The organism is Kitasatospora sp. NPDC001683 (assembly GCF_053596495.1).
The window spans coordinates 113,560-168,185 of the sequence record NZ_JBSFGK010000005.1; the positions used below are offsets into that span (position 1 = coordinate 113,560).

General features: G+C 72.1%; 48 protein-coding genes, 1 pseudogene and 1 riboswitch (1 of these 50 running past the window's edge). Of the genes and pseudogenes, 29 read left to right on the top strand and 20 right to left on the bottom strand.

The genetic code is table 11. From position 1 onward, the window contains the following. A protein-coding gene (locus tag ACWCYO_RS04140; RefSeq protein ID WP_270141997.1) for an I78 family peptidase inhibitor crosses the window boundary here: on the top strand, positions 1 to 84 show its 3' portion. The gene continues 120 nt to the left of window position 1, outside the view; the window shows 84 of its 204 coding nt (coding positions 121-204); its start codon lies off the left edge, out of view; its stop codon occupies positions 82 to 84. A gap of 36 nt (positions 85 to 120) precedes the next feature. Here ACWCYO_RS04140 and ACWCYO_RS04145 read toward each other — a convergent pair whose 3' ends face one another. Beyond that, positions 121 to 954 (bottom strand): phosphatase PAP2 family protein, encoded by an 834-nt coding sequence (locus ACWCYO_RS04145; protein ID WP_449783265.1) that lies wholly within the window; start codon positions 952 to 954, stop codon positions 121 to 123. A 231-nt stretch (positions 955 to 1,185) separates the two neighbouring features. After that, entirely contained in the window at positions 1,186 to 1,953 is a 768-nt protein-coding gene (gene fabG / locus ACWCYO_RS04150; protein WP_270141993.1) for a 3-oxoacyl-ACP reductase FabG, read from the bottom strand. A gap of 403 nt (positions 1,954 to 2,356) precedes the next feature. Between fabG and ACWCYO_RS04155 the strand changes: the two genes are divergently transcribed. After that, positions 2,357 to 3,223, top strand: coding sequence for a MarR family winged helix-turn-helix transcriptional regulator (locus ACWCYO_RS04155; protein ID WP_270141991.1), 867 nt, complete (start codon positions 2,357 to 2,359; stop codon positions 3,221 to 3,223). Positions 3,224 to 3,446: 223 nt separating this feature from the next. On the opposite strand, the gene ACWCYO_RS04160 is transcribed toward ACWCYO_RS04155, so the two are convergent. Further along, a complete protein-coding gene (locus ACWCYO_RS04160; RefSeq protein WP_449783266.1) occupies positions 3,447 to 4,310 on the bottom strand; it encodes an aldo/keto reductase in 864 nt (287 codons plus the stop codon). Positions 4,311 to 4,731: 421 nt separating this feature from the next. Here ACWCYO_RS04160 and ACWCYO_RS04165 point away from each other — a divergent pair, with 421 nt between their 5' ends. The 13 genes and pseudogenes from ACWCYO_RS04165 (at position 4,732) to ACWCYO_RS04225 (ending at position 16,788) form a co-directional block, all read left to right on the top strand. Beyond that, positions 4,732 to 6,492, top strand: coding sequence for an ABC transporter transmembrane domain-containing protein (locus ACWCYO_RS04165; protein WP_449783267.1), 1,761 nt, complete (start codon positions 4,732 to 4,734; stop codon positions 6,490 to 6,492). Between the two features lie 43 nt (positions 6,493 to 6,535). Next, positions 6,536 to 8,308: an ABC transporter ATP-binding protein gene (locus ACWCYO_RS04170; protein WP_449783268.1), complete on the top strand. Its 1,773-nt coding sequence runs from the start codon at positions 6,536 to 6,538 to the stop codon at positions 8,306 to 8,308. Positions 8,309 to 8,445: 137 nt separating this feature from the next. Further along, positions 8,446 to 8,691 (top strand): LapA family protein, encoded by a 246-nt coding sequence (locus ACWCYO_RS04175; protein ID WP_270141986.1) that lies wholly within the window; start codon positions 8,446 to 8,448, stop codon positions 8,689 to 8,691. 47 nt (positions 8,692 to 8,738) lie between these two features. Beyond that, positions 8,739 to 9,467 carry an amino acid ABC transporter ATP-binding protein gene (locus ACWCYO_RS04180; protein ID WP_449783286.1) on the top strand — a complete coding sequence of 243 codons (729 nt, stop codon included), beginning with the start codon at positions 8,739 to 8,741 and terminating at the stop codon, positions 9,465 to 9,467. 19 nt (positions 9,468 to 9,486) lie between these two features. After that, positions 9,487 to 10,398, top strand: a complete 912-nt coding sequence (locus tag ACWCYO_RS04185; protein ID WP_270141985.1) for a glutamate ABC transporter substrate-binding protein — start codon at positions 9,487 to 9,489, stop codon at positions 10,396 to 10,398. A gap of 12 nt (positions 10,399 to 10,410) precedes the next feature. Continuing rightward, complete coding sequence (locus ACWCYO_RS04190; protein WP_270141984.1) at positions 10,411 to 11,055, top strand: amino acid ABC transporter permease; 645 nt, start codon at positions 10,411 to 10,413, stop codon at positions 11,053 to 11,055. Next, positions 11,052 to 11,921 carry an amino acid ABC transporter permease gene (locus ACWCYO_RS04195; RefSeq protein WP_270141983.1) on the top strand — a complete coding sequence of 290 codons (870 nt, stop codon included), beginning with the start codon at positions 11,052 to 11,054 and terminating at the stop codon, positions 11,919 to 11,921. Before ACWCYO_RS04190 ends, ACWCYO_RS04195 begins: the two co-directional genes overlap by 4 nt. Before the next feature lie 154 nt (positions 11,922 to 12,075). Next, a complete protein-coding gene (locus ACWCYO_RS04200) occupies positions 12,076 to 12,981 on the top strand; it encodes a LysR family transcriptional regulator (RefSeq protein ID WP_270150828.1) in 906 nt (301 codons plus the stop codon). 86 nt (positions 12,982 to 13,067) lie between these two features. Continuing rightward, positions 13,068 to 13,649: a cysteine dioxygenase family protein gene (locus tag ACWCYO_RS04205; RefSeq protein ID WP_270141981.1), complete on the top strand. Its 582-nt coding sequence runs from the start codon at positions 13,068 to 13,070 to the stop codon at positions 13,647 to 13,649. A gap of 14 nt (positions 13,650 to 13,663) precedes the next feature. Next, complete coding sequence (locus tag ACWCYO_RS04210; RefSeq protein ID WP_449783287.1) at positions 13,664 to 14,731, top strand: YeiH family protein; 1,068 nt, start codon at positions 13,664 to 13,666, stop codon at positions 14,729 to 14,731. 159 nt (positions 14,732 to 14,890) lie between these two features. Beyond that, entirely contained in the window at positions 14,891 to 15,601 is a 711-nt protein-coding gene (locus ACWCYO_RS04215; protein WP_449783269.1) for a spermidine synthase, read from the top strand. 155 nt (positions 15,602 to 15,756) lie between these two features. Continuing rightward, positions 15,757 to 15,951 (top strand): annotated as a pseudogene (locus ACWCYO_RS04220) (winged helix-turn-helix domain-containing protein); the annotation flags it as partial. A gap of 132 nt (positions 15,952 to 16,083) precedes the next feature. Further along, positions 16,084 to 16,788, top strand: a complete 705-nt coding sequence (locus ACWCYO_RS04225; protein ID WP_333493551.1) for a TetR/AcrR family transcriptional regulator — start codon at positions 16,084 to 16,086, stop codon at positions 16,786 to 16,788. A gap of 114 nt (positions 16,789 to 16,902) precedes the next feature. On the opposite strand, the gene ACWCYO_RS04230 is transcribed toward ACWCYO_RS04225, so the two are convergent. The 3 genes from ACWCYO_RS04230 to ACWCYO_RS04240 all read right to left on the bottom strand — a co-directional run bounded on the left by ACWCYO_RS04230 (position 16,903) and on the right by ACWCYO_RS04240 (position 20,418). Beyond that, positions 16,903 to 18,774 (bottom strand): hypothetical protein, encoded by a 1,872-nt coding sequence (locus ACWCYO_RS04230; RefSeq protein WP_449783270.1) that lies wholly within the window; start codon positions 18,772 to 18,774, stop codon positions 16,903 to 16,905. Between the two features lie 139 nt (positions 18,775 to 18,913). After that, positions 18,914 to 19,789: a TetR/AcrR family transcriptional regulator gene (locus tag ACWCYO_RS04235; protein WP_449783271.1), complete on the bottom strand. Its 876-nt coding sequence runs from the start codon at positions 19,787 to 19,789 to the stop codon at positions 18,914 to 18,916. A gap of 110 nt (positions 19,790 to 19,899) precedes the next feature. Next, on the bottom strand, positions 19,900 to 20,418 hold the full coding sequence (locus ACWCYO_RS04240) for an NUDIX hydrolase (protein WP_270141973.1): 519 nt from the start codon (positions 20,416 to 20,418) through the stop codon (positions 19,900 to 19,902). An 85-nt stretch (positions 20,419 to 20,503) separates the two neighbouring features. On the opposite strand from ACWCYO_RS04240, the gene ACWCYO_RS04245 reads away from it, so the two are divergent. Then, positions 20,504 to 21,724: a serine hydrolase gene (locus ACWCYO_RS04245; protein ID WP_449783272.1), complete on the top strand. Its 1,221-nt coding sequence runs from the start codon at positions 20,504 to 20,506 to the stop codon at positions 21,722 to 21,724. An 18-nt stretch (positions 21,725 to 21,742) separates the two neighbouring features. On the opposite strand, the gene ACWCYO_RS04250 is transcribed toward ACWCYO_RS04245, so the two are convergent. The 3 genes from ACWCYO_RS04250 to ACWCYO_RS04260 form a co-directional block, all read right to left on the bottom strand. Beyond that, positions 21,743 to 22,066: a nuclear transport factor 2-like protein gene (locus ACWCYO_RS04250; RefSeq protein ID WP_270141969.1), complete on the bottom strand. Its 324-nt coding sequence runs from the start codon at positions 22,064 to 22,066 to the stop codon at positions 21,743 to 21,745. A 267-nt stretch (positions 22,067 to 22,333) separates the two neighbouring features. Beyond that, positions 22,334 to 23,857 carry an acetaldehyde dehydrogenase ExaC gene (gene exaC, locus ACWCYO_RS04255; protein WP_270141967.1) on the bottom strand — a complete coding sequence of 508 codons (1,524 nt, stop codon included), beginning with the start codon at positions 23,855 to 23,857 and terminating at the stop codon, positions 22,334 to 22,336. 286 nt (positions 23,858 to 24,143) lie between these two features. After that, positions 24,144 to 25,091, bottom strand: coding sequence for a terpene synthase family protein (locus tag ACWCYO_RS04260; RefSeq protein WP_270141965.1), 948 nt, complete (start codon positions 25,089 to 25,091; stop codon positions 24,144 to 24,146). 336 nt (positions 25,092 to 25,427) lie between these two features. Here ACWCYO_RS04260 and ACWCYO_RS04265 point away from each other — a divergent pair, with 336 nt between their 5' ends. The 7 genes from ACWCYO_RS04265 to ACWCYO_RS04295 all read left to right on the top strand — a co-directional run bounded on the left by ACWCYO_RS04265 (position 25,428) and on the right by ACWCYO_RS04295 (position 36,267). Continuing rightward, entirely contained in the window at positions 25,428 to 28,385 is a 2,958-nt protein-coding gene (locus ACWCYO_RS04265; RefSeq protein ID WP_449783273.1) for an ATP-binding protein, read from the top strand. 222 nt (positions 28,386 to 28,607) lie between these two features. Beyond that, positions 28,608 to 29,684, top strand: coding sequence for an aldose epimerase family protein (locus ACWCYO_RS04270; protein WP_449783274.1), 1,077 nt, complete (start codon positions 28,608 to 28,610; stop codon positions 29,682 to 29,684). 458 nt (positions 29,685 to 30,142) lie between these two features. Next, complete coding sequence (locus tag ACWCYO_RS04275) at positions 30,143 to 31,423, top strand: extracellular solute-binding protein (protein WP_270141959.1); 1,281 nt, start codon at positions 30,143 to 30,145, stop codon at positions 31,421 to 31,423. Between the two features lie 80 nt (positions 31,424 to 31,503). Then, a complete protein-coding gene (locus ACWCYO_RS04280) occupies positions 31,504 to 32,505 on the top strand; it encodes a carbohydrate ABC transporter permease (RefSeq protein ID WP_270141958.1) in 1,002 nt (333 codons plus the stop codon). Between the two features lie 40 nt (positions 32,506 to 32,545). Further along, a complete protein-coding gene (locus ACWCYO_RS04285; protein WP_449783275.1) occupies positions 32,546 to 33,451 on the top strand; it encodes a sugar ABC transporter permease in 906 nt (301 codons plus the stop codon). Positions 33,452 to 33,506: 55 nt separating this feature from the next. Continuing rightward, positions 33,507 to 35,222 carry a glycoside hydrolase family 13 protein gene (locus ACWCYO_RS04290; protein ID WP_449783276.1) on the top strand — a complete coding sequence of 572 codons (1,716 nt, stop codon included), beginning with the start codon at positions 33,507 to 33,509 and terminating at the stop codon, positions 35,220 to 35,222. 25 nt (positions 35,223 to 35,247) lie between these two features. After that, positions 35,248 to 36,267 (top strand): LacI family DNA-binding transcriptional regulator, encoded by a 1,020-nt coding sequence (locus tag ACWCYO_RS04295; RefSeq protein WP_270141953.1) that lies wholly within the window; start codon positions 35,248 to 35,250, stop codon positions 36,265 to 36,267. 146 nt (positions 36,268 to 36,413) lie between these two features. On the opposite strand, the gene ACWCYO_RS04300 is transcribed toward ACWCYO_RS04295, so the two are convergent. The 3 genes from ACWCYO_RS04300 to ACWCYO_RS04310 all read right to left on the bottom strand — a co-directional run bounded on the left by ACWCYO_RS04300 (position 36,414) and on the right by ACWCYO_RS04310 (position 39,709). Then, complete coding sequence (locus ACWCYO_RS04300) at positions 36,414 to 36,614, bottom strand: hypothetical protein (protein ID WP_270141951.1); 201 nt, start codon at positions 36,612 to 36,614, stop codon at positions 36,414 to 36,416. 249 nt (positions 36,615 to 36,863) lie between these two features. Next, the gene (locus ACWCYO_RS04305; protein ID WP_270141949.1) at positions 36,864 to 38,126 is read right to left on the bottom strand and encodes a transglycosylase family protein; all 1,263 of its coding nucleotides are present in this window, start codon (positions 38,124 to 38,126) and stop codon (positions 36,864 to 36,866) included. A gap of 7 nt (positions 38,127 to 38,133) precedes the next feature. Then, a riboswitch (cyclic di-AMP (ydaO/yuaA leader) is annotated at positions 38,134 to 38,306 on the bottom strand. A 452-nt stretch (positions 38,307 to 38,758) separates the two neighbouring features. Next, entirely contained in the window at positions 38,759 to 39,709 is a 951-nt protein-coding gene (locus ACWCYO_RS04310) for a hypothetical protein (protein WP_270141947.1), read from the bottom strand. A 555-nt stretch (positions 39,710 to 40,264) separates the two neighbouring features. Here ACWCYO_RS04310 and ACWCYO_RS04315 point away from each other — a divergent pair. After that, positions 40,265 to 40,528, top strand: coding sequence for a DUF397 domain-containing protein (locus tag ACWCYO_RS04315; RefSeq protein WP_270141945.1), 264 nt, complete (start codon positions 40,265 to 40,267; stop codon positions 40,526 to 40,528). Between the two features lie 369 nt (positions 40,529 to 40,897). Here ACWCYO_RS04315 and ACWCYO_RS04320 read toward each other — a convergent pair whose 3' ends face one another. Further along, positions 40,898 to 41,467 (bottom strand): ATP-binding protein, encoded by a 570-nt coding sequence (locus tag ACWCYO_RS04320; protein WP_449783277.1) that lies wholly within the window; start codon positions 41,465 to 41,467, stop codon positions 40,898 to 40,900. A 418-nt stretch (positions 41,468 to 41,885) separates the two neighbouring features. On the opposite strand from ACWCYO_RS04320, the gene ACWCYO_RS04325 reads away from it, so the two are divergent. Then, positions 41,886 to 42,752 (top strand): helix-turn-helix domain-containing protein, encoded by an 867-nt coding sequence (locus ACWCYO_RS04325; protein WP_270141941.1) that lies wholly within the window; start codon positions 41,886 to 41,888, stop codon positions 42,750 to 42,752. A gap of 148 nt (positions 42,753 to 42,900) precedes the next feature. On the opposite strand, the gene ACWCYO_RS04330 is transcribed toward ACWCYO_RS04325, so the two are convergent. Both ACWCYO_RS04330 and ACWCYO_RS04335 read right to left on the bottom strand, forming a co-directional pair. Continuing rightward, positions 42,901 to 43,506, bottom strand: coding sequence for a TetR/AcrR family transcriptional regulator (locus tag ACWCYO_RS04330; RefSeq protein ID WP_270141940.1), 606 nt, complete (start codon positions 43,504 to 43,506; stop codon positions 42,901 to 42,903). Positions 43,507 to 43,734: 228 nt separating this feature from the next. Next, entirely contained in the window at positions 43,735 to 45,249 is a 1,515-nt protein-coding gene (locus tag ACWCYO_RS04335; protein WP_449783278.1) for an MFS transporter, read from the bottom strand. A gap of 87 nt (positions 45,250 to 45,336) precedes the next feature. Here ACWCYO_RS04335 and ACWCYO_RS04340 point away from each other — a divergent pair, with 87 nt between their 5' ends. Then, on the top strand, positions 45,337 to 45,783 hold the full coding sequence (locus tag ACWCYO_RS04340) for a MarR family winged helix-turn-helix transcriptional regulator (RefSeq protein WP_449783279.1): 447 nt from the start codon (positions 45,337 to 45,339) through the stop codon (positions 45,781 to 45,783). A gap of 31 nt (positions 45,784 to 45,814) precedes the next feature. Here ACWCYO_RS04340 and ACWCYO_RS04345 read toward each other — a convergent pair whose 3' ends face one another. From ACWCYO_RS04345 to ACWCYO_RS04365, 5 genes are all read right to left on the bottom strand, one after another. Beyond that, positions 45,815 to 46,762, bottom strand: coding sequence for a M56 family metallopeptidase (locus tag ACWCYO_RS04345; protein WP_270141934.1), 948 nt, complete (start codon positions 46,760 to 46,762; stop codon positions 45,815 to 45,817). A 241-nt stretch (positions 46,763 to 47,003) separates the two neighbouring features. Continuing rightward, on the bottom strand, positions 47,004 to 47,573 hold the full coding sequence (locus tag ACWCYO_RS04350) for a DUF5134 domain-containing protein (protein ID WP_449783280.1): 570 nt from the start codon (positions 47,571 to 47,573) through the stop codon (positions 47,004 to 47,006). A 256-nt stretch (positions 47,574 to 47,829) separates the two neighbouring features. After that, positions 47,830 to 48,588: an amino acid ABC transporter ATP-binding protein gene (locus tag ACWCYO_RS04355; RefSeq protein ID WP_270141930.1), complete on the bottom strand. Its 759-nt coding sequence runs from the start codon at positions 48,586 to 48,588 to the stop codon at positions 47,830 to 47,832. After that, complete coding sequence (locus ACWCYO_RS04360; protein ID WP_449783288.1) at positions 48,585 to 49,406, bottom strand: amino acid ABC transporter permease; 822 nt, start codon at positions 49,404 to 49,406, stop codon at positions 48,585 to 48,587. Before ACWCYO_RS04360 ends, ACWCYO_RS04355 begins: the two co-directional genes overlap by 4 nt. A 137-nt stretch (positions 49,407 to 49,543) precedes the next feature. Continuing rightward, on the bottom strand, positions 49,544 to 50,434 hold the full coding sequence (locus ACWCYO_RS04365) for an ABC transporter substrate-binding protein (RefSeq protein WP_270141928.1): 891 nt from the start codon (positions 50,432 to 50,434) through the stop codon (positions 49,544 to 49,546). A 547-nt stretch (positions 50,435 to 50,981) separates the two neighbouring features. On the opposite strand from ACWCYO_RS04365, the gene ACWCYO_RS04370 reads away from it, so the two are divergent. The 3 genes from ACWCYO_RS04370 to ACWCYO_RS04380 are packed head-to-tail and all read left to right on the top strand — an operon-like array spanning position 50,982 to position 54,210. Beyond that, entirely contained in the window at positions 50,982 to 52,382 is a 1,401-nt protein-coding gene (locus tag ACWCYO_RS04370; RefSeq protein ID WP_270141926.1) for a DUF6421 family protein, read from the top strand. Beyond that, positions 52,379 to 53,137, top strand: a complete 759-nt coding sequence (locus tag ACWCYO_RS04375) for an SDR family NAD(P)-dependent oxidoreductase (protein WP_270141924.1) — start codon at positions 52,379 to 52,381, stop codon at positions 53,135 to 53,137. The genes ACWCYO_RS04370 and ACWCYO_RS04375 overlap by 4 nt, the downstream gene beginning before the upstream one ends. After that, positions 53,134 to 54,210 carry a threonine aldolase family protein gene (locus tag ACWCYO_RS04380; protein ID WP_270150820.1) on the top strand — a complete coding sequence of 359 codons (1,077 nt, stop codon included), beginning with the start codon at positions 53,134 to 53,136 and terminating at the stop codon, positions 54,208 to 54,210. The genes ACWCYO_RS04375 and ACWCYO_RS04380 overlap by 4 nt, the downstream gene beginning before the upstream one ends. Positions 54,211 to 54,626 lie beyond the last annotated feature (416 nt).

The window sequence follows — 54,626 nt, forward strand, 5'->3', positions numbered from 1 at the left end:
CAGCTGATCACCATGGAGTACCGGGAGGGGCGGCTCAACCTCGCGGTGCGGGACGGCGTGGTCGAGCGCAGCTGGGAGGGGTAGGCCCTGCCGCCGCTGGAGCAGGCCGGGCGCCCTGGCTCAGCGTGCGAACCGTCGGTGCAGCCGCTCTTCGGCGACGGCGACCAGGGGTTCCAGCAGCGGCAGGGAGAGCAGCACCAGCAGTCCGGCGGCCCAGCCTGCCAGCACGTCGGAGACCCAGTGGGTGCCCAGGTAGACCGTGGTCAGGCCGATCGAGCAGGCGGTGGCGGCGGCGATCACCGCGCCGGTGCGCCGCCAGCGGACGGCGAGGTAGGCGAGCACGCCCCAGGTGACCACGGCGTTGGCGGTGTGGCCGGAGGGGAAGATGGTGCCGCCGGAGAACAGCTCGGGCGAGCCGACGTACTGGGCGTAGTGCGGGCCGAGCCGGCCGGTGACGATCTTGACCGCGCCGACCGTGACGTTGAGCAGCAGCAGGGCGACGCCCATGACCAGCAGCGGGCGCAGCCGGCCGAGCCGGCGGGCGCGCCAGAGCAGCCAGGCGAAGGCGGCGATGGCACTGGGCCCGCGCTGGCCGACGACCACCCAGGCGTTGAGCAGCGGCTCCAGGCTGGGCCACCGCTCGTACGGGCGCAGCAGGCGGACCGACCAGTCGAGGTCGACCAGGTCGGTGTTGAGCAGGACGCCGGCCAGGACCAGCAGGTAGCCGGCGAAGGTCGCGGCGAACAGGGAGGCCCGGCGACGGCTCATCGGCGGCCAGCCGGGCTCGCCGCGGTCGGGGCCGGTCGGGCCGGGTGCGCGGCCGGGCGGGCAGGCCGGGGCGCGGGTGGGCAGGCGGGCCGGGGCGCGGTCGGGGATCGGGAGTTCCCGACGGTCGGCGGTGCGGTGTTCCGGCTCCTGTCGCGGAATGCGAGCGGCGGTACTTCTGGATTGCACGGGGTGACCATACCCATCCGAGCGGGGGTATCCCGGAGCAAATTGTCATTTTCCCGGGAAATCGACAATTGGGGTGTCGCCGGATAGCCCGGGGAGTGATTTCCAGTATTCCCGGATCGAATGCCCGTGTGGTCTTCGAATGATTCTGCAAAAGCCCCGGTAAAGACGGCGGAGCGGGAGGCCGGTCCGCCCGGCTCCCCACTCCGTGGTCACCCTGTGTAGGTTCCGTGCTCAGTCGAGGGGGCCGCCCGCGACGTAGATCACCTGGCCGGAGACGAAGCCGGCGCCCTCGCCGGCGAGGAAGGAGATGGTGTTGGCGACGTCCTCCGGCTCGCCGACCCGCTGGACCGGGATCTGGGAGGCCGCGGCCCGCTTGAAGTCCTCGAAGTCCATGCCGACCCGGGCGGCGGTGGCCGCCGTCATGTCCGTGGCGATGAAGCCGGGGGCGACGGCGTTGGCGGTGATGCCGAACTTGCCCAGCTCGATGGCCAAAGTCTTGGTGAAGCCCTGCAGGCCCGCCTTGGCGGCGGAGTAGTTGGCCTGGCCGCGGTTGCCCTGGGCGGACGAGGAGGACAGGTTGACGATGCGGCCGAAACCGGCGTCCACCATGTGCTTCTGCACCGCGCGGGTCATCAGGAAGGCGCCGCGCAGGTGAACGTTCATGACCGTGTCCCAGTCGGACTCGGACATCTTGAAGAGGAGGTTGTCGCGGAGCACGCCCGCGTTGTTGACCAGGACGACGGGGGCGCCGAGCTCGGCGACCACGCGGTCGACGGCGGCCTGGACCTGCTCGGCGTCCGAGACGTCGGCGCCGACGGCCAGGGCCCGCCCGCCGGCGGCGGTGATCCGGTCGACGGTGTCCTTGCCGGCGGCCTCGTCCAGGTCCAGGACGGCGACCGCGTAGCCGTCGGCGGCCAGCCGGACGGCGGTGGCGGCGCCCAGCCCGCGGGCGGCGCCGGTGACGACCGCGACCCTGGTGGCGGTGCTCTGCTCGGTCATGCTCGCTCTCGTCTCTCTCGGGGGTGCCTCCGGGGGAGTGCCCCCGGAGAGGGTGCCCACACCCTACCGGCGGGTAGGGGTGGCGACCAGGGTGGAGAGGCGCAGGTGACGGTCGGTAAGGACCGACCGGTCGGCTTTCTGCTGAGAACGGGTTACCGCAAGGGCGTGGCGGCGCGTAAATATGCCAATGTTGCCGAACCTGCGTCTACTATCCGCCCCTGCCTGCCAGCAAGGGCCTGCCGTTTGTATAGTGTCCGCCAGCAGCCACCGGCTGCACGGCTGGAGCGCCCTCCCTCATAGCTGGACGCCCACTCGCCGTTACTGCCCCACCCGGGTGTCCCACACATACCGGGTGTGACATCGGGACGGATACATGGTGCTGGGGGAGATCCCGACAACCCGCGTGTCCGCGCGACTGCAGCAGTCGCCCGGACACCTCATTCGCGTTGCGCAGCAGGTTCACACCCGGCTGTGGTCCGAGCACGTCGGAGCCGATCTCACGGCTCCGCAGTTCGCGGTCCTGCTGGTGCTCGCCCTCGAACCGGGCGCGGACCAGCGCACGGTCGGCGAGCGTGCGTCGCTCGACAAGGCCACGATGGCCGAGATGGTCGCGCGGCTGGTCCGCCGCGGCCTCGTGCTGCGGAGGCGCGACCCGGCCGACGGCCGGCGCAAGCTGCTCGCGCTCTCGCAGAGCGGCGCCCAGGCGGTGCGCGAGGCCACCGGTGGCGTGGTCCGCGTCCAGCGGGTGCTGTTCGAGCCGCTCACGCCCGAGGAGCAGGTCGAGATCGTCCGGGTGATGGCCAAGATAGCCAGGCTGGAGCCCGCGGCGGTGGCCGTCTTCTCAGACGCGCGGCCGATACTGGACGCCCAGCGGGCGATCGGCTACCTGATCAGGGTCGGCCAGCAGGTGCACACCAAGCTCTGGTCGGAGCACGTCGGTGCGGAGCTGACGGCTCCGCAGTTCGCCGTGTTGGACGCGCTGGAGCTGGAGCCGGGCGCGGACCAGCGCACGGTCGGCGAGCTGGCCTCGCTGGACAAGGCCACGATGGCCGAGATGGTCAGCCGGCTGGTGCGCCGCGGTCTGGTGCAGCGCCGGCGCGACCCCTCGGACGGGCGGCGCAACCTGCTCTCGCTCTCACCGGCGGGCCAGGACCTGCTGCACCGCTCGGCCGCCGGGGTGGCCGAGGTTCAGCGGCTGCTGCTCGCGCCGCTGCCGGAGGAGGAGCACGAGGCTGCGCTCGCGCTCATCGCCAAGGCGGCCAGGCTCTAGCCCAAGCTTTGGTAACAACAGCCAAAACGATTCACCAAAGCTCCTCAAGTCCGCGGTTGTCGGCGTCACTCGACCGTTGACATAGGTGAATCCGGGTACACCGAAGTACCGCTCGTTCCTGACCGGAATGAGCGGTACTTCGATATGACCGACAGTCAGAGCTGTCAGGACCGTCGTTGTCGGGGGCGCCGGGCCGATTCGGCCGGCGCCCCCGCGGCGGGCATCAGTTCCAGTCGAACTCCTGCGGGTCCGGGCCGATCCGCTTGCCGGTGGCGACACCGGCGATCGCCGCGACGTCCTCGGCGTCCAGCTCGAAGCCGGTGACGTCGAGGTTCTCCCGGATGCGGGACGGGGTGACCGACTTCGGGATGGCGATCACGCCGTTCTGCAGGTGCCAGCGGAGCACCACCTGGGCGACCGTGCGGCCGTGCTTCTCGGCGATCTTCGCCAGCGCCGGCTCGGCCAGCAGCTCCCCGCCCTGGCCCAGCGGGCTCCACGCCTCGGTGGCGATGCCGTGCTGGGCGTGGAAGGCGCGCAACTCCTCCTGCGGGAAGTACGGGTGCAGCTCGACCTGGTTCAGCACCGGGACGACCGAGGCCTCGTCCAGCAGGCGGGTCAGCTGCTCGGGGCCGAAGTTGGAGACGCCGATCGACTTGACCCGGCCGCCCTCCTTCAGCTGCTCCAGGGCCTTCCAGACGTTCAGGAAGGTGCCGTGCATCGGGCGCGGCCAGTGGATCAGGTACAGGTCGACGTAGTCGAGGCCGAGCTTGTCCAGCGAGGCGTCGAACTCGCGCAGCACCGCGTCGCGGCCCTGCTCGCCGGACCAGTCACGGGTGCCCGAGTTCCACAGCTTGGTGGTGACGTAGAGGTCCTCGCGGGCGAGGCCACCCGCCAGCGCCTCGTTGATGGCCGCACCGGTGCCGGTCTCGTTCTCGTAGATCGCGGCGGTGTCGATGGAGCGGTAGCCCGCCTCGATCGCGGTGCGGACCGCGGGGGTGGCCTCGGCGTCCGGCACCTGCCACACGCCGAAACCGAGCTGCGGGATCTGCGCGCCGTCGTTCAGGGTGACGCTGGGGATGTTGCTCACGGGAAGGGGTGCCTTCCTGGTCGTCCGTTGGTTCCAGTGGGGGCAACTGGCGCCCCGGCACGATTGTTCCCGCCGTTCGGGCGAATCTTTGGCGAAGCTTTACGGCGGCGTGGCGTGCGCCGGGGCGCACCGCCGGGGCCGCCGCGACCGGGGCGGCGGAAAACCTGTTGCGTGGATCACACCGGGCTTGGCAGGCTCGCGGACATGACCTCCTGAGATCCGGGCCCTTCGTGCCCATCCCTCGCCAGTCCGGCGCTTCCGCCGGGCGTGCCGACGTCGCCGCGCCGTTGCGCCGCGCGTCCTTCGTCCGTCCTCGTGCGTCAGCGGGGCGGCCGCGCCGTACGGCCTGCGCCCGTGTCTCCTCCCGCTTCGCCACATCTCCGCGTCTCCGTACCTCCCGCACCATTCGCATCGGAGTGTCATGCCGCTCACCCCCCTGCCGCTGGCCGACCCCGGCAGTCCCGACCTCTCCTCACCCCTGGCCTTCCTCCGCTGGCTGCAGCGCGCCCAGCGGCGCGGGCAGGTCCGCGCCACCTGCTGGGCGCTCATCGAGATGGGCGCCCAGGCCGCGTTCCCGGTGGCGCTCGGGCGCGGCGTCCAGGCCGCCGTCGACGGCGACGCCGGCGGGATCTGGCGGGCCGGCGCGCTCGCGCTGCTGCTGTCCGCCGTCGCCGCCGTCGGCGCCGTGCTGCTGCACCGGCAGGCGGTCTGGAACTGGATCCAAGCCGCCTGCCAGGTACGGCAGTTGGTGGCCGGGCAGGCCTCGCGGCTCGGGGCCGGGCTGTCCCGCCGGATCGCCACCGGTGAGGTGGTCGCGGTCGGCAGCGGGGACGTCGAGCGGATCGGCTGGTACGTCGAACTGGTCGCCCGGGTCCGGGCCGCGGTGATCGTCTGGTTGGCCGTCAGTTCGGTGGTGCTGGTGGTCGAGCCGGTGCTCGGGATCGGGGTGCTGCTCGGCGTCCCGGTGCTGGCCGCCTCGGTCTGGCCGCTGATCGGGCCGTTCGAGCGGCGCTACGACAAGCAGCGCGAGCTCGGCGGCAAGGCCACCGAGTTGGCCGCCGACACGGTGGCCGGGCTGCGGGTGCTGCGCGGCATCGGCGGCGAGGAGCTGTTCCTGGAACGGTACCGGGCGGCCTCCCAGAAGGTCCGCGCGGCGGCGGTCCGCTCGGCCCGGCTGTGGTCCCTGATGCAGGCCCAACAGGTGCTGCTGCCCGGCCTGTTCGTGGTCGGGGTGACGTGGTACGGCGCCCGCCTGGCGGCCTCCGGCGAGCTCGGCGTGGGCACCCTGATCGCGGTGTACGGCGCGACCGCCTTCCTCGCCGCGCCGCTGCGGATCCTGGGCGAGGCGGCGCACGCCTGGAGCGTCGCCCGGGTCTCCGCCGGCCGGGCCGTGCGGGTGCTCTCGCTCAGCCGGACCGACGGCGCGGCCGAGGGCGTGCTGACCCGCCCGGACCGGTCCGACCTGCACGACCCGGCCACCGGGCTGACCGCCCGGGCCGGCGAGCTGACCGCCGTGGTCTGCGGGGACCCGGACTTCGCCGGGGCGCTCGCCGAGCGGCTCGGTGGCCACGTCCCGCTGGCCGAGGGCGAGCCGGCACCGCCCTCCGTCCGGCTCGGCGGCACCGAGCTGGACACCGTGCCGCTGACCGAGGCCCGGGCGGCGGTGCTGGTCCACGACAAGGAGCCGGTGCTGCTCTCCGGCACGCTGGCCGAGCTGCTGGACATCCCCTCCTCCGGAAGGGTCCCGGTGGCCGAGGCGCTCGCCGCGGCCCGCTCCGAGGACGTGCTGGAGGCGCTGGTGGACGGCTCGCCGGAGTGCGCGGGCGACCCGATGCTCGCCCGGATCACCGAGCGCGGGCGCTCGCTCTCCGGCGGGCAGCGCCAGCGGCTCGCCCTGGCCCGCGCGCTGCTGGCGGACCCGCCCGTGCTGGTGCTGGACGAGCCGACCAGCGCGGTGGACGCCCACACCGAGTCCCGGATCGCCACCGGGCTGCGGGACACCCGGGCCGGGCGCACCACCGTGGTGTTCGCGACCAGCCCGCTGCTGCTCGACCAGGCGGACCGGGTGGTGCTGGTGCGCGACGGCCGGGTGGTCGCGGCCGGCCGGCACCGCGAACTGATGCGCACCGAACCGGCCTACCGGGCCGTGGTCACCCGGGACGAGGAGGCCGTGTCGGCATGAGCACCGTCGTCAACCGTCCGGCCCGACGAACGAGGAGTACTTCATGAAGCCCCCCGTCCATCAGGAACAGGGGCCGGCCACCACCCTGCCGGTCGGCTCCCCGGCCGCCGTGCGCGGATACCTGGGGCTGCTGGCGCGGCGGCACCGGCGCGGGTTCGCCGCCGTGGTCTCGCTGCACTCGGTGGCCACCCTGGCCGGGCTGGTCGGGCCCTGGGTGCTCGGCAACCTGGTCGAGTCGCTGGCCACCGGTACGGCCGAGGCCACCATCGCGGTGGCGGTCGGCTGGTACCTGCTGGCGCTCGCGGTGCAGTCCGCGTTCACCGGCTGGTCGCGGATGCGCGGGGCCGTGCTCGGCGAGCGGGTGCTGGCCGACCTGCGCGAGGACTTCCTGGTCCGCTCGGTCGCGCTGCCGACCGGCGTGCTGGAGCGGGCCGGCACCGGGGACCTGGTCTCCCGGGGGACCACCGACATCGACCGGCTGGACAAGTCGGTGCGCGAGGCGGTGCCCGAACTCGCCGTCGCGGTCGTGTCGTTGCTGCTGGTGCTCGGCGCCCTGCTGGTCACCTCGCCGCTGCTCGCGCTGACCTCGCTGGTCGGCCTGCCGCTGCTGCTGGCCAGCTCCCGCTGGTACTTCCGGCGCGCCCCGCAGTCCTACCGCAACGAGTCGGCCGGGTACGCGGCGGTGAGCAACGTGCTGGCCGAGACGGTGGACGCCGGGCGGACGATCGAGTCGCTGCGCCTGGGCGAGCAGCGGGTCCGGCTGACGGACCGCAAGCTGCGCGAGTGGCTGGCCTGGGAGCGCTACACCCTGTGGCTGCGCTCGGTCTGGTTCCCGACCATCGAAGCGGTCTACTCCTCGGCGGTGCTGGCCACCCTGCTGGTCGGCGGGCTGTTCACCCTCAAGGGCTGGCTCACCGTCGGCCAGTTGACCACCGGTGTGCTGTACACCCAGATGCTGATCGGCCCGGTGGACCTGATCCTGCGCTGGTACGACGAGCTGCAGATCGGACAGGCCTCGTTGGCCCGACTGGTGGGCGTGCACGAGGTGCCGGAGCACGAGGGCGACGAGTCGGCCCGTCCGGAGGGGCGCCGGGTCGAGGCCCGGGACGTCCGCTTCGGCTACCGCGAGGGTGCGGACGTGCTGCACGGGATCAGCCTGGACGTCGCCCCGGGCAGCCGGGTCGCGCTGGTCGGCCCGTCCGGGGCGGGCAAGTCCACCCTCGGGCGGCTGCTGGCCGGGATCTACGCGCCCGGCCGCGGCAGCGTCACCCTCGGCGGGGCGGCGCTGTCCCGGATGCCGGCCGAGCGGGTGCGGTCGGAGGTCGCCCTGGTCAACCAGGAGCACCACGTGTTCGTCGGCACCCTGCGGGACAACCTGCGGCTGGCCGCGCCCGAGGCGGACGACACCGAACTGCGGGCCGCGCTGGAAGCGGTGGACGCCGGGGCCTGGGTTGACGCCCTCCCGGAGGGGCTGGACACCGAGGTCGGCTCCGGCGGCACCTCGCTGACCCCGCCGCAGGCCCAGCAACTCGCCCTGGCCCGGCTGGTGCTGGCCGACCCGCACACCCTGGTGCTGGACGAGGCCACCTCACTGCTGGACCCGCGGGCCGCCCGGCACCTGGAGCGCTCGCTGTCCCGGGTGCTGGAGGGCCGGACGGTCATCGCCATCGCCCACCGGCTGCACACCGCGCACGACGCGGACGTGATCGCGGTGGTCGAGGGCGGGCGGATCAGCGAGTACGGCAGCCACCCGGAGCTGGTCGCGGCCGGCGGCCCGTACGCGGCGCTCTGGCGCTCCTGGCGGGACGAACGCTAGCGACCCGCTCGGCGGGGGCGGCAGTGTAACGGGGGTTCGAAACCCGTGCGGGGCCGGATTGCCCCGTGCGGGTTACTCCATGGCCCGGATAGGCGCGTAACCGGGCAAATCGTCAGCCCGGCCAGCAGACTGCTCCGGTGACCAAGATTTCAGACGGCTCGTCCCGCCCCCAGCGCAGCGAGATCGGCGGGATCCCCACGCGGTACATCGGGATCGTCGTCATCGTGATCCTCGCGGTGTGGTTCCTGTTCGCCAACCTCGAAAAGGTCAAGATCCAGTTCTGGGTGTTCACCGTGACCGCGCCGCTCTGGATCGCGCTGCTGGCGACGCTGGTCGCCGGTGGCGTGCTGGGCTGGCTGATGAAGGGACGGCGCGCCCGGTGACCACCGCCCCCGAACCGGCCCCGACCGGTTCCTCGGCCTTCACCCCGCTGATCGAGATGCGTGGGGTCGACAAGCACTTCGGAGACCTGCACGTGCTGCAGGACATCGAGCTGACGGTCGGCCGCGGCGAGGTCGTCGTGGTGATCGGCCCGTCCGGCTCCGGGAAGTCCACGCTCTGCCGGGCGATCAACCGGCTGGAGCCGATCGAGCGCGGCACCATCCTGATCGACGGCCAGCCGCTGCCCGCGGAGGGCAAGGGACTGGCCAAGCTGCGCGCCGAGGTCGGCATGGTGTTCCAGTCCTTCAACCTGTTCGCGCACAAGACCGTGCTGCAGAACGTCTCGCTCGCCCAGATCAAGGTCCGCGGCCGGGCCAAGACGGAGGCGGACGCCAAGTCCCGCTCGCTGCTGGAGCGGGTCGGCCTCTCGGCGCACGCCGACAAGTACCCGGCCCAGCTCTCCGGCGGCCAGCAGCAGCGGGTCGCGATCGCCCGCGCGCTGGCGATGGACCCCAAGGCGCTGCTGTTCGACGAGCCGACCTCGGCGCTCGACCCCGAGATGATCAACGAGGTGCTGGACGTCATGCGCCAGCTCGCGAGCGAGGGCATGACGATGGTCGTGGTCACCCACGAGATGGGCTTCGCCCGGGCGTCCGCCAACCGGGTGGTGTTCATGGCCGACGGCCGGATCGTCGAGGACCGCGCCCCGGAGGACTTCTTCAGCGCCCCCGAGAGCGAGCGTGCCCGGGACTTCCTCTCCAAGATCCTGAAGCACTGAGGGCGGCGCCGTGAACCGTATGACCACGCCCGCCGCGCGGGCGCGCGGTCGGCTGACCGCCGCCGTCCTGCTGCTCGCCGTGCTGGCCGCCGGCTGCGGAAAGCCCGGCACCCCGCCGCCCAAGGGACCCCAGCCGAGCGCGCTGCCCACCTACCAGGTGCAGGACGGCTCGATCACCGGCTCGCCGACCCTGGACGCCGCCCGCAACCGGGGCCACCTGGTGGTCGGCGCCAAGGAGGACCAGCCGTACCTGGGCCAGAAGAACCCCGCCACCGGGGTGTACTCCGGCTTCGACATCGAGATCGCCAAGATGGTCGGCGCCTCGCTCGGCTTCCCGCCGGAGAAGATCCAGTTCAAGACCATCGCCTCGGCCAACCGCGAGACCGCGCTGCAGAACGGCCAGGTGGACTACTACGTCGGCACGTACACCATCAACGACAACCGCAAGAAGCTGGTCGGCTTCGCCGGGCCGTACTTCGTCGCCGGGCAGTCGCTGCTGGTGCGCAAGAACGACGACAGCATCCACGGGCCGCAGGACCTGAGCGGCAAGAAGGTCTGCTCGGCGGCAGGCTCGACCCCGTATCAACGCATCCAGTCGCAGTACCCGAAGGCGCGCCTGATCGGCTACGACACCTACTCGGCCTGTGTGGACAACCTGATCACCAACCAGGTCGACGCCGTGACCACGGACAACGCGATCCTGCTGGGCTACGCGGCCAAGGTGCCGGACGAGCTCAAGGTGGTGGGCCCGCTGTTCTCGACCGAGCCGTACGGGATCGGCACGCCGAAGAACGACACCGTGCTGCGCGGGGCGCTGGACGACGCGCTGGCGCACCACGAGCAGAACGGTGACTGGGCGAAGGCCTTCGACGCGACCCTCGGCCTGTCCGGGGCACCCGCACCCACCCCGCCGACGATCGACCGGTACTGAGAGGGCCGCGCCGTGAAAACGCTGACCGACAACTGGTCGACCTACTGGGAGGGCTTCCTCGGCACGCTCTCGCTGTTCGCGGTGAGCGCCGTGCTCTCGCTGGTGCTGGGCATGGTGATCGCGGGCTTCCGGGTCTCGCCGGTCCGGCCGCTGCGGGCGTTCGGGACGGTGTGGGTGACGGTGCTGCGCAACACGCCGCTGACCCTGCTGTTCTTCATCGTGGTGCTGGGCCTGCCCCGGTTCAACATCACCCTGCCCTTCTACACCTTCGCCGTGCTCGCCCTCGGCTGCTACACCTCGGCCTTCGTCTGCGAGTCGATGCGTTCGGGCATCAACACGGTGCCGTCCGGGCAGGGCGAGGCGGCCCGCAGCCTGGGCATGAGCTTCGGGCAGACGATGGGCCTGGTGGTGCTGCCGCAGGCCTACCGCTCGGTGGTGGCGCCGCTCGGCAGCGTGATGATCGCGCTGGCGAAGAACACGGCGATCGCCGGCTCGTTCAGCGTCACCGAACTGCTGGGCACCTACCGGACCATCAACGAGCTCGGCTACAGCATCATCTGGACCTTCGTCTGGATCGCCGTCGGCTACCTGATCATCACGCTGTCCATCAGCGCCGTCTTCAACCTGCTGGAACGACGAGTGGCGGTGTCCCGATGACCGTTGAATCCTCGGCGCTGTACGACATCCCCGGCCCCAAGGCGCTGGCCCGGCACCGGCTGTACGGCGGGATCGCGCTGCTGCTGATCGCGGCGCTGATCGGCTGGGTCGTCTACATGCTGTTCCACACCCACCAGTTCACCTATGCCAAGTGGGAGCCCTTCGAGTACCAGGGCGTCCAGGACCTGCTGCTGCGCGGGCTGGGCAACACCCTCCGGGCCTTCGGCTGGACGGTGCTGTTCGCGCTGCCGTTCGGCGCGCTGTTCGCGGCCGGGCGGCTGTCCGACCACCGGGTGGTGCGCTGGTTCGCCACGCTGGTGGTGGAGTTCTTCCGGGCCATGCCGCTGCTGGTGATGATCTTCTTCGTCTTCGTCGCCCTCAAGGTGCAGCCGCTCTGGGCGCTGGTGGCCGGGCTGGTGCTGTACAACGGCTCGGTGCTGGCCGAGGTTTTCCGCGCCGGTGTGCTCGCGGTGCCCAAGGGGCAGCGGGAGGCGGCGTACGCGCTGGGCATGCGCAAGACCCAGGTGATGACGTACGTGCTGGTGCCGCAGGCCAACCGGGCGATGCTGCCGGCCATCATCAGCCAGCTGGTGGTCGCGCTCAAGGACACCTCGCTCGGGTTCCTGATCACCTTCGAGGAGTTCCTGCACGCGGGCAAGCTGATCGCCACCAACCTGGACTACGACCTGCCGTTCATCCCGGTGGTGATCGTGATCGCGCCGATCTACATCGGCATGTGTCTGTTGCTGTCCTGGCTGGCCCGCTGGGTCGAGCGGCGAAGCCGGCGCAGTCCGAGCGTGCGCGGCGGGGCGCCGGTGGCCGAGGCCGGGGTGGCGATGGGGCTGCCGCCCTCGGCGCAGCAGTGAGCGCCGTTTTCGCCGGGTCACGAGCCCGTGGCATGGGAAGCTTGGTTCGGAACTGAACCATAGGTGCGAATGGGGTCGGGGCCGGTACCTCCAAATTCCTCTTATGATTGCGGGAGGCAGGCGGAAGGCGACCGGGCGGAGGGCCATGGAACCGGTGTTCGACTCGCGGCACATCAGGACCTTCCACGAGGTCGTCCGGGCCGGCTCCTACTCGGCCGCGGCCCGGGAACTCGGCTACACCCAGCCCGCCATCACCCAGCAGATGAAGGCCCTCGAACGCACCGTCGGCGTCCCGCTGTTCAGCCGCGCCGGGCGCGGCCTGCGGCTCACCGAGGCCGGCGAGGCGCTCTCCCGGCACGCCGAACTGATCCTCGGCAGCCTCTCCGCCGCCCAGCAGCAGCTCGCCGCGCTCGCCCGGCTGCGCGCCGGGCGGGTGCGGGTCTGCGCCTTCCCCAGCGCCAACGCCACCCTGATACCGGAGGCGATGGCCCGGCTGCTCGCCGAGCACCCCGGCGTCCGGGTCGAGCTGCTCGAAGCCGAGCCGCCGGACTCCGTGCAGCGGCTGCTGCGCGGCGAGTGCGACATCGCCCTGGCCTTCCGCTACCCGGGTCAGGCGACCGAGGTACCGGACGGGCTCGACGAGATTCCCCTGATGGAGGACCTGCTCACCGTGCTGCTGCCGGTCGGGCACCCGCTCGGCCGTCGGCACGCCGTCCGGCTGGCCGACCTCGACGGCGAGCGCTGGATCGCCGGCTGCCCGCGCTGCCGGGCCAACCTGCTGCACGTCTGCGCGGAGGAGGGCTTCGCGCCGGACATCGTGTTCTCCACCGACGACAACCTCGCGGTGCAGAGCCTGGTCGCCGCCGGGGTCGGGATCGCGCTGATGCCCGCGCTGGTGCTCTCCTTCATGTGCCACCGCAAGGTCACCGGGCGGGCCGTCGAGCCGCACCTGCGGCGGCAGGTGACCGCGTACGTGCTGCGCGAGCACCGGCGGATCCCGGCCACCGCACTGGTGCTGGACCACCTGCGGCAGGCGGCGGCGAGCCGGGTCGGCTGCTGAGGCCGCTCGACCTATAAGAGCTAATGGGGGAAATGCTTAGGAACCCTCGTTGGACGTGATGGGTCTATTGGTCCGAACCTGCTGCCATGACACCCCCAGCCACGGTCGGCAGCGACCGGCTCACCGAGCGGATGACCGCGCTGGTCAGCGAGATCCGCGCCGTCGTGGACCGCGGACTGCCACCCGAACTCACCGCGTACCTGGTCGGCGAACGCCTCGCCCCGCACCTGCTCACCGCCCCCGACGGGCCCGACGCGCTGCTCACCCCCGCCCAGCGGGAGGGCGACCCCCAGCGCTACCGTCAGCACGTCCTGCACGCGGAGGCGGACGGCAGCTTCTCCGTCGTCGCGCTGGTCTGGCTGCCCGGACAGCACACCCCGATCCACGACCACGTCTCCTGGTGCGTGGCCGGGGTCCACCAGGGCCAGGAGAGCGAGACCCGCTACCGGCTGGTCTCCGACGGGCGCAGCTCCCGACTGGTCGAGACCGAGCACGTGGCCGGCCCGGCCGGGACCGTGGCCGCCTTCGCCCCGCCCGGCGACATCCACCTGGTGCGCAACGCCTGCAGCAGCACCGCCGTCTCCATCCACGTGTACGGCGCGGACGTCTCGCGGCTCGGCACCAGCATCCGGCGGGTCTACCGGCTCCCGGCCGACCAGGAGCGGTGAGCCGCGGCGTGGCACTGACCCTCCGGGAGCGGGCCACCCGCACCCGCTCACTCCCCCCGCTCGGCGGGGACGCCCCCGGCCTGCTGCTCGCGGCGGTCGGGGTGGCCGCCGCGATCGCCGTCCACGCGGCCGTCCCGGCCGTGCCCAAGCTCACCGCCGCCGTGGTCCTCGGCATGGCGGCGGCCCATCTGCCCGGGTTGCGCCCGGTGGTCCGCGGAGTCGCCCGGCCGGGGCTGTCGATGGCCGGGAAGCGGCTGATGCGGCTCGGGATCGTCCTGCTCGGGCTCAAGCTCAGCCTCGACGACGTGCTCGGCCTCGGCTGGGCCACCGTCGCCATGGTGCTCACGGTGGTCGCCGCCACCTTCGCCGGCACGCTCTGGCTGGGCCGGCGGCTCGGACTGCCGGGGGACCAGCCGCTGCTCGTCGCCACCGGGTACTCGATCTGCGGGGCCTCGGCGATCGGTGCGGTCAGCCAGGCGGCCGGCAGTGAGGAGGAGGACGTCGCCTCCTCGGTCGCGCTGGTCACCCTGTGCGGGACGCTGGCGATCGCCGTACTGCCGTTGCTGCAGCACCCGCTGGGGCTCGGTGAGCTCGAGTTCGGGCGCTGGGTCGGGGCGAGCGTGCACGACGTCGGGCAGGTGGTCGCCACCGCACAGACCGGCGGGCCGGGCGCCCTGCGCGAGGCCGTGCTGGTCAAGCTGATGCGGGTGGTGCTGCTGGCGCCGCTGGTCGCGGGCGTCGCCGTGGTGGCGCGGCGCAACGCGCGCGACGCGCGCAGGGCCAAGGCGGACGGTACGGAAGGTGCGGTCAAGAGCGGCAGCCGGCCGCCGATCGTGCCGCTGTTCGTGGCCGGTTTCCTGGCGATGATCGTGCTGCGCACCACCGGGGTGCTGCCCGAGCGGGCGCTCACGCTGGCCGGGGACGCGCAGGAACTGCTGCTCGCCGCCGCGCTGTTCGGGCTGGGGAGTGCGGTGCACCTGCCGACCATGATGCGGACCGGCGGGCGGATCGCGCTGCTCGGGCTCGGCTCGTGGGTGGTCGTCGCCGGTGTGTCGTACGCGGGGGTGCTGGTCACGACCTGACGGGGTCGGTTCGCGCCGGGCCGGGTCCCTTCGGGGCCCGGCCCGTTCATGTGCCCGGCCTGTATTTCATGGGCATGGCTCGGGTCGACTCGGTTATTGTCGGGCGGGTGATCGCCCGTACCCGGACGATCCCGCTGCCGAGTCCGTCGAGGAGGACGCATGACCGCCGCACTGCCCGAACGGGACGGCCACGAGGCCGTCGTCACGCTCGACCGGCGGGAGGGCCCGTTCGGCGAGGTGGTGTTGCGGCAGCGCGGACGGCACTACGAGATCATCGCCAACGGGTGCTTCCTGATGGACACCGCAGACGGGCGGTCCGAGCGGCTGCTGATCCAGGCGGCGCTGGACGAGCTGGACCGGACCGGCGCCGACGTGGCCGCGCCGTCGGTGCTGATCGGCGGGCTCGGGGTCGGCTTCTCGCTCGCGTACGCGGTGGCGGAACCGCGCTGGGGGCGGATCGCCATCGTCGAGCGGGAGAGCGCGATCATCGACTGGCACCGCAACGGTCCGCTGGGCGGCTTCTCCGGCGGTGCGCTGGACGACGAGCGGGTCGCGGTGATCCACACCGACCTGCTGGAGTACCTGGCGGCGTCCGACGGCGAGCGCTTCCACGCGTTGTGCCTGGACATCGACAACGGGCCGGACTGGACCGTCACCGACTCCAACTCCGGGCTCTACGGGGCGGACGGGCTCGCGGTGTTGTGGCACCGGCTGCAGCCCGGCGGGGTGCTGGCGGTGTGGAGTGCGCAGCCGTCGTCGGATTTCGAGGAGGCGCTGCGGGCGGCGGGCTTCACGGACGTGGTCAGCCGGGAGGTCCCGGTGAGCCGGGGCGTGCCGGACGTGGTGCACCTGGCGCGGCGCTCCGGCTGAACGGGGGCGCCGCAGGCCGCTGTTGGTGACGGTGGTTGTCAACTGGCCGGGGGCCTGCGTCGATTGGGTTCCGCCGAGGTCAGCGGTCGGCTGCTGCTAGCGTGGGCGCTGGTGGTGCACTAGTGCGGCCGGTCGAGCGGGCGGTGGTCATTGTGGTGGAGAGCGGGACGCCTTCGGAGCGGATCGCGGCGGAGCTCCGACGCCGGATCGCGGCAGGGGAGTTGAAGCCGGGCGCCCGCGTGCCGTCCACGCGGCGGATCATGCAGGAGTGGGGCGTGGCGATGGCCACCGCGACCAAGGTGCTGAACCGGTTGCGGGAGGAAGGGCTGGTGCGGGCCGTCCCGGGGGTGGGGACGGTGGTGGCGGCCCGGCCGGGAGCTTCTCCTCGTCCGGCTGCGGGTGGGGCTACTGCGGCTACTGGGGCCACGGCTGCGGGTCGTGACGCGGGGCGTGATGCGGAGCGAGCGTCGGGGGCGGCGGCGGTGCGGCGGGGAAAGGGCGGGGAGCGGGAGCTCGGCCGGGAGCGGATCGTCGCGGTCGCGGTGCGGGTGGCCGACACCGAGGGGCTGGCGGCGCTGTCGATGCGCCGGGTCGCGACCGAGCTGGGTGTCGCGACCATGTCGCTCTACCGCCATGTGCCGGGCAAGGACGAACTGTTGCGGCTGATGGTGGACCAGGTCTTCGGTGAGCAGCCGTTCCCCGGGGCGCCGGCACCCCACTGGCGGGCGGGGCTGGAGGAGGTCTCGCGGCTGCAGTGGCGGATCTACCGGAGTCACCCGTGGCTGGCGTCCACGATGTCCTTCACCCGGCCGGTGCTGGCGCCCGACGCGGCGCTGCACACCGAGCGGGCGATGGCCGCCCTGGCGGGCCTGGGGCTGAGCGGGGAGGAGATGGCCCAGGCAGCGGTCAGCCTGGCGGCCTTCACCTGCGGGCTGGCCGTGCACTTCGAGCGGGAGGCGCAGGCCGAGCAGGACAGCGGGGTGTCCGCGGACGAGTGGATGGACGGGCTGATCGCCGAGGACCACGACCTGCTGATGGCGGACCCGGAGCGGTTCCCGATGTTCGACGCGCTGAACCGGGGGCCGGAGATCGACCTGAGCCTGGACGCGTTGTTCGAGTTCGGGCTGGCACGGATGCTGGACGGTCTGGGGGCGCTGATCGAGGCGCGAGGGACGGGCGACGCGTAACAGATGACAGCTGACAGATGACAACTGACAGATTTCAGCGAACGAAATCTGAAATCTGTCAGTTGTCATCTGTTGTTGGCAGTCAGCCCGTTCTCAATCCTCGGCGGTCGTCCGTCAGCCGAACGGCCGGTGCTCCGGCTCCGCGTCGGCCTCGGCCTCCGCTTCCGGTTCGTTCGCGGTCGGGGCCGTGCCGGCGATGCCGAAGGGGTCGAAGTCCGGCGGCGGGATCATCACCGGCGTGCCCTTGCGCTTGACCGGCTCCTCCGCGCTCTCCGCGGGCGCGGCCACCGGGGCGGTCTGGGCCGGGATGAGCGGCGGGGTCGAGGGCGGCGGCGGGACGGCGGGGCCCTGGGCGGCGACGGTGGTGCCGAAGGGGTCGGGCTTCTGCTCGGCCGCGATCGTCGTCCCGAACGGGTCGGGCGCCGCCGTACCACCGCCGGCAGCGGCCGGCGCAGCGGGTTCGTCCGTGCTCGGGGCCGTGCCGGCGATGCCGAAGGGGTCGAAGTCCGGCGGCGGGATCCTGACCGGCGTGCCCTTGCGTTCGGCCGGTTCCGCCGCGCCGGCGGCTGCGGTGTCCGCCGCCGCCTCCTCCTGCGCGACCGGAGCGAAGGGGTTGAAGTCCGTGGGCGGAATGCGCACCGGTGTGCCGCGCAGGTGCACCGGCTTCTCCTCCGGCTCCTCGGCCACCGGGGAGGCGGCCGGAGCGGCAGACGCGGTCATCGGTGCGGGCGCGGTCATCGGCGCGGGCGGTGGCACGGCCACCGGTGCGGTCGCCGGCGCGGCCGCGACCGCCGCGGTGAGCGGCACGCCGTCCCAGCCGAACTGGATGCTCTTCAGCAGCTCCGCGAACGCCTCCGTGTACAACTCCCAGTCCTCCGGCCGGGCCGTGGTCAGCTGGACGCACAGCACCGTTCCGCCGTCCGGCAGCGGTACGAAGGCCTGGACGGCCGATGTGACCACCCAGCGACGCTGTCCGTCGGCGGCCAGTGGCCCGGGCACCGGGACGGTCCGCCCCTCGACCAGGACGGCGGCCGGACCGGCCGGCAGCAGGACCGTCCAGACCTCGGCGTGCCGTCGTACGGTGGCCAGCTCGGTGGCGAACGCGGTGATCGGCAGCGGGTGGCGGGCGAGCGAGATGACCAGGGTGGCCTCGGAGGCGCGCCCGTCGACGTCCAGCGCGCACACGCCCGCGTAGCGGACGCCCGCGTCCTGGATCAGGTCGGTCAGGGTCGCCGCGATCACCGCGAAGTCGCGGCGCGGCTCCGGGCCGGTGGCGCTGAACAGTTCCTCGGCGACCTCGGCCAGGTGCCCGGTCAGCTCGGCGGCCGCCGCCACCGTGGCCCGGTCGGGCCCGTCGGCCGCGTCGGCGTCCGCGGTCCCCTCGCCGCCGGCCGGCAGCGGGGGCACCGTGCGGGCGGAGGCCCCGGCGGGCCCGCCCGGGGAGGTCAGCGGGTGGAAACCCGGCGGGACGACCAGCCGGACCTCGGTGCCCGCGCCGGTGGCCAGTTCGACCGGCTGCCGGGTCTGCTGACCGGCCGCCAGCGCGGCCAGCGCCGGGGCGAACGGCGGGCGCAGCTTGGCGTCGGCGAACTCGCCGGCGACCGGCAGCTGGAACAGCGCGGCCGAGGTGGTGCCCCGGTCCGCGATGGCGCCGCGCACCGCTCCGCCGCCGTAGCGGTGGTGCAGCGCGGCCGTCACCCGGTCGGCGACCGGTGCGCCGTTGCCCGGCCGGGCCGTGCCGGCGGTGATCACCGTGCCGAGCCGGTCGAGGGCCGCGTGAACCGGCCCGTTGGGCGCCAGCGGCAGGCCGAACAGTGCCTCGGCGGCCGGGTGTTCAGCCGGTTTCAGGGCGCTCAGCGCGGCCGCCGGGTGGCGCGAGGTGTGCTCGTCGAAGAGGGCGTCGGTGAGTGTGCCGAGGGTCGCGCAGACCTGCTCGGCCGCCGCGAAGGGGTTGGCCTGCGCACTGAACTGGACGTCCTGGGTCAACTGGTGAGCCCCCCGCTCTGCTCCGTCTGCCGTCGGTGGTTCGGGTGGGACCGGGCCCGCCCGGGCGGCGTGCCGTCAAGTCCCCGCCCATTCCTATCAGAGCCCACCGTCGTCGCCGAACCGCAGGATCACCCGATGATCACTCCGCGGGGGCCTCGGTCGAACCCTCCGTGGCCTGCGCGGACGGTTCGTCCACCGCCCCGCCGGCCGGTGCCCCGGCGGCCAGCGCGGTGACCGCGTCCAGGATGCCGGGGACGGCGAACAGCCCGGCGAGGTCCTGGACCAGTCGCCCGGTCGGCCCGTCGGGCCGCTCGTCGGCGAAGAAGGCGGCCAGCTCGGCGGCGAGCGCGGGCTCCCGGGCGGCGGTCAGGGTGAGCGCGGCGACGAACTCCTGCACCAGGTGCAGCTGCAGCTCCTCCAGCGGAACGGAGCGCTCGGCCAGCCACTCCAGCGAGGTGATCTCGGCGTTGGCGATCCAGGCCCGGACGGTCAGTCGCAGCCCGGGGCTCGGCGCGGGGATCGCCAGGTGGGCGAGGATCTGGTCGTGCGCGGCCCGGCGCACCTCGTCGATCACCGCCGAGGTACCCGCGCTGGCCGCCACCGAGCCGCCCCGCAGCAGCGCGGCGAAGCCCGGCCCGTGGCTCTGCACGAAGTCGAGGTAGCGGCCCATCACCCGGTACAGCCGCTCCGACAGCGGCCCCTCCATGGGCTCCTCGAACCGCGCCGAGAGTTCCCGCCCGGCGCGCCGCAGCGAGGCCTCGTACAGCGCCTGCTTGCCCGGGAAGTAGTGGTACACCAGCGGCCGGGAGGCGCCCGCGGCGGCGGCGATGTCGTCGATCGACACCTCCTCCGGCGGGCGTCGGCTGAACAGTTCCAGCGCCACGGCGATCAGCTGCTCCCGCCGCTCGTCCACGCTCAGCCGTCGGCGCGGCCGCTCGCCCGCGGCCCCCCGGTCGGGAGCGGCGGCGGTCCGTGCTGCGCGGTCGGCCGTCGGCGACGGCGTACGGGAGGCCATGCGCGTCAGCCTATCCGGCGGCCGTCCCCGGGCCCATGCGGCCTGACCTGGCTCGGCCCGGACCTGCCCGCCGAAGACCGGCCCGCTGAGACGAGATCCGCCGGCCCGGCCTAGCCGGCCCGGAGCTCCAGGTAGCGGCGGTAGGCCTCGAGGCCGTCGGGGACGAACGTGTCGCGGGCGAGGCGCTCGGACAGTTCGGCGGGGGTGAGCCAGGCGTGCCAGGCGACCTCGGACTCCTGCGGCGAGACCGGACCGTCCCACTCCGCCTCGTACATGTCGCACCACCAGGAGAGCTTGCCGCCGTCGGGCTCCCGGAAGAGGAACTTGAAGATCGGGCGCGGGGCGATGCCGTGCACGCCGAGTTCCTCCTCGGCCTCGCGGACGGCGGCCTCGGCGTAGCTCTCGCCGGAGCCGACCACGCCGCCGACCCACATGTCGTACGCGCCGGGGGCGAACAGCTTGGTGTCGGTGCGGCGGTGGACGAAGATCCGGCCGGCCGGATCGCGGACCATGATGAACACGCAGCGGTGGGTCAGCCCCTGCCGGTACACCTCCCCGCGCAGCGCGGTTCCGATCACCCGGTCGTTCTCGTCGACGATGTCCAGCAGCTCTTCGGCGGGGTTGGTCATGAGCGACAGGTTAGGGTTTCGGGGCCCGCTTCGAACGAGGAATCGATCAATTGGGCGGCGACGAACGACCTGAGGACGGCACGCGGTGGTGGAGATCTGGGGCGAGACGGCCGAAGGCTTCGAGCCCGTACGGGAGGCCTTCGCGCGGAACTTCGCCGAGTACGGCGAACTGGGCGCGGCGTTCGCGCTGTACCTGCGCGGGCGCAAGGTGGTCGACCTGTGGGGCGGGGACGCCCGGCCCGAGGTCGGCGGGCGGCCCGCGCCCGCGGTGCCGTGGACGGCGGACACCGCCCAGGTGCTGCGCTCGGTCACCAAGGGCCTGACCGCCGCCACCGCGCTGCTGCTGGCCGAGCGCGGCCTGCTCGACCTGGACGCGCCGGTGGCCTTGTACTGGCCGGAGTTCGCGGCGGCCGGCAAGGGCGCGGTGCCGGTGCGCTGGCTGCTGACGCACCAGGCCGGGGTGCCGGTGCTGGACGTGCCGCTGCGCCTGGAGGACGTGCTGACCTGGGAGCGGGCGGTGGCCGCGGTGGCCGCGCAGGCGCCCGCCTGGGAGCCGGGGACGGCGCACGGCTACCACCCGTACACCTTCGGCTGGCTGGTCGGCGAGGTGGTGCGCCGGGTGAGCGGCCGCACGGTCGGACAGTACTTCGCCGAGGAGATCGCCCGGCCGCTCGGGCTGGACCTGTGGATCGGGCTGCCGGCCGGCGCCGCGCCCCGGGTCGGCAAGCTGGTCGACCTGCCCGCCCCGGAGGCGGCCCGGACCGGCCCGAGCGGGCTGCGGCTGCGGCCCAAGCAGTCCGTCCGGGACGCCTACCAGGACCCGGCCTCGCTGACCGCCCGCGCCTTCGCCTCGGTGCTGCCCGGGGTGAACATGAACGACCCGGCGGTGCAGGCCGCCGAGATCCCCGGTGCGAACGGCATCGGCACCGCCCGCTCGGTGGCGCGGTTCTACGCGGCGCTGATCGGCGTGGCCGACCGGTCGGACGGCTCCGGCACGCTGCTGCCGCCGCTGCTCGGCCCGGAGGTGCTGGCCCGCGCGGTCGGACCGGTGGTGAACGGCCCGGACCGGGTGCTGATCGTCAACTCCACCTTCGGGCTGGGCTTCTGGCGGCACGGCCCGACCGCGCCGATGGCCTCTCCGGCGAGCTTCGGCCACCCGGGCCGGGGCGGCTCGCTGGGCTTCGCCGACCCGGAGCTCGGGCTCGGCTTCGGGTACGTCACCAACGGCATGCAGCCGGGCGTCACCGGGGACGTCCGTTCGCGCAACCTGATCCGCGCGGTGCGGGGGTGCCTGGGGTTGTCCTGAGGCCGGGCCGTGCGCTCGCTAGGCCTGGCCGGTCTCGAAGCGGCTGATCTTCCCGTCGGCGACGGTGAACCGCCAGGCGGTGCGCATCTCGCCCCAGGTCTCGTTGGTGAAGTTGGCGACCAGCCCGTGACCGCCGGAGGACTCGGTCTGGACGTCCATCCGGCCGTTCGACTCGAAGATCTCCCGGTCGACCCAGTCGTTCAGGTCGCGGTCGGAGCCGTCGTCGGACATGGTCGCGTCCGGGGTGAGGACGCGGAAGAAGGCCTCGCGGTCGCCCGCGTTGATCGCGGTGACGAAGGCGCGCACGGTGGGGTCGCTGAGCTTGGCGGGGGCGATGGTCATGCCGGACTCCCTGGAGGGATCGGGAACGGGGAGTCCTGTCTACGGCGTTCGCGGGGCCCGTCCGGGCATGTCGGCGGCGCGTCGGGAAAATCTGCGGATTCATGTGCTTTGATCCCGAACCAGGCGAATGTTCCCGGAACAGGTGATTCGCCCCGAAAGCCCGCCACGGGGAGTGGCGGTGGAGCGGGAGACCGGACGAGGTCTCCCGCTCCACGTCTGTCGCGGGCCGGTCGGGGCCGGCCCGGGAGAACCGCCCGGGAGAACCGCCTAGAAGAAGCCGAGCGCGTCGGGGGAGTAGCTGACCAGCAGGTTCTTGGTCTGCTGGTAGTGCTCCAACAGTGCCTTGTGGTTCTCCCGCCCGATGCCGGAGTTCTTGTAGCCGCCGAACGCCGCGGCGGCCGGGTACAGGTGGTAGCAGTTCGTCCAGACCCGGCCCGCCTGGATGGCGCGCCCGGCTCGGTGGGCGGTGTTGACGTTGCGGGTCCACACGCCGGCGCCGAGCCCGTACTGGGTGTCGTTGGCGAGCGCGATCGCCTCGTCGAAGCCGTCGAAGCGGGTGACCGAGACGACCGGTCCGAAGATCTCCTCCTGGAAGACCCGCATGCTGTTGACGCCCTCGAAGACCGTCGGCGTCACGTAGTACCCGCCGGCCAGCGCGCCGCCGAGGTCGGCGCGCTCGCCGCCGACCAGGACCTTGGCGCCCTCGGCCTGGCCGATCTCGAAGTAGGAGAGGATCTTCTTCAGCTGTTCGGCGCTGGCCTGCGCGCCGACCTGGGTCTCGGTGTCCAGCGGGTTGCCCTGGCGCATCGTGCGCACCCTGGCCAGGCCGTCGCCGAGCAGCCGCTCGTAGACCGAGGACTCGATCAGCGCGCGGCTGGGGCAGGTGCAGACCTCGCCCTGGTTGAGGGCGAACATCGCGAAGCCCTCGACGGCCTTGTCGTAGAAGGCGTCGTCGGCGGCGGCGACGTCCGCGAAGAACAGGTTGGGGCTCTTGCCGCCCAGCTCCAGGGTGACCGGGATCAGGTTGTCGGCGGCGGCGCGGGAGATCAGCCGGCCGGTGCCGGTCTCGCCGGTGAAGGCGAGTTTGCGGACCCGCTTGCTGGCGGCCAGCGGGGCGCCGGCCTCCTCGCCGAAGCCCGTGACGATGTTGAGCACGCCCGGCGGCACCAGGTCGGCGGTCAGCTCGGCCAGCAGCAGCACCGAGGCCGGGGTCTGCTCGGCCGGCTTGAGCACCACCGCGTTGCCGGCCGCGAGCGCCGGGGCGAGCTTCCAGACCGCCATCAGGATCGGGAAGTTCCACGGGATGATCTGGCCGACCACGCCCAGCGGCTCGTGGAAGTGGTACGCCACGGTGTCCTCGTCCAGCTGGGAGAGGCTGCCCTCCTGGGCCCGCAGCGCGCCGGCGAAGTAGCGCAGGTGGTCGACGGCGAGCGGGAGGTCGGCGGCCAGCGTCTCGCGCACCGGCTTGCCGTTCTCCCAGCTCTCCGCGACGGCCAGCTGCTCCAGGTTCGCCTCCATCCGGTCGGCGATCCGCAGCAGGACCTGCGCCCGCTCGGCGGCGGAGGTGCGGCCCCAGGCCGGGGCGGCGGCGTGGGCCGCGTCCAGGGCGGCCTCGATGTCCTCGGCGGTGCCGCGGGCGACCTCGGTGAACACTTCGCCGGTGACCGGGGTCGGGTCGCCGAAGTACTCGCCGCGCACCGGGGGCGTCCATCCGCCGCCGATCCAGTGGTCGTACCGGGAACGGTAGGCGACGATGCTGCCGGGCGCGCCGGGGGGCTGGTAGACCGTCATGTCTTGTGTCTCCTCGCGACGTCGGGCGCCCCCGGCGCCGATCGGGCCGGGGACGGCGCGCCGGGCCGCCCGGGCAGCGGGCGGTCCGGCGGGAGGGTGCGGACACGCACTCGGGCGGCGCCCCCGCCGGGGGCGCCCGCCGACGAGCACGATAGCCGCCGGACGCGCGGTGCGGCTACGGTCCGTACGCCGGTCCGGTACGGAGGGTCCCCGTTCCGGTCCTTCCCGGTCCTTCCCGGGCCGCCCGCGGTTCGCCGGATGCTCCGGCGTCGCACCCCCGCGCCGTTCAGACCACGTGGTACCGGCCGGTGCGGGCCTCCCAGCTGAGGTAGCCGGCCAGCCAGGTGAGCAGCCCGTCGGCGTAGCGCCCGGCGATCGTGCGTTCGATCCGGGACAGGCCCAACTCCAGGTAGACGTCGGGTAGTTGTTCGTGCAGTTCGGCGCAGCGCTCGACCATCAGCTGGGCCTCCGCCATCACCGCGGAGCAGGCCTCCTCGGCCGAGCAGCGGCGCTCGCGTTGGACGATCATCACCAGGTTGTTGACGTCGCCGCGCGGGGCTTCGAGCGGGAAGGAGCGCACGTCGTTGCTGAGTGACGGTATGTCGGCGGCCAGCTGCCGGATCTGACGCAGCACCGGATGGTGCAGCACGGAGGCGGGGACCTCGAACTGGCCGAGCCGTTCGACCATGTCGAAGATGGTCTCCATCGCCGCGGTGCCCCGTCTGAGCTCCAGGTAGCCGCTCCGGTCCGGCGGCCGGGCGGAGATCCGGCCGGCCGCCTCGGCCGGGTGACTGGCGAAGTAGTACTCCCAGTTGTAGGCGGCGCGGGCCTGCCAGCGGGCGGGCATGCCGTGCACGCTGCGGCTCCACAGGTCGGCGAAGGCGGTCTCGACCGCGGAGCGCTGGTCGGGGCGGGCACCGTGCAGGACGGCGATCAGGCGTTCGCAGATCGGGGCGACCTCGGTGGGGCGGCGGCCGAGCGGGCCGTCGAACTGGTCGTCGAAGAGGAAGTAGAAGCCCATCAGGTCGGCCGCCAGGGCGAGTTCGTCCGGCCCGGCGTCCGGGTAGCCGAGTGCGGCGAGGTCGACCACCTCCCAGTGGGCGTAACCGGGGTGGTCGGCGTCGGGCAGCAGCGGGTGGCGGATCAGCCAGTCCCGGTGCAACGCGGTGGCGTACCGGCCGTGCGGACTGCGGCGGTGTGGGAACGGGATCTGAAGTGAGGTGTCGTCAGACATCGGACTCCCGGTGCAGCGGAGGGTGGGGGCGCTTGTGGTTCGAGCACTTCTCGTGAGGGAGTTGACGCGGCGGGGCGCGAAGGGTGAGGCTGGGTCAGGCAAGATCATCCACGCCTCGCGGGCCGTAGGGTATCTGATGCAATGATCGGACGTTAGGGATATAGGGCAATTGCCCTTGGCAAGCTGTCCGAACCCTCACCGTCTGCCCCAGCCTGCACGAATGCCACACGGTGAGCCGTACGCGACGCTACTCTCGGCTCCACGAACAGTGACGGACCGGCTCCCCCCGCGCGGTGGCGGAGCCGTGCCGCGAGCGGGTGAGGCGGAGGCGCGACGGTGACCGATCAGGGCAACGAACTTCGGACGGGAACCGGTTCCGGCCGGGGCGACGACGGACCCGCGCCCCGGGTCCGGCTGCGCGACCGCGACGCCGAACTGCGGTCCGTCGAGGCGGCCGTCGACCGCCTCTGCCGCGAGTTCGCCGCCGGCGGCACCGAGATCGGCGAACTTCTCGCCTTCTCCGGCCGCCCCGGCATCGGCAAGACGAGTCTGCTGCACGAGGTCCGACGGATCGCCAGCCTGCGCCAGGGCGCCTGCGTGCTGTTCGCGCGCGGTGGCGAACGGCAGTTCAAGGAGCCGTACCACGTGCTGCGCCAGCTCCTCCAGCCCGTGCTGACCCGACTGGAGCCCGACGAGTTCAGCCAGGTCATGGGCACGTGGGAGGAGGTCGTCGGACCGGCCATGGGCCTCAAGCAGCCCAAGGCCGGCGCCCGCCGGCTCGACCCCCAGGGCGTGCGCGACGGCCTCGACTACGTCCTCACCCAGCTCGCGCCGCGCCGCGCGCCGATGGTGATGATCGTCGACGACCTGCACTGGGCGGACGCCGAGTCCCTCTCCTGGCTCGCCAAGTTCGCCGTCCGGTCCGCCGAGCTGCCCGTGCTGCTGGTCTTCGCCTTCCGCGAGGACGAGAACGACTGGCCCGACGAGACCCAGGAGCTGCGCCGGGGCGTCCTCAACCTCGCCAGCCGCAAGCACGAGCTCAGCAGGCTCACCCTGAGCTCCGTCACCGACATGGTCCGCGCCGAACTCGGCGACAAGGCCGAGGACGCCTTCTGCTACGAGTTCTGGAACGTCGTCAACGGCAACCCCTTCGAGGCCGGCCGCCTGCTCGACCAGGTCCGCGACCAGGAGCTCGAACCGGTCGAGGAGAACTCCCGGCAGCTGCGCGAACTCGCGGTCGACGCCACCGGGATGACCCTCAAGAGCTGGCTGGACCGGCTCGGCCCGGCCACCCTGCGCTTCGCCTGGGCCTGCGCCATGCTGGGCACCGACATCCGGATCGACCTCGCCACCCGGATCTCCACCCAGAGCACCGAGGGCGCCCGCGAATCCATCAAGCAACTGCGCAAGCAGCGCGTGCTCACCCAGGCACCCAACGGGAACCTCGAGTTCGTCCACCCGCTGATCGCCAGCTCCATCTACAACACCATGCCGGAGGCCACCCGCCTCGGCATGCACGGCATCGCCGCCGTCGAGATCGAGAACGCCGGGCTCGGCCTGCTCGCCGCCTCCCGCCACCTGGTCGAGACCCACTCCGGCGAGGGCGACGACCGGATCGTCAAGAAGCTGCGCCGTGCCGCCGTCGAACACCAGTTGATCGGCGCTCCCGAAGCCGCCCAGCGCTGCCTGCACCGCGCGCTCAACGAGCCGCCCGCCGACGACATCAAGGCCGAGGTGCTGTACGAGCTCGGCTGCTCCGCACTGCTCACCGACCCCAGCGCCACCGTCAACCAGCTCAGGCTCGCCCTCGACCCCGAGGAGGGGCCGCTGCGCCCCGAACTGCGGGTGGACGCCACCTTCCGGCTCTCCGAGGTGCTCGCCCACAGCGGTGAACTGGGCCAGGCCGCGCTGGTCTGCCAGGAGGAGGCCGAGAAGACCACCGACCCGGTCCGGCGGCAGCGGCTCCAGGCGGCCTCGTTCATGTGGCACGCCTTCCGCAAGTCCGAGGAGGACGGCCCCGGCCGCTCCGCCCGGCTCGCCGAGTTGTACCGGAACCTGACCGGCCGGGAGGCCGCCGACCGGGCCGTGCTCGCCATGCGCGCCTGGGACCTCACCCTGCGCGGCGAGCCCTCCACCGAGGCGCTGGCGCTCGCCGACGAGGTCCTGGACGGCGGCCGGCTGCCCAAGGGCCTCGGCTGGACCGACACCACCTGGGGCTTCGAACTGCCCTCGATGCTCTGCCTCACGTACATCTACAACGACCGCGTCGCCCAGGCCGAGCGGCTGGCCGCGGACGCCATCATCCAGTTCGAGGTGGCCGGCTGGAGCGGCGCCCACCGGGGCTTCGCGTACTTCCTGATGGGGCTGGCCCGGTTCCGCCGCGGGCTGCTCGCCGAGGCCGAGGACTTCCTGCGCCGGGCCTACCGCATCTCCGAGCGGATCGGGGCCAAGCTGCCGCTGGCCTGGGACGCCGTCGGCGTGCTGGTGGACACCCTGATCGCCCGCGGCCGGGTCGACGAGGCCTGGGCGCTGGCCAACGAGTTCGGCTTCCACCCGCCGTACCACGCGACCGCCATGGTGCTGCCGGACGCCGCCTCGCTGTACGGCAAGCTGCTGGTCGCCGCGAACCGGCACGCCGGGGCGGCCGCCGCGCTCACCGAGGCCGGGGCCCAGTTGAAGGTCCGCGGCTGGCACAACACCGTCTGGGCGCCGTGGGCCGGGCACCTCGCCGTCGCGATCGCGGCCGACGAGCCCGAGCGCGCCCGCGAGTACGCCCAGGAGGCCGTCCGGGACGCCCGCCGCTTCGGCACCGCCTCGGCGATCGGCACCGCGCTGCGGCTGCAGGCGGCGATCTCGGACGGTCGGCAGGCGGTCGAGCTGCTCGAGCACGCCGTGGCGCTGGTCGACCTCGGCGCCGCGCTGCGCCGGGTCGGGCGGCTGGAGGACGCCCAGGAGTACCTGTACCAGGGCATCGAGCTGGCCCAGCACTGCTCGGCCGAGAAGCTGGTCGACCGGGCCCGGCAGGAGCTGGCCAACTACGGGCTGCGGCCCAACCGGCTCGGGCTGCACGACTTCCAGGACACGCTGGAGGCGCTCAGCGGGCCGGAGCGGGACGTCGCCAAGCTGGCGGTCAGGGGCGTGCCGCCGCAGCGGATCGCCGAGCAGCTGGGGGTGCACCTGAGCCTGGTCAACCGGCGGCTGGCGGCGGTCTACCGCAAGGCGGGCACCGGGCCGGACGGACTGGCCTCGGCGCTCGGGCTGCCGCAGCGGCAAGTCGAGGGGCCGGAGGAGTAGCGGCGGGGCCGAGGGGGCGGGGGAGTGGCGGCTGCTTGACGGCAGCCGTGGAAGGGGCGGGCGGCCGGTGGCGTTCGGGCGGCGCGCGGAGGCGTGGAAACGCCCCCGCTGCCGCCGCCCTCGCTAGGCTGACGGACACCATGGGGCCGCCGCGACGCCCCTGGACGGACCGGGAACCGGGCGGAGGCGGCGCGCGCTGCCGCCACCAGTGAGGAGCAGGCCATGGCGAGCGAGGCCACCACGGTGCGCCGCGAACCCCTCGACCCCTCGGGTGCGGGCGCGGCGATCCAGCGCTGGACGCTGACGGCCGGTCCGTACGAGGCGAGCGTGCTCACCCTCGGCGCCACCCTGCACACCCTCAGCGCCCCGGACCGGTCCGGCCGAACGGCCCAACTTCTGCTGTCCACGGACGAGTTGGCGCAGATCCTGGGCCCGGCGCGGCACTACGGCACGGTGGTGGGCCGGTACGCCAACCGGATCGACGGCTCCAGCGTCACCATCGACGGCGAGGACCACCCGCTGGCGCCGACCGGTGGCGGGATGACCATCCACGGCGGTCCGGACGGCTTCGCCCAGCGGATGTGGCGGGCCGAGCCGATCGAGGGCGGGGTGCTGCTGCGCCTGCACAGCCCGGACGGCGACCAGGGCTTCCCCGGCGCGCTGGACGTCACCGTCTCCTACACCCTGTCGCACGCTCCGGGCGAGGGCGGCGAGCTGGTGATCGCCTACCGCGCCGTCACCAACAAGCCGACCGTCGTCAACCTGACCAACCACGCCTACTTCAACCTCGCGGGTGAGGGCAGCGGCGACGTCCTGGGCCACCTGCTCACCCTGGACGCCGACGAGTACACCCCGGCCGACGAGCGGCAGATCCCGTACGGCCGGACCGAGCCGGTGGCCGGCACGCCCTTCGACTTCACCGTGGCCACCCCGATCGGCAAGTCGGTGCACGACGACCACCCGCAGCTGGCCGGCCCGGGCGGCTACGACCACAACTGGGTGCTGCGCGCCCGCCCGGCGGACGGCGGACCGGCGCGGGCGGCGCTGCTGGAGGACCCGGTCAGCGGCCGCACCCTGGAGGTGCTGACCACCGAGCCGGGCGTCCAGGTCTACACGGCGAACAAGTTCCAGGGCGCGGTCACCGGCGCGAGCGGGGTGCCGTACGGGCCGTTCGCCGGGATCGCGCTGGAGACCCAGCACTTCCCGGACTCCCCGCACCACCCGGCCTTCCCGAGCACCGTGCTGCGGCCGGGGGAGGAGTTCCGCTCGACCACGGTGCTGCGGCTGGGGGCCAACTAGGGCAGGCCCGGCCGGCGCAGGTCCCGGCGCGTGCAGAGCCGGGGCCAGCGCTCGAGGTGTTCGATCAGCGCCCGGCCGATGCCCCGGCCGATGCCCCGGCGGGTTCGCCCAGCAGGAGCGGTTCGTCCTCGGTGACGGTTCGGATGCGCATGGGTTCAGTCTGCTGCAACGGCTTTCAGCCACCCACGGTGGTCGCGTCGACCGTGCGGAGCGGGGCGAAAGGGGCGAAGGCGGACATCACGCCGCACTGTCAACTACCGCTCGGATACGTCCAGGACACGTGGGCGTAACGATCGGCGTTTCTTGCAGAAACTTGCTGCAAGGACTTTCCGTCACTCTTGCGCCGCTGTTAACTTCCTTGCGAGCCCGACGGCAGCAACGATGCGGTCGGCACGAGGCAGCCATTATGCGCCTGTCTCCGAACATCTCGGGCACCCCCACCCTCCCAAGGAGTTCTCATGCGGCGTGGCATCGCGGCCTCTGCCCTCGTTGTGGCCCTCGCGGTCTCGATGGCTGCCTGTGGCAGCAGTGGCGGCTCCGGTTCGGACGGCAAGGCCGACGGCCCGGTCACCCTCACCTACTGGGACACGTCGAACGCCACCAACGAAGCTCCGAACTACCAGGAACTGGCCAAGAAGTTCGAGGCGGCCAACCCGAACATCAAGGTCAACTTCGTCAACGTGCCGTTCGACCAGGCGCAGAACAAGCTGCAGACCGCCATGGGGGCCAAGGGCGCACCGGACGTGTTCCGCTCCGACGTCGGCTGGACCGCCGCCTTCGCCAAGGCCGGCTTCCTGGAGCCGCTGGACGGCACCCCGGCCGCCGCCGACGCCTCCGCCTTCCAGCCCAGCCTGATCCAGCAGGCCAAGTACGACGGCAAGCTGTACGGCGTCCCGCTGGTCACCGACACCCTCGGCTTCCTCTACAACAAGGACCTGTTCGCCAAGGCCGGCATCACCGACGCCCCCAAGACCTGGGACGAGCTGAAGACCGACGCCGCCGCGATCAAGGACAAGGCCGGCGTGGACGGCTTCTGGCTGAAGGCCGCCGACGGCTACTACGCGATGCCGTTCCTGTTCGGCGAGGGCACCGACACCGTCGACGCCGCCAACAAGAAGATCACCATCACCTCGCCCGAGGCCGTCAAGGGCATCGAGACCTACAAGTCGATGTTCACCTCGCCCGGCACGGCCAAGGCCGACGTCACCACCGACGCCTACGCCCACATGATGGACGCCTTCAACAGCGGCAAGGTCGCGGCGATCATCCAGGGCCCCTGGGAGATCACCAACATCTACAAGGGCTCCGCCTTCGCCGACAAGAAGAACCTCGGCATCGCCCCCGTCCCGGCCGGCTCCACCGGCAAGGCCGGCGCGCCCACCGGCGGCCACAACATCGCGGTCTACGCCGGTGCCGACAAGGCCCACAAGGCCGCCGCCGAGAAGTTCGCCGCCTTCATGACCTCGGCCGAGAGCCAGGCCTTCATCGCGCAGAAGAACTCCACCCTGCCGACCCGCTCCGACGCCTACACCGCCGACGTCAAGGCCGACCCGGGCATCGCCGGCTTCCAGGCCATCCTCGGCAGCGCCAAGCCGCGCCCCGAACTGCCCGAGTACGGCTCGCTGTTCGACTCGCTCGGCACCAATCTGGGCAAGGCCGTCCAGGGCACCAGCACCCAGGACGCGCTGAACACCGTGGCCACGGACTACGCCAAGCTCCTGCCGGGCTTCGCCAAGTAGTCCCCGCAGCCCGGCCCGCCGACACCGGCGGGCCGGGCCGTCGGCCTCCCCCGAGACTTCCCCCCGAGAAGGTGCAAACGATGTCAGTCGCCGTGCAGGGCGCCACCGGCAAGGGCAGCCGGGAGCGCGATCAGCGTCCGGGCCTGCTGGAACGCCTCAAGCGCTCCTACGCCAAGCACTGGTACGCCTACGCGATGATCGCCCCGGTCGTGCTGGTGCTCGGCGTCCTGGTGTTCTACCCGCTCGTCCAGGGCATCTGGCTGACCCTCACCGACGCCAACAGCCTCAACGTCGCCCGCAAGATCGGCGTCAACGAGATCCCGGCCAGCTACCAGTACGTCGGCTTCCACAACTACGCGGACATCCTCTGGGGCCCCGGCTCGTACGACCGGTTCTGGTCCCACTTCGTGTGGACCATCGCCTGGACGGTCGTCTGCGTCTGCCTGCACTACACCCTCGGCCTCGGCCTCGCCGTCCTGCTCAACAAGAAGCTGCGCGGGCGCGCCGCCTACCGGATGCTGCTCATCCTCCCGTGGGCCGTCCCGACCTTCGTCACCGTCTTCTCCTGGCGCCTGATGCTCTCCGACGGCGGCGTCGTCAACACCATGCTCTCCGCCCTGCACCTGCCCGAGCCCGGCTGGCTCACCGACCCGTGGGCGCAGAAGGCGGCGGCGATCCTGGTCAACACCTGGGCCGGCGTGCCGTTCATGATGATCTCGCTGCTCGGCGGCCTGCAGGCGATCCCGGCCGAGCTGTACGAGGCGGCCGAGATGGACGGCGCCACCCGCTGGCAGCAGTTCCGCCACATCACCCTGCCCGGGCTGCGCAGCGTCTCCTCCACGGTCGTGCTGCTCGGCGTGATCTGGACGTTCAACCAGTTCAACGTCATCTTCCTGCTGTTCGGCAAGGGCGCCCCCGACGCCCAGCTGCTGGTCACCTGGGCCTACCGCCTCGCCTTCGGCCAGATCCCCCAGGACTTCGCGCAGTCCGCCTCCTACGGCGTGATCCTGCTGTCCATCCTGATCGTCTTCACCGCCTTCTACCGGCGCTGGCTCGCCCGCAACGAGCAGGCCAACGGCTGAGGCCCCGGACCCAGTTGACCCACGAAGGCAGGTAACCCCGATGAGCACCACCACCGAACGCCCCGCCGCCGCGGCGACCGCGGCCCCGGCCGCCCGGCCCGCCAAGTTCCGGCCGCGCGGCGAGAGCAGCCCGCTGTCCAAGGCGCTGTCCCACGGCGTCCTGATCCTGGCCAGCCTGATCGCGCTGTTCCCGGTCGGCTGGATCCTCTTCGTCTCGCTCGGACCGGACAAGACCGACTACCTCCACCCCGGCGAGATCTTCGGCAAGCTCACGCTGTCGAACTACCAGCACGTGCTGGCCGACACCGACTTCTTCACCTGGTTCGGCAACGCCCTGCTGGTCTCCGGCATCACCACCGTGTTCGGCGTGCTGCTCGCCGCCACCACCGGCTACGCCGTCTCCCGGATGAAGTTCCCCGGGCACAAGCCGCTGATGTGGTCGCTGCTGGTCACCCAGATGTTCCCGATCGCGGTGCTGATCGTGCCGATGTACACGATGCTCTCCGAACTCGGCCTGCTGGACAGCTACACCGGCCTGATCCTGGTCTACTCGACCACCACCGTGCCGTACTGCGCCTGGCTGCTGAAGGGCTACTTCGACACCATCCCGGTGGAGATCGACGAGGCCGGCCGGGTCGACGGGCTCAGCCCGTTCGGCACCTTCTGGCGGCTGGTGCTGCCGCTCGCCCGCCCGGGCCTGGCGGTGGCCGCCTTCTACTCCTTCCTCACCTACTGGGCCGAGGTGCCGTTCGCCTCCACCTTCATGCTCAGCTCCGACAAGTACACCCTGGCCGTCGGCCTGCAGAGCTTCGTCAGCGAGCACGACGCTCAGTGGAACCTGATGGCCGCCACGGCGGTGCTCATCGCGATCCCGTCCGCGGCCTTCTTCTACCTGGTGCAGCGCCACCTGGTCACCGGCCTGACCGCCGGTGCCTCCAAGTCGTAACGCTCCCGCACCCCTCAGCGCTCCTCGCTCCTCTAGTCCCCAAGGGATACCGTCCATGACCCAGAACCTGGCCGACACCTCCCGGCCTGCCGCCGACACCGCTCACGAGGCGGCCGCCCTGGATCCTGTGACTGGCAGCGCGGCCAGAGGCTGGTGGCGGGACGCGGTCATCTACCAGGTGTACCCGCGCAGCTTCGCCGACTCCAACGGCGACGGCATGGGCGACCTGCCCGGCATCCGCAGCCGCCTGCCGTACCTGCGCGACCTCGGCGTGGACGCCGTCTGGCTCTCCCCGTTCTACGCCTCGCCGCAGGCCGACGCCGGCTACGACGTCGCCGACTACCGCGCCGTCGACCCGATGTTCGGCACCCTGCTGGACGCCGACGCGCTGATCCGCGACGCCCACCAGCTGGGCCTGCGGATCATCGTCGACCTCGTCCCCAACCACTCCTCGGACCAGCACGAGTGGTTCCAGCGCGCCCTGCGCGAGGGCCCCGGCTCCCCGCTGCGCGAGCGCTACCACTTCCGCCCCGGCAAGGGCGAGAACGGCGAACTGCCGCCCAACGACTGGGAGTCCATCTTCGGCGGCCCGGCCTGGACCCGCACCGAGAACCCGGACGGCACCCCCGGCGACTGGTACCTGCACCTGTTCGCCCCCGAGCAGCCCGACTTCAACTGGGAGAACCCGGCCGTCGCCGACGAGTTCCGCTCGATCCTGCGGTTCTGGCTGGACATGGGCGTGGACGGATTCCGCATCGACGTCGCCCACGGCCTGGTCAAGGCCCCCGGCCTGCCCGACCTCGGCGGCGCCGACCAGCTCAAGCTGCTCGGCAACGACGTCATGCCGTTCTTCGACCAGGACGGCGTGCACGAGATCTACCGCAGCTGGCGCAAGATCCTCGACGAGTACCCGGGACAGCGGATCGGCGTCGCCGAGGCCTGGACCCCGACCGTCCAGCGCACCGCCAACTACGTCCGCCCCGACGAGCTGCACCAGGCCTTCAACTTCCAGTACCTGGGCACCGATTGGGACGCCGCCGCGCTGCGCGAGGTGATCGACGTCTCGCTCGACTCGATGCGCCCGGTCGACGCGCCCACCACCTGGGTGCTGTCCAACCACGACGTCACCCGGCACGCCACCCGCTTCGCCAACGAGCCCGGTCTCGGCACCCAGATCCGCACCCCCGGCGACCGTGCGCTCGGCCTGCGCCGTGCCCGCGCCGCCACCCTGCTGATGCTCGCGCTGCCCGGCTCCGCGTACGTCTACCAGGGCGAGGAGCTCGGCCTGCCGGACGTCACCGACCTGCCGGACGAGGTCCGCCAGGACCCGTCCTTCTTCCGGCAGGCCGGTCAGGACGGCTACCGCGACGGCTGCCGCGTCCCGATCCCGTGGTCCGGCAGCGAGGCCCCGTACGGCTTCGGACCGGTCGCGGGCGGGCCGTCCTGGCTGCCGCAGCCGGCCGAGTGGGCCGAACTGAGCGTCGAGGCGCAGACCGGTGACCCGTCCTCCACCCTGGAGCTCTACCGCAGCGCGCTGGCCGTCCGACGGGCCCGGCCCGACCTCGGCGCCGGCACCGAGGTCGAGTGGCTGGACAGCCCCGAGGGCACCCTCGTCTTCCGGCGCGGCTCCTTCGTCTGCACGGTGAACACCACCGGCGAGCCGGTGCGGATGGCCGCCCCGGGTCGGCTGCTGCTCGCCTCGACCGAACTCGTGGTGGACGGCGGCGAGACGGTGCTCGCTCCGGACACCACCGGCTGGTGGGCGGTCTGACGTGGTTGCAATAGGCTCTGGGACCGTGACTACGGCGCGACTCTCAGACATCGCGGCACAGGCGGGGGTCAGCGAAGCCACCGTCTCCCGCGTGCTCAACGGCAAGGCGAACGTCTCCGCCGCCACCAGGCAGACCGTCCTGGCGGCGCTGGACGTGCTCGGTTACGAGCGGCCGACCCGGCTGCGCCAGCGCAGCGCCGGGCTGATCGGGCTGATCACGCCGGAGTTGAGCAACCCGATCTTCCCCGCGCTGGCGCAGGTGATCGAGCAGGTGCTCAGCCGGCACGGCTTCACGCCGGTGCTGTGCACCCAGACCCCGGGCGGGTCCACCGAGGACGAACTGGTCGAGATGCTGGTCGACCGGGGCGTGGCGGGCATCGTCTTCGTCTCCGGGCTGCACGCCGACTCCACGGCCGACCACGACCGCTACGCCCGGCTGGCCGGGCGCGGGGTGCCGTTCGTGCTGATCAACGGGTTCAGCGAGAAGATCGACGCGCCGTTCATCTCGCCGGACGACCGGGCCGCGATGTGGATGGCCGTCCAGCACCTGGCCGAGCTCGGGCACGAGCGGATCGGCCTGGCGGTCGGGCAGCGGCGGTACGTGCCGGTGCTGCGCAAGATCGAGGGCTTCACCGCGGCGATGCGCGAGGTGCTCGGGCTCAGCCAGGAGGAGGCGGAAGGCCTCGTCCACCACACGCTGTTCAGCGTGGAGGGCGGGCACGCGGCGGCCGGTGCGCTGCTCGACAAGGGCTGCACGGCGATCGTCTGCGGGAGCGACATGATGGCGCTCGGGGCGATCCGGGCGGTGCGCCAGCGCGGGCTGTCGGTGCCGCAGGACGTGTCGGTGGTCGGCTTCGACGACTCGCCGCTGATCGCCTTCACCGAGCCGCCGTTGACCACGATCCGCCAGCCGGTCGAGGCGATGGCGACGGCCGCGGTGGACGCGCTGCTGGAGGAGGTCGGCGGGAACGCCGCCCAGCGCGGGGAGTTCATGTTCCAGCCGGAGCTGGTGATGCGGGGCTCCACGGGGGCCTGCGCGCGCTGAGGTTGCTCGGGCGCTGTGGCGGTTCGGTAGCTGTGGCTGTTCGGGCGCTGTGGCTGTTCGGTAGCTGAGGCTGCTCGATATCTGTGCCAACTGACGGGCCCCGGAGGGCGGTTGCCTCTCCGGGGCCCGTCGGCGTGTGCGCCCGGTCAGCCTTCCTGGACGTTCGGGCGGTCGGTGGCGACCCGGTGGCCGTCGCCCGCGTCGCCGGTCCGGGTCTCGGTCCGGCGGCCGCGGGCCAGGTAGTCGCGCACGACCAGTTCGACGGCGTCCTGTGGATTCTTGGTACCGGAGAGCAGCATCGCGTCGATCGCGAGGTTCGCGTCGAGCGTGATGGTGACCTGGGCCATGGTGACTCCTCCTCGGGTGCAGAGCAGCAGCATGCCCCCTGCGTCGGAGTTTGACCATGCGGAATACGGCGCTGCGAGTGCGTCCGGGCGGGCACGCCGAAGCCCCGGGGAGGAGCGACCAGACTCTCCCCGGGGCGGTCGGGAGACGGCCGACAACCGACGGATGACGGATGACAGATGATGAAATCTGTCATCCGTCAGCTGTCAGCTGTGATCCGTCACCTGTCAGCTGTCCGGTGTGCGCGCTGCTCAGACCCGGCCGGCGAAGTCCGGGGCCCAGTTGGCGATGGTCTGGAGGCGGACGCCCACGCTCGGGTTGGCGGCCTCGACGTACTGGCCGCCGCCGATGTAGATGGCGACGTGGTAGACGCCGGAGTCCTTGCCGTTGTTCGACCAGAAGAGCAGGTCGCCCGGCTGCAGGCTGTCCAGCGAGACGTGGGTGCTGGCGGCGGCCTGGTCGGCGGCGACGCGCGGGATGTTGATGCCCGCGGCGCGCAGCGCGGCCTGGGTCAGGCCGGAGCAGTCCCAACCGCCGTTGCCGGTGCCGCCGTAGACGTACGCCTGGCCGACCTTCGACTTGGCGAAGGAGACCGCGGCGGCCATGCTGCCGGTGGCGGCCGGGGCCGGGGTCTGCGCCTGGGCGGCCGGCTTCACGGCCGGGGCCTTGGTCTGGGCGACCGGCTTGGCGTCCACGGCACCGCCGTTCGAGGCCTGGCCGGACTTCTGCGAGCGGTCGAACCAGGCGAAGTCCGACCCGGACTTGGTGGCGGTGGAGGACTTGTCGGCCTGGGCCGAGCCGGCGTCACCGAAGGTCAGGCGCTGGCCCGGGTAGATCATGTCCGGACCCTCGGTGAGGGTGCTGCGGTTGAGCTCGTACAGGTGCTGCCAGCCACCCTGGACGTTGTGCTTGTCCGCGATGGAGGACAGCCAGTCGCCCGCGACGACGGTGTAGTCGCCGGCCTGGGCCTGCGCCTGGCGCTTCTGCGCCCAGTCGCTGTTGGCGGACTTGGCGGCGGCGGAGTCGCCGGAGGCCTTCGCCTGGTCCTGGGCGGGCGCGGACGCCGCGGCGGGCTTCGCGGCCTGGGCCTGACCCTGGGCGGGCTTGGCGGCCGAGGCGGTGTCGACGGCGGCCGGGGCGCCGCCCTTGGTAAGACCGGCCTGGACCGAGCAGACCGGCCAGGCGCCGGGGCCCTGCGAGGCCAGGACCTTCTCGGCGATGGCGATCTGCTGGTCCTTGGTGGCGAGGTTGGCCTGCGGGGCGTACGCGGTGCCACCGAAGGCGGCCCAGGTGCTGGAGGTGAACTGCAGGCCGCCGTAGAAGCCGTTGCCGGTGTTGATGCTCCAGTTGCCGCTGCTCTCGCACTGGGCGACCTTGTCCCAGGTGGCGACGGAGGCGGCGTTGGCGGTGCCGGTGGTGAGGCAGGGAACCGTGAGGCCGACGCCCGCGACGCCGAGGGCGGCGATCACGCGACGGGTACGGCTGGACAGGCGGTTGCCGTTGGAAGGCAGCATGAAGACGCGGTCCTCTCCCACGCCTGCGAGGTGAGCTGTCGGATTCGGGCTGGAGTTGCCCGGCCGCGCTGTTGGGCGCGGCTTCACCCCTAGCCCAGGACCGTTTCCGGGAAGCGGTCCGGGGCGACTTACCTGTGGTTCCCCCGCTCCTGCCGTGGTGCGTTTTCGCGCTGCCAGGACATCCGACGGCAGGACTCGGCGTCGCGGATGAACTGGGTCCGTGTGGTCACGAACGGGGAGCACGTTAAGCAGACTTAAGTTCGAACTGCAAATATCTGTGATGCGCATCACGGTTTACCGGAAAGCGCGAATGGCTCGCAATTCATGATCGTAAATGATCGTTTTCCGGCAATTCCGCGATGTATTCCGCGAGCTGGTTCCGCCTCAGGAGAAATGTGACGGAGCGTTGAAACGCGGTGGGGGCGCGGCCTTCCGGTCGGGGGTGCCGGCGAATCGAGCGCCCGACGACGTGCCGACCATTCATCGACAAATGGCACCAGAACGGACATTGCGGGTCATTGGCCACTTAACTCTCCTGCGGGGCAATCCGAACAAGCCGAAGGGGCCCGGAACGCAGCCGTTCCGGGCCCCTTCGGTGGTGCGGGTGTCGTGACAGGCGGTCCGTGGGTTCGCTAGCCCTCCACGGGCCCTTCAGCGGCCGCGTGGGCACGTCGGGAGCCCTCCCCGGCCCCGCCGGTGGCAGCGGCCTCCGCCTCGGCCTCGGCGAGCTCCTCCGCCGTCGGCGTCGGCAGTGCGGCCAGGTAGGTGGAGGCGATCAGCTGGCCGACGGTCGGGTAGGCGCCCAGCGGCGCCGCCGACGGGCAGCCGGTCTCCTCGGCGGCCGTGGCGAGCAGCTCGGAGTCCGCCTCCGGGCCGATGACGAGCGGGGCCAGCGCCGGGCGCTGGGAGCCGGTCTCCTTGAGGTGGTTGACGGCGTCGGCGACCGAGCCGGGCACGTCGAGCGCCGCGGCCACGACCGGGACGGCCAGTCGGGCGGCCAGCAGCACGCCGGTGATTCCGGCCGCGGCAGCCGCCTCCTCACCTCCGACGGTGGTCAGCACCACGCCGTCCGCGGCGGTCGCGATGGCGAACAGCCGGGCCCGGTCGGCCCGGGCCAGCCCGGCCTCGGACAGCCGTACGTGGACGGCCTCGGCGAGCAGCGGGTGCGGGCCCAGCGCGTCGGTGACGGTCGCGCCGTACTCGGCGGCGAGGGCGTGAAGCTCGGTCAGGAAGCCGTGCGGCCCGGGCACCAGCGGTACCACGACGGGCGTCGGCAGTCCGGCCTCGGCGGCGGCCGCCAGCAGCTCCGCCACGGTGCGGTCCTCGGAGTCCCCGGCCTCGGCGCCGTCGGCCGGGAGGTAACCGACCGCGGCCTGGACGCCGGCGTGCTCGCTGCGGACGATCGAGAGCAGCTCCTCGACGACCGAACGGGACTCGGGCCCCGCGGTCGCGGGCACGGCGAGCACCAGGGCCGGCGAGCCGGTGCGGATCTCGGGGCGCTCGGGGCGACGGTGGCGCCCCCGCGCACGGGAGCCTGGAGTGCGGACGGGCAGTGGCGCGCCCGGGATGGCTGCGGTGCTCATGCCGGAGATCGTAGGACATCGGCCCGTCAGGCCTGCAGTCGGCTGCCGTACGGGTTTCGGGTGGTCGTGGTGCGGAGGCCGTGTCGCTGTCGCGCTGGTCCGGGCGAATTGCCTACAATCCGGACATTCCTCGCCCAATGCCCGAGCGGGCCCGCGCAGTTGCCTCGACGTGTCCCGGGGGGCGGCGCGTTGCACCCGGGACGCGTGAGATGTCTCACAGTCGGACGGCGGTCTGACGGAGGGTCACGGCGGCGCGACTCCCGGCATTCGAAGATCAACATTCAGCGGGGGGCCGCTCACGGCCGGTTATGGACGACCCGTCGATTCAGTGGGCTATGTCCGTTTACGTACCGTCAGGAGAAGGGTCCGTGAAGAGTTCGGGGCGGCCGACAAAAGGCCCGATGCACCTGCAACGTCCCGTGCTGATGCACGTGCACTGCGGCTATCATCGCGTCAAGTGAGGCGTTGTGCCGGGCCGGTACGGGGCCGGTCCGTTCTGGCGGTGCCGGGGGCGCCGCGCTGGACGACAACTCCGGAGCTCTTCGGGAGACTTCTATGCACGACTCGCAGGACACGCACGGCTCGAACCACACCTACAACGGGATGGCCGCCGCGGACCTCAAGGGGGTGGTCTGGCAGAAGAGCCGGCACAGCAACTCCCAGGGCAACTGCGTCGAGTTCGCGGCCCTGCCGGGCGGCGACGTGGCGATGCGCAACTCGCGCTTCCCGGACGGTCCGGCGCTCATCTACACCCGGGCCGAGATCGCCGCCCTGCTGCTGGGGGCCAAGGACGGGGAGTTCGACCACCTGGCCGTCTGACCGGCCGCTTCACCATCGGGGGGCCGTCGTGGGTGCTGACACCACGACGGCCTTTGTCTTTGCCGGGCCGTCCTCGCCCGGCGGCGGGCCTTCCTGCTTCCGTGCGGTTGCGCGGTGGAGGCCGTACGGCGGGGCCTGCTGTACTGCCGCAGGCGGCCCCGCGGGCTGCCCGCTTCCTCCGGGCCGGAGCGTCCGGTCGGGCGAGCCGGTGCCGGGGACCAAGTGCTCGGGCCGGTGCCGGGACCAGTGCTCGGACCGTTGTCCGTGCCGGTTTCGCGGTCCGGTGCGATCCGGCGCGGTGGCTTGGCTGAAGGGCTCGGGGTGTGATCCTCCCGGGGCGCCCCTCGGGCGGCCGTGCGCCGTGTGGCGTTAGGCCGAGCGCCGGTGCCGGCCACCGAGGTCGAGCCGTCCGTCCAGCGCGGTACCGTCCAGTGCCCTGCAGCCGTCGAGCCCGCCGCCGGCCGGCTCCGTCGCGAACACGGCCCAGACCACCTTGCCGCTGCCCAGCGGGTGCCAGCCCCAGGAGCGGCTGAACGACTCCACCAGGTGCAGCCCGCGCCCGGATTCGGCGACGAAGTCCGCCTCCCGGGCCACCGGGCCGATGCAACTGGGATCGCTCACCGCGCAGACCACCTGGGGCGCGCGGTGCACCAGGCTTATTCGGATCGGCAGCCGTCCGTCCGGGGTCGGCTGTGTGGGAAAGTCGTACTCGCCCAGGGCGCCGCCCGACGGGTCGGGTCGTGCGCCGATCGCATGCCGGAGCGCGTTGGTCACGAGTTCCGAGGCCACCAGCGCGACATCGTCGAACAACTCCATCAGGCCCCAGCGCTGAAGAGCGGTCCGGGCGAAGTCGCGCGCGGTTCTCACGGCTTCAAAACGAGGAGCGAGCGTACAGGTGACCACATGGGGGTCAACCGCCAAAGCCGTACCGGTGCTCATGAAGAGCTCCTCCCATAAGGGGGCGGACACGGCTGGACCCGCCGGGGTCATGCCGGTCACCTCCGACTCGCTCGGCCGCTCGGCCGCCCCCTCGACCAGGCGCGCGCGCACTCGAACGCCCGGTGGCGCGGGGGACGCCGCCGGGCCGGTGCACGGAGTCGCGCGTGGGGTCGACGCGGAGCCCGCGGGATTGCCAGGGATGTGCAGGTGCACGTGCACCATGGTGGTGTGCGCTCACTGCAGATGCAAGAGTCGATTCACGTGCAGTCGCACTATTGGCATATGCAAGCGCCGGATGCACGTGCATCCTGGTGCGCGGAGTGCAGAACTGATAGGAACATCCGTCAGTATCGGCACCGTGAGCGCTCAACTGATGGCAGACTGTGCGCTGTTTGCCCTAGGTGGAGGTTTCGACCGCATGACCACAGTTCAGCCGGGCGGCGGCTCGATGGTCCGCCGGATCCTCCTCGGCTCGCAGCTGCGCCGCCTGCGCGAGGCGCGCGGGATCACCCGTGAGGACGCGGGCTACGCGATCCGCGCGTCCGAGTCCAAGATCAGTCGCATGGAGCTCGGCCGGGTCAGCTTCAAGGAGCGCGACGTCGCCGACCTGCTCAGCCTCTACGGCGTCGACGACGGCCTGGAGCGGGAGGCCCTGCTCGGCCTGGTCCGCGAGGCCAACAAGTCCGGCTGGTGGCACAGCTTCAACGACGTGCTGCCGGGCTGGTTCCAGACCTACGTCGGCCTCGAGGAGGCCGCCCAGCTGATCCGCACCTACGAAGTGCAGTTCATCCCCGGACTGCTGCAGTCCGAGGAGTACGCACGGGCGGTTTTCGGCCAGAGCCGGCCGGTCATCAGCGAAGAGGAGGTCGAGCGGCGGGTCAGCCTCCGGCTGCGCCGCCAGAAGCTGCTGACCGAGGGTGCCAATCCGCGCCTGTGGGCGGTCATCGACGAGGCCGCGCTGCGCCGGCCGGTCGGCGGGCCCAAGGTGATGCGTGGTCAGGTGCAGTACCTGATCGACGTCGCCGAGCAGGCCAACGTGGTCATCCAGGTCATGCCGTTCCGCTTCGGCGCGCACGCGGGCGAGTCCGGGGCGTTCACGATCCTGCGGTTCCCGGAGCAGGACCTCGCGGACGTGGTCTACCTGGAGCAGCTCACCAGCGCGCTCTACCTGGACAAGCGGGACGACGTCGACGCGTACGTCCAGGTCATGGAGCGGCTCTGCGTGGACAGCCTCACGCCCGAGCGCACGATAGACCTGCTTGCCTCGATCCTGAAGGAGCGCTGAGCAACTCCCGGGCGGGGCCTGGGAGATCCGCTGTTCTCGCGCCGTTCGCGGGAGCTGTTCCCGGGAGGCGTTCGTGCGCGCCGCCCGCGCGCGCTGCTCGTGAGTGCTGTTCGTGGAAGCGTCCGGCGGTCGGCCGACTGCCCCGCGGTCAACCGCGGGCCGGCGGCCGTTCGCGTTCCGGCGGCAGCGGCTGCGGCGGACGGCCCAGCTCCCAGGCCAGGTCGTAGCGGCCGAACAGGTCGGCCCGGATCGGCGCCAGCGGGATCTCCGCGCCCGGTAGCAGCACCCCGATGCAGCCGCCCATCAGCGCGCTGCGCAGCACCGCGTGCTCGGCGACCGGGTCCGGCGCTCCCCAGTCCTCCAGCAGGCCCTGCAGGATCGCGCCGACCTGCTGCTGCTCCGGGTCCTGGACGAAGGCGCCGGTGTCCGGGTCGAGGATCAGCGCCAGGTGGGAGCGCATCACCCGGGGGTGGTCCATGGCCAGGCTGAGGACGGTGTCGATCGCGCGGGCCAGCCGGGCCTCGGGGGAGGCGCCGGGCGGCAGTTCGGCCAGCGCGCCGGAGAGCGCCTGGTGCATCAACCGGTGCGTGGCGGACTGCATCAGCAGTCGTTTGCCGTCGAAGTAGTACGAGAGCAGGCCACGGGCCAGTCCGGCGCGCTCGGCGATGTCGGTCAGCGTGGTGCCGGCGTAACCGCGCTGGTCAACCAGCTCGATGGTGGCCCGCATGATGCGTCGACGGGAGCGTTGCCGCATCTCCTCGTTGACCGAATCCCCGCGAGGTGCCATCGTGTCTGCTCCGAACGTTCGTTGGCTCCGGGCCAATATACTTGCGGAGCCGGTGGCCGCGCCGTGGAACCGTGCCCTGACGGGTGCCGCCCGGGCGGCCGGTGCAGGGACGGCCGGCTCCACCAACACGGGGGTTTGGTGGAGCCGGCACCAGTGCCCGGCGGTCAGGGGTCGACCGTGGGCGAGGGCCGGGGGTCAGCGCTCGGTCAGGACTCCGGTCCGGGCCACGGATGGCCCGGCAGGCGGATAATCATAATCCGACACCGACATGGGAGTTGAATTCCGGCGTCGGTCCACCAGGGCACCCACCGCGGCCACCACCAGTCCGACCAGCGCGACCGCGGTGACCAGGACCAGCGCCGGCCGGTAGCCGTCCAACTGGGCCTGGGCGCTGTCGCCGCCCGCGCTGCCGGCCGTGATCATCGCGGTCGCCCCGGCCAGCACGACGGCGGTTCCGACCTGGATCGCGGTGTTCACCAGCCCCGAGGCCAGCCCCTGCTCCTCGTCGGCCACCCCGTCGGTGGCGGCGATGTTCACCGAGGGGAAGGCCAGCGCGAAGCCCACGCCGAGCAGCAGCATCGAGGGCAGCACCAGGACCAGGTACGAGCTGTGCTCGTCCAGGCGCAGGAACAGGGCGAAGGCGCCGGCCAGTGCCAGCAGGCCGATCGGCAGCAGCCGGGCGGTGCCGAAGCGGTCCACGATCGGGCCCATGAACGGTGCCGAGAGGGCGATGAAGGCACCGGCCGGCAGCAGCCCGAGGGCCATCTGCAGGGCCGACCAGCCGAGCAGGTGCTGCAGGTAGAGCGTGACGACGAACTGGAACCCGCCGTACGCGCCGGTCATCGTGAAGGCGACCACGTTGGCCCGGGCCACCGAACCGTTGCGGAAGATGCCGAGCCGGACCAGCGGATGGGCGGTGCGGCTCTCCACCAGCAGGAACGCGGCGGCCAGCGCGGCGACCACGACCAGCGAGCCGAGGGTGCGCAGGCTCAGCCAGCCGGCGCCCTGGGCCTCGGTCACGGTGAACACCAGCAGCAGGACGGTCGCTGTGCCGGTGATCGCGCCGAGCACGTCGTAGCCGCCCTTGGCGGGCTCCTCGACCGGGCGGGGGAGCAGGCGGACGGCGAAGAGCAGGGCGAGCAGCGCGACCGGGACCGGCATCAGGAAGGTCCAGCGCCAGCCGACCGAGGTGAGCAGACCGCTCAGCACCAGGCCGAGGGAGAAGCCGCTGGCGCCACAGGTGGTGTAGATCGACAGCGCCCGGTTGCGGGCGGGGCCCTCGGCGAAGGTCGTGGTGATGATCGACAGGCCGGCCGGGGCGGTGAAGGCGGCGCTGACGCCCTTGAGGAAGCGGGCCGCGATCAGCAGGCCGCCGTCGTCGACCAGGCCGCCGAGCAGTGAGGCGGCGGCGAAGGCGCTGAGCGCGACCAGGAAGACCCGGCGACGGCCGAGCAGGTCGGCGGCGCGTCCGCCGAGCAGTAGCAGGCCGCCGTAACCGAGCACGTAGCCGGAGACCACCCACTGCAGGGTGGAGGTCGAGAGGTGCAGTTCGGAGCCGATGGAGGGGAGGGCGACGCCCACCATCGAGACGTCCAGGGCGTCCAGGAACATGGCGGCGCAGAGCACGACGAGGGTGCCCCAGAGGCGGGGTGTCCAGTGCAGCCCGCTGGTTGACGGGGTGTCGGGTGGCGTGACGGTCGCGGTGGTCATGGAGAGGACAGTACATGCGTGTGCATTCAATGCAAATGAATAAGATGTGAATGCATAAATTTACGATGCACGTGCTAGGCTGGCGGCGTGGCTGAACTCGACTCCCTCGAAGCCTCGGCGGAGGCCGGTCTCATCGCGGAATGGCGCGAGCTGCTCGCCCGCCATGCCGCGGCCGTCTGTGCGCTCGACCGTGAGCTCGGTGAGAAGTACGGGCTGGGCATGAGCGAGTTCGAGGTGCTGGAACGCCTGGTGGAGGGATGTCAGGCCGAAGGCCGCCACGCCCTTCGGGCGAGCGAGCTGGCGCCCACCGTCCATCTGAGCCAGAGCGCGCTGTCCCGGCTGATCGCCCGCCTGGAGAAGGCCGGACTGGTGACCCGGGCGATGTGCGCGAGTGACCGGCGGGGCATCATGATCGCCCTGACCGAGGCCGGGCGGGAGCGCTACGACCAGGCCCGGCCGCTCCACCGCGAGGTGCTCGGGCTGACGCTCGGCGGCCACTTCGCTCCGCTCTGCGGAGGGGCCGCATCGGACTGACGCGCCGTCAACGTCGTTACGGCTGGGTGCGTCAGAGAAGCGAGCGGAGCCCTGGGGCGACGGCGAGCAGGACGGCCGCGGCGGGTGCGGCCAGGGCGGCGGCGGTCAGCTGCAGCCGGTGCGGGACGGACAGCCGGGGGCGGCCCGCGAGCAGCCGGTCGACCCGCTTCGGGGACTGCGCCAGACCGGGCGGACAGGCGCCGAACACCCCACGGTCCAGGTTGAGTTCGGCCAGTGCGAGGGCCGTGGTGTGCCGGCCGTGCCGACGCGCCGCCCGGTCGTCCGCCGCCAGCTCGACCAGCTCCGCCACCTGGTCCCGGAAGGCGCGGAACACGCCGATGCCGGGGAATCCGGAGGCGAGCGCCTGGGCGAACTGCTGCAGCCAGTGGTGCCGGGCCCGGACGTGTCCGCGCTCGTGACTCAGCACCGCCGCCAACTCCCGGGCGGTGAGCTGCTGGAGGGCGCCGGTGGTGACCACCAGGCGGGAGTTCGGACCGGGAAGCGACCAGGCCTCGGGCCGGACGTTCTCCAGCACCACCAGCCGCTCCCGGCGACTCCGGGCGGTCTCGATCGCCTCGGGCAACTCCGGTGCGCGGTTCGCCAGTTGGGCGTGCCGACGGTTGCGCAGGGCCTTGGCCGTACGGACCTCGCGGGTGAGCGCCAGCACCGTCTGCAGCGCGCCCGCCGCCAGGACCGCGGCGCACAGCCGGCCCCAACCCTCGGCGTCCTCCAGGCCGTACGCGTCCTCCACGCCGTGCGGGGCGCCGGCGAACACCCAGGCGCGCAGTTCGGGCTCGGCGGCGGAGGCGGCGAGGACCAGACCCAGGGCGCAGCACAGCAGTACGGCCAGCACGATGCACTGCCACACCAGCAGCGCCAGCACCGGTTCGCGCTCCACCCAGCGGGCCCGGGCCAGCAGCCGGGGCACGACGGTGGAGAGCAGCAGGCCGAGCAGCAGCAGGCCGGTCAGGGCAGTCATCGCATGGGCTCCCCGAGTACGCACGGAACGCGACAAGGCGCTCCCTGCCAACCTATGTGCTGGCGACGTCCGGTGGAACGGCTTTCCGCGGGCCAGTGACCAACGCCACGCGCGGGCGCGGGCTTTGGCGGGGCTTCGGTGTGGGCTTCCGCGCGGCTTCGGTGTGGGCCTTGGCACGCGCGCCGGCGTGAGCCTCGGCTCGTGTGGCGGTGTGGGCCTCGGCTCGTGCGGGATGGTCGGGTCACATGGTCAGGAGCATGGCGAACATGCCGATGCCCATGGTCAGCCGGCAGGCCCGGGGCAGACCGGTGGTGCCGAGCACGAGGGTGCCGGCCGGGGTGCGCAGCAGCCGGGCGCCGGCCCACAGGGAGTAGCCGCCGAAGTAGAGCAGCAGCGCGCCGGTGAGCAGGGGCGTGCCGAGGGCGGTGGCGTGGTGGTGGTGTCCGCCGGGGGAGGCGGTCATCGCCAGGGCCAGGTACGTCATGGCGAGCGCTCCGACCGCGTGGTGCAGCCGGTGTGCCCGGCCGGTGGGGGCGTGCAGGGCGGCGAGCAGGAAGACGGCACCGGGGAGGGCGAAGAGGCACGCCCAGACGGCGGCCGGGACGGTGGCGCCGGTGACGGCCATCGCTGCCATGCCGAGCCCCATCAGGGCTTCGGCGGCGTCGGATTCCCGGGCGAGCGGCGGGTGGGCGCGGCGGGAGCCGGGGGCGGTGGTGGCGCAGGAGGCCTGCCGCAGGCGGGTCAGGCAGTAGGCACCGGCGGTGGCGGTGAGGAGGGCGAGGAGCCAGTTGACCAGAGTGGGCCCGTGCAACGGCGGCCTCCCGGGGGTGGCGGGCGGCGAACGACGGGCAGCGAACAGCTGACGGATTTCAGCTGACAGATTTCAGAATCTGTCAGCTGAAATCCGTCAGCTGTCATCCGTTCCCCGTCCTTTTCCGCCCCGGCGACGATCGTCCCTTCCACGATCACCGCTGCGCCCCCGACGCGACCAGGGCGCGTACAGGGGCGCACAGTGGTGACCGCCGTCGTGCGATCCACCCCGGGCGCCCCATGCCCCGACCGGCCGCTCAGCCCTGGAGCCGCCCCGAGGCGACGACCCGGCTGAGGAACTGCCGGGTCCGCTCCTCCTGGGGATCGCCGAACACCTGCTCCGGCGGCCCCTGTTCGAGCACCACCCCGCCGTCCAGGAAGCACACCCGGTCGGCGACCTCGCGGGCGAAGCCCATCTCATGGGTGGAGAGGACCATCGTCATCCCCTGCTCCTTGAGGTCCCGGACCACCGCCAGCACCTCCCCGACCAACACCGGGTCGAGCGCCGCGGTGATCTCGTCGAGCAGCAGCAGCCGGGGCCCGGCCGCCAGTGCCCGCACGATGGCGACACGCTGCTGCTGCCCACCGGAGAGCCGGTCCGGGTACTCCTTCGCCTTCGCCGCCAGCCCGAGCCGGTCCAGCAGCTCCAGTGCCGTCGCCTCGGCCTCCGCCCGTCCGACCCGGTGCACCCGCCGTGGCGCGAGCGTGATGTTCTCCAGCACCGTCATGTGCGGGAACAGGTTGTACGACTGGAACACCACGCCGATCCGGCGCCGCACGGCGTCCTCGTCCGCGCGCGGGTCGGTGATCTCCTCGCCGTCCAGGAAGATCGCCCCGTCGTCGATCCCCTCCAGCAGGTTGACGCAGCGCATCAACGTGGACTTCCCGGAGCCGGACGCCCCGATCAGTGCCGTCACCGAGTGCTCGGGGACGGCGAGGTCCACGTCGCGCAACACCACCTGGTCGCCGAAGGTCTTGCGCACCGACTCCAGCCGGAGCACCTCGGTCCCGCTCACACCGCACCTCCCTGCAGCTGCCGACGGTTCGTCCGCCCGGTCAGCCAGTCGGCGAGCCGGGTCAGCGGGATGGTCAGCACGATGAACACCACTCCCGCCACCAGATACGGCGTGAAGTTGAAGGAGTGCGCAGCGATGATCTTCGCCGCGTACACCGCGTCGATCGCGCCGCCGATCGACACGAGCCCGGTGTCCTTCTGCAGGCTGACCAGGTTGTTGATCAGCGGCGGCACCACCCGCCGCACCGCCTGCGGCAGCACCACGTACCGCATCGACTGGGCGTTGGTCAGTCCCAGCGACCGCGCCGCGGCCCGCTGGCTCGGGTGCACCGACTCGATGCCCGAGCGGAACACCTCCGACACGTACGCCGAGTACGTGAGCACCAGGGCCGCCCCGCCGAGCAGCAGCGGATCGGTGGTCACCCCGGTGAGCCGCAGCGCCGGCACCCCGGTGATCATCACCAGCAGGCAGATGATCATCGGCAGCCCGAGGAAGAAGTCCACGTACGCGGTGGCCAGCAGCCGCACCGGCAGGAACACTGGCCCGCGCAGCGTCCGCAGCACCGCGAGCAGCAGCCCGAACACCAGGATCAGCACCCCGCAGCCGAGCATCAGCTCCAGGTTGAGCCGCAGCCCCCGCAATACCTCGGGCAGTGCCTGGCGGGCGTAGTCCAGGTTGAAGAAGGTCCGCCGAGTCACCTCCCAGCCGGGGGAGTTGACGACCAGCAGATACAGCGCCACCGCCGTCAGCACGGTCGAGGCGGTGGCGATCAGCGTCGAGCGGCGGGCGCGCGAGCGCCGGTACGCCTCGTGCGCCAGCCGCCGCTCGGACGGGCGGTACCCGTCCTCCTCCGCCCGGCTCTGCCAGTCCTCCGAATTCTCCGAACCCTCCGAACCCTCCGAACCATTCGGGTTCTTCGCGACGTCGAGCGGTCCGGCCGCGCTCGCCTCCCCGCTCACTTCAGCACCGGCGCCGAGACGGCGTCCGACAGCCACTGCTTCTCCAGCTTCGCCAGCGTCCCGTCCGCGCGCAGCGCGTCCACCGCGGCCGACACGCACGGGGTCAGCCGGGATCCCTTGTCCAGCACCAGGCCGAACTGCTCGCCCTGCGCGGCCGATTCGAACTGCCCCACCACCTGGGCCTCCGGCACCTCGGCGCCGGTGATGTAGAAGGCCGTCGGCAGGTCGACCACCAGCGCCTCGACCTGACCGTTCTTCAGCGCCGCCTTCGCCAGGTCGTTGGAGTCGAACACGGCCGCCGGGGTGCTGGGCTTGATGGTGTTGGTGATGGTGTCCAGGCTCGTGCTGCCGATCTGCGCGCCCAGCTTGGCGCCCTTGAGGTCGGCGATGCTCTTCGCGCCCGCGGCCGGGGAGCCCTTCAGCGCGATGAGGGCCTGGCGCACGGAGTAGTAGCCGGAGGAGAAGTCCACCGCCTGCTTGCGCTCGTCGCTGATGGACACCTGGTTGATGTCGAAGTCGAAGTCCTTGGCCCCCGGGGCGGTCGCCTTGCCGAACGGCGCGACCACCCAGCCGACCTTGTCCTTCGGGTACCCCAGCTTCTCCGCCACGGCGTACGCCACCGCCGACTCGAAGCCCTTGCCGTTCTCCGGCTTGTCCTCGGAGAACCACGGGTCGTAGGCCGGCTTGTCGGTGCCGATGGTCAGCTTCCCGGCGGTCCGCGTGGCCAGCGCGCCGGGCGCGCAGCTCGCCGCCGCACCGGCCGAACCCGAGGTGCCGGCGGCGGCGCTCCCATCGGAGTTGGCAGCCTGCGGCGCGCACCCGGTGAGCGCGGCGGCGACGGCCAGCGCGGCGAGGGGCAGGACGGCGGACGGCTTGCGGAGGCTCATGGCAGGACTCCAGGGGAGGGACCGGGCGGGACGGGAGGAAGGGTCGGGGCAGGCGCGGCGGTGCGGGGCGGGCCGGGCCGCTTCCCGGCGGATCACTTCCCCCGGTGGCGGCGTCGGAACACACACGGCATGGTCGGCGTACGGGCCCGCGTCCGCGGCGCCCCGAGCCGGAACAGCGGCAGCCGGTCGGCCGTGGTCGGGCCGAGGGCCGCGGTCGGGTCAACGACAGCGGCGGCAACGGCCCTGCGTGCGGCAGCGGCAACGACAACAGGCCTGCTGACGGGAGGGCGCCCGGAACGGGCTGGCGTGGCGCTCGGCCACCGTGATCACCGCCGGGAGCATGCCGGGAGGCTCGCATCAGAACGGCGCATCTGTCCAGAGCATCCACGAGACCGTCCACATGCCGGACAAGCGGCGCTCCGGCACAGGTTTTGGGGTCGGAACGGGGGTGCGCCGGAGTTTTATCGGTTCGGACCCCCTTGAACGGGAGAACCTTTCGTACTTATGGTGTCCTCGTTGAAATAACTCCTGTCGAAGTGAGTCCACGATGCAGAATCTTTCGCCAAGGCTCGCAGCGGCGGCCGACGCCCCGGTCTCGACCCTCGCCGCCCACCCGGCGTGGCTGCGCCTGAAGGAGGCCGTCGAGACGCTGCGCCCGCTGCAGTCCAAGGACGGCTCGATCGACCTCTCCGCCGTCCAGCGGCAGACCGTCGACCCGCTGGTCGCCACCGTCCGGGCCGCCGTCGAGGAGCTCGCCCCGAACTTCCCGCATGACGCCGCCTACCTGGCCGCCGTCGACGCCGACCTCGCCAAGTGGGCCGACACCGGCTACCGGGAGCCCGACTTCCTGGACTCGCTGCTCGCCTTCCAGCCCGCCGAGCAGCGCGAGGACGGCCTGGAGCACCTGGTCGTCTTCCCGATGTACACCCAGAACGGCAACCCGGACCGCAACCTCGAAGCCGTCCTGCTGAGCGTGGTGTGGCCGGAGTGGCTGGACGAGCTGGAGCGCACCCGCTTCGACAACCCTATGTTCGTGCCGATCACCTTCACGGACTTCACGGCCGGCTACGACACCAACTCCGCCGTGCTCTTCCCCGAGACGGTCGCCGTGCGCAAGGCGCCGGAACGTTTCACCTGGGGCGGCATCTTCTGCGACCGCGAGGCGGCCCGCTTCCGCGCCGTCTCCACCAGCGCCGTCGAGCAGCTCGGCCTGGAGATCCCGGCCGATGCCGAGGGCCTGCTCAAGGACCAGCACCGCGCGCAGGAGACCTTCGTCCTGTGGGACCTGGTCCACGACCGCACCCACAGCCACGGCGACCTGCCGTTCGACCCGTTCATGATCAAGCAGCGCAGCCCGTTCTGGATGTACGGCCTGGAGGAGCTCCGCTGCGACCTCACCACCTTCAAGGAGGCGGTGAAGCTCGAAGCCGAGGGCGACCCGCACGCCCGCGACGTCCAGTACGCGATCCTCTTCGACCGCCTGTTCCGCTTCCCGGTCAGCGGCGACCGCGTCCGCAACTACGACGGCCTCGGCGGCCAGCTGCTCTTCGCGTACCTGCACAAGCACGACGCGCTGCGCTGGCGCGACAACCGCCTCACCATCGACTGGGAGCGCGCCCCGCAGGTCACCAACGCGCTCTGCGGCGAGATCGAGACCCTGTACCGCGACGGCATCGACCGGCCCAAGCCGGCCCACTGGATCGCCGCCTACGAGCTGGTCTCCCGATACCTCACCCCGCACCCGGCCTCCACCTGGGCGAAGGGCCCCGAGGCCCTCCCGCTCGACATCACGGACGGCAAGGCCCTGAACAAGGCGCTGTGCGACGCCGTGCTCCCGGACGAGTTCCCGCTGAGCATGTTCTACGAGGCCCTGTCCAAGAAGCTCCGCGGCGTCATCGCCGCCACCGCCGGCATCACCGGCGCCGGTATCCAGGGAGTCGCCGCGTGACCACCACCCCCTCCACCAAGCTGGCCGGCAAGGTCATCGCCGTCGCAGGAGCCAGCGGCCCCGCCGGTCAGGCCGTGCTGCGCCGCCTCACCGCCGAAGGCGCCACCGTGATCGGTGCCGACATCGACGCCAGGCGCCTGGAGGCCGCCCTGGACGCCACCCGCGTCGCGGTGCGCGGCGCGAAGGTGAGCGGCCAGGTGATCGACCTGCTCGACCCGCAGGAGGTCCACGACTGGGCCGACCACCTGGAGGCCGAGCACGGCCACGTCGACGGCCTGTTCCACCTGGTCGGCGGCTGGCGCGGCAGCAAGACCTTCTTCGACACCCGCCTGGACGACTGGGACTTCCTGCACGACACCGTGGTGCGCACCCTCCAGCACACCTCGCTGGCCTTCCAGCCCGCGCTGGTCCGCAGCTCGGCCGGTCGCTACGCGATGGTCTCCGCCGCGGCCGCGCACAAGCCCACCGCGGGCGGCGCCGCCTATGCGGCCGCCAAGGCCGCCACCGAGGCCTGGACCCTCGCCATGGCCGACTCCTTCAAGAAGGAGACCACCGCCCCGGACGGCGAGCCCACCGCGGCGGCTGCGATCCTGGTCATCAAGGCGCTGGTCAGCCCCGAGATGCGGGCCGAGAAGCCGGAGGCGAAGTTCGCCGGCTTCACCGACACCGCCGACCTCGCCGGACACCTGGCGGACCTCTGGGACCGCCCCGCAGCAGAACTGAACGGACAGCACCTGTGGCTGACAGCCCGATGACCGACCCCACCCGTACGGACGCGGTACGGCGGCACGACCCCACCGTCCGCGGCTTCGCCAGCGACAACTACGCCGGCGTGCACCCCGAGGTCCTCGCCGCGATCGCCCTCGCCAACGGCGGCCACCAGGTCGCCTACGGCGAGGACGACTACACGGCACACCTCCAGGACGTCTTCCGCCGCCACTTCGGCGACCGGGCCGAGGCCTACCCGGTCTTCAACGGCACCGGCGCCAACGTGGTCGCCCTCCAGGCGCTGCTGCCCCGCTGGGGCGCCGTGGTCTGCGCCGACAGCGCCCACATCCACGTGGACGAGGGCGGCGCCCCGGAGAAGATGGGCGGCATCAAGCTGCACATCGTCCCCACCCCGGACGGCAAGCTCACCCCCGAGCTGCTCGACCAGCAGGCCTACGGCTTCGGCGACGAGCACCGCGCGCAGCCGCTCGCGGTCTCCATCACCCAGAGCACCGAGCTCGGCACCCTCTACACGATCGACGAGATCCGCGCGATCGTCGAGCACGCCCACCAGCTCGGCATGCTCGTCCACATGGACGGCTCCCGGCTGGCGAACGCCGCCGCCTCGCTCGGCCAGCCGATGCGCGCCTTCACGACCGACCTCGGCGTCGACGTGCTGTCCTTCGGCGGCACGAAGAACGGGCTGCTGCTCGGCGAGGTCGTGGTGGTGCTCAACCCGGACCGGGTGCGCAACATCAAGTACCTGCGCAAGACCTCGATGCAGCTCGCCTCGAAGATGCGCTTCGTCTCCGTCCAGTTCGAGGCCCTGCTCGCGGGCGACCTCTACCTGCGCAACGCCGGCCACGCCAACGCGATGGCCAGTCGGCTGGAGGCGGCGGTCCGGAAGATCGACGGCGTCGAGATCGTGCGCCCGGTCCAGGCCAACGCGGTGTTCGCGATCCTCCCGCGCGAGGTGAGCGAGCGACTGCAGAAGCGTTACCGCTTCTACTTCTGGAACGAGCACACCGGTGAGGTCCGCTGGATGTGCTCCTACGACACCACGGAGGCGGACATCGACGCGTTCGCGGCGGCCATCTCCGAGGAGATGGGCCGCGCCTGACGACGCGCCGGTCGACCCCGCCGCACAGCGATCGCCTCCGCCCGGAACCCGGGCGGAGGCGATTTGCATGTGGCGGGCCGGTACCCGTACAGTTCCGGAGTCGCCGCGGGAGACCGGGGCAACAAAGCGGAAAGCGAATCCGATGAATGAAACTCCGGAAAACGGGGCGGAAAACATCTGATAAGCTGAAAACACGAAAGAACGAAGCGCCCGGAGGGCCCGCTGGAAGGCGGTCCGAAGGAAGCGTCCGTTCCTTGAGAACTCAACAGCGTGCCAAAAGTCAACGCCAGATATGTTGACATCCCCGGCCTCGGTCATTGCGATCGGGGTTGGAGATTCCTTTTGAAATAACACTAGCGAGGACGCAGTGCGCGGGGCCGCCCTATTCCGGTGGTTGCCGTGCCGCTCAACGCGGG

Coding starts and splice junctions, on each gene's coding strand:
- fabG (WP_270141993.1), bottom strand. CDS start 1,953: ATGACCGAGCAGAGCACCGCCACCAGGGTCGCGGTCGTCACCGGCGCC.
- ACWCYO_RS04165 (WP_449783267.1), top strand. CDS start 4,732: ATGCCGCTCACCCCCCTGCCGCTGGCCGACCCCGGCAGTCCCGACCTC.
- ACWCYO_RS04170 (WP_449783268.1), top strand. CDS start 6,536: ATGAAGCCCCCCGTCCATCAGGAACAGGGGCCGGCCACCACCCTGCCG.
- ACWCYO_RS04185 (WP_270141985.1), top strand. CDS start 9,487: ATGACCACGCCCGCCGCGCGGGCGCGCGGTCGGCTGACCGCCGCCGTC.
- ACWCYO_RS04195 (WP_270141983.1), top strand. CDS start 11,052: ATGACCGTTGAATCCTCGGCGCTGTACGACATCCCCGGCCCCAAGGCG.
- ACWCYO_RS04205 (WP_270141981.1), top strand. CDS start 13,068: ATGACACCCCCAGCCACGGTCGGCAGCGACCGGCTCACCGAGCGGATG.
- ACWCYO_RS04215 (WP_449783269.1), top strand. CDS start 14,891: ATGACCGCCGCACTGCCCGAACGGGACGGCCACGAGGCCGTCGTCACG.
- ACWCYO_RS04235 (WP_449783271.1), bottom strand. CDS start 19,789: ATGGCCTCCCGTACGCCGTCGCCGACGGCCGACCGCGCAGCACGGACC.
- ACWCYO_RS04240 (WP_270141973.1), bottom strand. CDS start 20,418: ATGACCAACCCCGCCGAAGAGCTGCTGGACATCGTCGACGAGAACGAC.
- ACWCYO_RS04250 (WP_270141969.1), bottom strand. CDS start 22,066: ATGACCATCGCCCCCGCCAAGCTCAGCGACCCCACCGTGCGCGCCTTC.
- exaC (WP_270141967.1), bottom strand. CDS start 23,857: ATGACGGTCTACCAGCCCCCCGGCGCGCCCGGCAGCATCGTCGCCTAC.
- ACWCYO_RS04260 (WP_270141965.1), bottom strand. CDS start 25,091: ATGTCTGACGACACCTCACTTCAGATCCCGTTCCCACACCGCCGCAGT.
- ACWCYO_RS04270 (WP_449783274.1), top strand. CDS start 28,608: ATGGCGAGCGAGGCCACCACGGTGCGCCGCGAACCCCTCGACCCCTCG.
- ACWCYO_RS04275 (WP_270141959.1), top strand. CDS start 30,143: ATGCGGCGTGGCATCGCGGCCTCTGCCCTCGTTGTGGCCCTCGCGGTC.
- ACWCYO_RS04280 (WP_270141958.1), top strand. CDS start 31,504: ATGTCAGTCGCCGTGCAGGGCGCCACCGGCAAGGGCAGCCGGGAGCGC.
- ACWCYO_RS04285 (WP_449783275.1), top strand. CDS start 32,546: ATGAGCACCACCACCGAACGCCCCGCCGCCGCGGCGACCGCGGCCCCG.
- ACWCYO_RS04290 (WP_449783276.1), top strand. CDS start 33,507: ATGACCCAGAACCTGGCCGACACCTCCCGGCCTGCCGCCGACACCGCT.
- ACWCYO_RS04300 (WP_270141951.1), bottom strand. CDS start 36,614: ATGGCCCAGGTCACCATCACGCTCGACGCGAACCTCGCGATCGACGCG.
- ACWCYO_RS04305 (WP_270141949.1), bottom strand. CDS start 38,126: ATGCTGCCTTCCAACGGCAACCGCCTGTCCAGCCGTACCCGTCGCGTG.
- ACWCYO_RS04310 (WP_270141947.1), bottom strand. CDS start 39,709: ATGAGCACCGCAGCCATCCCGGGCGCGCCACTGCCCGTCCGCACTCCA.
- ACWCYO_RS04315 (WP_270141945.1), top strand. CDS start 40,265: ATGCACGACTCGCAGGACACGCACGGCTCGAACCACACCTACAACGGG.
- ACWCYO_RS04320 (WP_449783277.1), bottom strand. CDS start 41,467: ATGAGCACCGGTACGGCTTTGGCGGTTGACCCCCATGTGGTCACCTGT.
- ACWCYO_RS04325 (WP_270141941.1), top strand. CDS start 41,886: ATGACCACAGTTCAGCCGGGCGGCGGCTCGATGGTCCGCCGGATCCTC.
- ACWCYO_RS04330 (WP_270141940.1), bottom strand. CDS start 43,506: ATGCGGCAACGCTCCCGTCGACGCATCATGCGGGCCACCATCGAGCTG.
- ACWCYO_RS04335 (WP_449783278.1), bottom strand. CDS start 45,249: ATGACCACCGCGACCGTCACGCCACCCGACACCCCGTCAACCAGCGGG.
- ACWCYO_RS04345 (WP_270141934.1), bottom strand. CDS start 46,762: ATGACTGCCCTGACCGGCCTGCTGCTGCTCGGCCTGCTGCTCTCCACC.
- ACWCYO_RS04365 (WP_270141928.1), bottom strand. CDS start 50,434: ATGAGCCTCCGCAAGCCGTCCGCCGTCCTGCCCCTCGCCGCGCTGGCC.
- ACWCYO_RS04370 (WP_270141926.1), top strand. CDS start 50,982: ATGCAGAATCTTTCGCCAAGGCTCGCAGCGGCGGCCGACGCCCCGGTC.
- ACWCYO_RS04380 (WP_270150820.1), top strand. CDS start 53,134: ATGACCGACCCCACCCGTACGGACGCGGTACGGCGGCACGACCCCACC.